The organism is Salipiger bermudensis, assembly GCF_020171625.1.
Classification (GTDB): domain Bacteria; phylum Pseudomonadota; class Alphaproteobacteria; order Rhodobacterales; family Rhodobacteraceae; genus Salipiger; species Salipiger bermudensis_B.
Genome location: NZ_JAIUZY010000003.1, coordinates 1 through 54,955, shown reverse-complemented (window position 1 = coordinate 54,955; position 54,955 = coordinate 1). Strand labels below are relative to the sequence as shown.

Here is a 54,955-nt window from a genome sequence, read left to right as displayed (position 1 = left end):
CGCATCTCTCGCTGCCCGAGACCGCGGCCTTCCAGCGCAATGCCGGGCGCTTCCCGCTGGGCTGGGATTGCTATTTCACCTGCGAAGGCCGCCTCGCGGCGCTGCCGCGCACCACGAGAACGGAGGCGCTCTGATGTATGTGGCTGTAAAGGGCGGCGAGCGCGCCATCGACGCCGCGCATGACTGGCTCGCCGAGGAGCGCCGCGGCGACCCCGAGGTGCCCGAGCTGTCGCTGGCGCAGATCCGGGAGCAGATGAGCCTCGCGGTGAACCGCGTGATGGCCGAGGGCTCGCTCTACGATCCCGAGCTGGCGGCGCTGGCGATCAAGCAGGCGCGCGGCGACCTGATCGAGGCGATCTTCCTGATCCGGGCCTACCGCACGACGCTACCGCGCATCGGCCATTCGCGCGCCGTAGACACCGGTGCGATGCGCTGCGACCGCCGCGTCAGCGCGACCTTCAAGGACGCGCCGGGCGGGCAGGTGCTTGGCCCGACCTTCGACTACACCCACCGGCTGCTCGATTTCAAACTTGCCGCCGAGGGCGCGGCACCGGTGGCGCGTCAGGCCGAGCCGACCGAGGCGCCGACGCCGCGCATCACCGAGTTTCTCAATCGCGACGGGTTGATACAGGACGAAGCTCACAGCGACGAGACGCCGGCCGACATGACCCGCCAGCCGATGGAGTACCCCGCCGACCGGGCCTTGCGCCTGCAGGCGCTGACCCGTGGCGACGAGGGCTTCGTGCTGGGCATGGCCTATTCCACCCAGCGCGGCTACGGGCGCAACCACCCCTTCGTGGGCGAGCTGCGCATCGGGGCGGTCGAGGTCGAGATGGAGATCTCCGAGCTGGGCTTCGACATCTGCATCGGCGAGGTCACCCTCACCGAATGCGAGACGGTGAACCAGTTCATGGGCTCTAAGACCGAGCCGGCGCAGTTCACCCGCGGCTACGGGCTGGTCTTCGGCCAGACCGAGCGCAAGGCGATCTCCATGGCGCTGGTCGACCGCGCGCTGCGCTGGGAGGAGCTGGGCGAGGAGAATGTCGGCGCCCCGGCGCAGGACGAGGAGTTTGTCCTCGCCCATTCCGACAACATCCAGGCCACCGGCTTTCTCGAGCACATCAAGCTGCCGCACTATGTCGACTTCCAGTCGGAGCTCGAGCTGGTGCGCAAGATGCGCCGGGAGGCCGAGGGCAGCATGAAGGAGGCGGCGGAATGACCGCGATGCAGCACGACCCGGCCTACAACTTCGCCTATCTCGACGAGCAGACCAAGCGAATGATCCGTCGCGCGCTGCTGAAGGCGCTGGCCATCCCCGGCTACCAGGTGCCCTTCGCCTCGCGCGAGATGCCGATGCCCTATGGCTGGGGCACCGGCGGCGTGCAGGTCACCGCCGCCTGCCTGACCCCGGGGGACCGGCTCAAGGTCATCGACCAGGGCGCCGACGACACCACCAACGCGGTCTCGATCCGCAAGTTCTTCGAGCGCACCGCCGGCGTCGAGACCACCGAGCACACCGCGGAGGCCAGCGTCATCCAGACCCGGCACCGCATCCCCGAGGCGCCGCTCGGCGAGGGGCAGATCCTTGTCTATCAGGTGCCGATCCCCGAGCCGCTGCGCTTCCTCGAGCCGCGCGAGACCGAGAGCCGCAAGATGCACGCGCTCGAGGAATACGGGCTGATGTATGTGAAGCTCTACGAGGACATCGCCCATAACGGCGCGATCTCGACCGCCTATGCCTACCCGGTCAAGGTCGAGGGGCGCTACGTGATGGACCCGTCGCCGATCCCCAAGTTCGACAATCCCAAGCTCGAGAGCGGCGCGATCCAGCTGTTCGGCGCCGGGCGCGAACAGCGGATCTACGCGATCCCGCCCTACACGCAGGTGGTGAGCCTCGATTTCGAGGATCACCCGTTCGAGCCCAGCAAGGCGGATCACGATTGCGATCTCTGCGGCTGCGGCACCAGCTACCTCGACGAGGTGATCACCGACGACGCGGGCGGGCGGATGTTTGTCTGCTCGGACACCGATTTCTGCGCCGCGCGACAGGCCGAGGGCCATCGCGGGCGCCTCTCAGCGGAGGACGCGGCATGACGCCCTTGTTGCAGGTCAGGGATCTGACCAAACGCTACGGCGCCCGGCTCGGCTGCGGCGATGTGAGCTTCGATCTCTACCCGGGCGAGGTGATGGGCATCGTCGGCGAGAGCGGCTCGGGCAAGTCGACGCTGCTGAACTGCCTTGCCGGGCATCTCGCCCCCGACGAGGGGCAGGTGATCTTCGACACCCGCGGCGACGGGCCGGTCGACACGCTGACCATGTCCGAGCCCGCGCGGCGGATGCTGGGGCGCACCGACTGGGCCTTCGTGCACCAGAACGCCCGCGACGGGCTGCGCATGGGCGTCAGCGCCGGGGCCAATGTGGGCGAGCGGCTGATGGCGGTGGGCGCCCGGCATTACGGCGACATCCGCGCGCAGGCGGTGGACTGGCTGGGCCGGGTCGAGATCGCCGAGGACCGGGTCGACGACCGGCCGAGGGCGTTTTCGGGCGGGATGCAGCAGCGGCTGCAGATCGCGCGCAACCTCGTCACCGGGCCGCGGCTGGTGTTCATGGACGAGCCGACCGGCGGGCTGGACGTCAGCGTGCAGGCGCGGCTTCTGGACCTGCTGCGCGGGCTGGTGCGCGAGATGGGGCTCTCGGCGATCATCGTCACCCACGATCTTGCCGTGGTGCGGCTTCTGGCCGACCGGCTGATGGTGATGAAGTCGGGCGCGGTGGTCGAGACCGGTCTCACCGATCAGGTGCTGGACGATCCGCAGCATGGCTACACCCAGCTGCTCGTCTCCAGCGTGCTGCAGGTTTGAGACGCCGGACCGGGGGCTGTCTGCCCCCGGACCCCCGAAGGTATTTGGAAACCAGAGAAGGACAGGGCGGATGGAAGCGATGATCCGGGTCTCGGACGTGTCGAAGAGTTTCGTGCTGCACAATCAGGGCGGCGCGGTGATCCCGGTGATGGCGGGGGCGGCGCTTTCGGTGCGGCGCGGCGAGTGCGTGGCGCTGGTGGGCGACTCCGGCGCCGGTAAGTCGACCTTGATGCGGATGCTCTACGGCAACTACCTCGCCGATGGCGGGCGCATCTTGGTCGGCGATGTCGAGGTGAGTGGGGCGGAGCCGCGCGAGATCCTCGCGATGCGCCGCGAGGTGCTGGGCTATGTGAGCCAGTTCCTCCGCGTGGTGCCGCGGGTGCCGACGCTGGAGGTGGTGGCCGAGCCGGTCCGGGCGGCGGGCGGCAGCCGCGAGGCGGGCGAGGCGCGGGCGCGGGACCTGCTGGCGCGGCTCAACGTGCCGGAGCGTCTGTGGGCGCTGTCGCCGACGACGTTCTCCGGCGGCGAGCAGCAGCGGGTGAACATCGCGCGCGGCTTCGCGCATGACTTCCCGGCGATGCTGCTCGACGAGCCCACCGCCTCTCTCGACGCCACCAACCGCGCGGTGGTGCTGGGGCTGATCGAGGAGGCCAAGGCGCGCGGCGCGGCGATCGTGGGGATCTTTCACGACGCCGAGGCACGGGCGCAGGTCTGCGACCGCGAGATCGACGTCAGCCGCTTCACCCCGGAGCGCGCGGCGTGAGCGGGCGGTTCTTTGCCGTGGTCGGCCCGTCGGGCGTGGGCAAGGACACGCTGATGGAGGCTATGGCCGCGCGCGTGCCGGGGCTGCGGCTGGTGCGCCGGGTGATCACCCGGCCTGCAAGCGCCGGTGGCGAGGAGTTCGAGGGCGTGAGCGAGGCGGCGTTCGAGGCGCGGGTGGCGGAGGGCGCCTTTGCCCTGCACTGGCAGGCGCATGGCTTGCGCTATGGCGTGCCGGTGGCGGTGGACGCGATGCTGGCGGCGGGCCACCCGGTGCTCTGCAACCTGTCGCGGGCGGTGCTGCCCGAGGCGGCGCAGCGCTTCGCGGGGATGCGGGTGCTGCACGTCACCGCGCGGCCCGAGGTGCTGGCCGAGCGGCTCGCAAGCCGTGGTCGCGAAAGCGCAGCGGAGATCGCCCGGCGGCTGGGGCGGGCGGGCGTTGCGCTGCCCGCGGGGCTGGATGTGCGCGAGATCGACAACTCGGGCGATCTCGACGCGGCGCTGGCGCAGATGCTCGCGGCGCTTCAGCCGGTGAGGGCGTAGCGGTGCAGCAGGTGGAAGCGGCCCGCCTCGTCCTCGCCGAAGAGGCAGAGCGCGTCGACGCGGAACGGGCGCGGCGCCAGCGGCTCGAGCACGGGGGCGAGGGCCGCCATGGTGGCCTCGGCCTGGGCGCGGGGCAGGCGGCCGGTCAGGGTGAGATGGAAGCGGAACTCCTCCATCACGTAAGGATACCCCCAGCGCAGCAGGTTCTTCTCCTGCGCGGGCGAGAGATTGGCCTTGCGGCGACGGGCGAGCTCGTCTTCGCCGGGCGCGGCGCGGTGCGGATCGAGCGCCCGCACGGTCTGGGCCGCGATGCGCGCGAGGCCCGCGGTATCGCCCTCGGGCGTCAGGGCGACGAAGCTGCCGAGACGGGTGAGCGCGAGGCCCGGCATCTCGGCGGGCGCCAGCGTGGCGGCAAGGGCCGCGAGGTCGGCCTCGAGCGCGGCGCGGCTGCCGGTGATGCGGAAGGGAGGTTTGAGCGTGCCGTGGAAGCCGTATTTGCGCGGCGTGGCGGTGATCTCGGCCACCGGCAGCGGCACGCCGGGCACATCGGGGTGCTCGCGCTCCGTGCCCGCGGCGGCATCCCAGCCCAGCCACCGGGCGGTGAATTCGGCAAACGGCCCCGGCTCGGGGGCGTAGTAGACGGCGTAACGGCTGAAATGTGTCATGGGCGCGGGCATAGATCCGTCATGTCACGGAATGATGACGACAGAAAGGGCAGAGCATGGGCGAGATGAGCCTGGGCCATATTCAGGCCAACGGCGAGACGGTGCTGGCGAACGCGCGCATCGTTCTCGAGCACGAGGTGGTGCGCGGCAGCGTGCTGATGCGCGACGGGCGCATCGCGGCGGTGGAGCAGGGCGGAGTGGCGCCGGCGGGGGCGATCGACTGCGACGGCGATCTGCTGATCCCGGGCCTGATCGAGCTGCACACCGACAATCTCGAGCGCCACATCCAGCCGCGCCCCAAGGTCGACTGGCCGCACGCGGCGGCCATCCAGGCGCATGACGGCGAGCTGGCCTCGGTGGGCATCACCACGGTGTTCGACGCCATGCGTGTGGGCTCGGTGATCTCGGGCGGGCGCACGGATTACCGCAAGTACGCCCGCGCGCTGGCCAGCGAGCTGATGCAGGCGCGGACCAAGGGGATGCTGCGGATCAGCCATTTCCTGCACCTGCGGGCCGAGGTCTGCTCGGAGACGCTGCTCGACGAGCTCGAGGAGTTCGGTGAGGCCGACCGGGTGGGCATCCTGTCGATCATGGACCACACGCCCGGCCAGCGGCAGTTCCGCGACCTGTCGAAGCTGAAGGACTACGTCTGCGGCAAGCATGGCATGTCGGAGGACCAGTTCGCCGATCACGTGGCCGGGCTGCGCGCGATCCACGACCGGCTTGGCGCCGCGCACGAGGCCGGCGCGGTGGCGGCGGCGCGGCGTCTGGGCGCTGTGCTGGCGAGCCATGACGACACCACCGCCGCGCATGTTTCGGTGAGCGCCGGACACGGCGTGCGGCTGGCAGAGTTCCCGACCACGGTGGAGGCGGCGGAGGCTTGCCACGCCCATGGCATCGCGGTGATGATGGGCGCGCCGAACCTGATCCGGGGCGGCTCGCATTCCGGCAACGTGGCGGCGGCGGAGCTGGCCGAGCGCGGTTTCCTCGACATCCTGTCCTCGGACTACGTGCCCTCGGCGCTGATGACCTCGGCCTTTCAGCTGGCAGGCATCTGGGAGGACCTGCCGCGCGCCATCGCCACGGTGACGGCGGCCCCGGCGCGGGCCACGGGGCTCGACGACCGTGGGGTGATCGCCGAGGGGCTGTTCGCCGATCTGGTGCGGGTGGCGCATATCGAGGGTGTGCCGGTGATCCGCGGCGTCTGGAGCCATGGCCGCCAAGTGGGGTGAGCCGGCTTCCCGGAAACGCTCCGGGGGAGCGTTTCGCCGGCGAACGGGCGGAGCCCCGGGGTTGGGCCGGCTTCCCGGACGCGCTCCCGGGGCGCGTTTCGGCCTGTGAACGGGCGGCGCTCCAGGGGAGAAATGAACTTTCCGGGTGCACTCCGTGGTCAGCTTCGGTGCTGGAGCGTCCCGGCCCCGCGGGTTGGCGATGGCGCGGCTTGCTCTGACTGGGCTTTCGTCGCGTCGCCCGGCCCTGACCCTGGGCGCAGGCTGGCGAGAGGGGGCACAATCGGCGCAGAGACGGTCTCGCGGATGGGTCGAGCGGCTCACGGTTACGTGAACATTTTCCCTGAAACTCCCCCGAAACAGGCTTCGTGGTTGTAGGCATACCCGCTCCGATCGGGGGTGGGAGGAGACCAACCAGGAGGAAATACAAATGACCATCTTCAAGAGCACCATCGTCGCATCCGCCCTTGCCCTTGCCGCCGCCCCGGCGCTGGCGCAGGACAACCCGATGGTCGGCGGCGCGCCGATGTATGCCGACAAGAACATCGTCGAGAACGCCGTGAACTCGGCCGATCACGAGACCCTCGTGGCCGCGGTCAAGCAGGCCGGCCTCGTCGACACGCTGATGGGTGAGGGGCCGTTCACCGTCTTCGCGCCGACCGATGACGCCTTCGACAAGATTTCCGACGACAGCCTGTCGCAGCTGATGATGGACGAGAACAAGGCGCAGCTCGCACAGATCCTGACCTGCCACGTCGTCGCGACCAGCGCGATGTCTGACGCGATTGCCGGCATGATCGCCGATGACGGCGGGATGCACCCGGTGCCGACGGTCGGCGGCTGCACGCTGCAGGCGAAGATGGAGGGCGGCACGATCACCCTGACCGACGAGCAGGGCCGCACCGCGAACGTGACCATCGCGGATGTGCGCCAGTCGAACGGCGTGATCCACGTCATCGACCGGGTTCTCCTGCCGGCGATGTAAGAGCCCCCCGCTGCCCGGTCCTTTCCCCCCGACTTGGCCGGGCGGCTCTCTCTCCGCGGTGTCAGCAGATACTGCGGAGAGGTGAAATCGTGATCTGCCGGGCCTCAGCGTTCGGCAGTGCCGTCCGGCCCGGAGCGGGCAGGGCGGCCTCGCGCGGGAGCCTGTGCGATCCCCAACATCCCGGATCTCGCGCGAATTTGTGCCGATGTGGCTGGACCGACCGCCGCCGCGCACGCACCTTAGAACCGCAAACAGCTCAGGAGGACCCACCATGACCCGCAGAGGATTTCTCGCGACCAGCGCAGCCATGCTTGGCCTTGGTGGCGCAGCGTCCGCCGCCGAGGAGCGCTTCGAGATCAGCCGCAGCGAGGCCGAATGGCGCGCCATGCTGAGCGATCTGGAATACGAGGTGATGCGCGAGGAGGCGACAGAACGCGCCTACACCTCGCCGCTCAACGACGAAAAACGCGACGGCACATTCCTGTGCAAGGGCTGCGATCTGCCGCTCTACGCCTCGGAGACCAAGTTCGACAGCGGCACCGGCTGGCCATCCTTCTACGAGGCGCTGCCGGACGCGATCGGCACCAAGTCCGACCGGTCGTTCTTCATGACCCGCACCGAGTGCCACTGCCGCCGCTGCGGCTCGCATTTGGGGCATATCTTCGACGACGGCCCGCCGCCCACCGGCAAGCGGCACTGCATCAACGGCGTCTCGCTGAGCTTCCGCCCGGCCTGAGGGCAAGCTTTCAGCTCTGGTAGGTCGCTGAAACGCGCCGGTCTCGGCGGACGAGGGGCATGATCCCCCCACTTTCAGGCGATAGCGAGCTGGTTTCGGCTAAGCTAGGGCGCGATCCGCTTCGCAAGGTCTGGCGGTCGTGGGGACGATCGGAAACCTGCCGTCACGAGGAGAGGTGCGACCGGGTGTGGGCCTGCGCGCCCAGGGGAAAGACGCGCAGGCCTGGCCGGTCCGTGAGTGCCCGGGTCAGGGAATCCCCGGGGACCTTCGACGGAAAATACCATCGACAGGTTTTTGCTAGCACAACTTTTAAGGGTGTGTCTATCGCGACTTTTATCTTGGAGGGAGAAGTCCTGCGCTATCGCCCGCCCCGCGTGAAGCGGCAGTCCGGATGCGATATCAGCGACTTCCGTCGCGCCCGGCGGGCGGCATGAACCCTGCCGCCCGGGTCCGATCCGTCTACTTGAAGTTGCGGCTGTCCTTGATCTGGTCCCAGGCCCAGACAACCTCCTGAAGCTGCTCTTCCTGGCTGCGGTCGCCGCCGTTCATGTCCGGGTGCAGCACCTTGATCAGCTTCTTGTACGCCTTGCGCACATCGGCCTTGGTCTCGGCGCGCTCGACCTCGAGGATCTCGAGGGCGCGCTTCTCGGTCGGGGGCAGGCGGCGTCCGCCGCCCGTTGCCGCGGCACGGCCCGGGTTGCGCGTGGCATTGTCGCCAAGCACCTGGTGCGGGTCCTCGATGCCGAGCCGGGCCCAGGCCCGGGCCTCGGGGTCGCGGTAATCCTTGGTCTTGCGTTCCCAGACCTTGTCGGAGCTCTGCTGGGCGTTCATCTCGGCTTCGGTCTTGCCGTCGAAGAAGCTCCACTGCGAATTGTAGTCGCGCACGTGATCCTTGCAGAACCAGTAATATTCATCGAGCACATCCGGCGCCTTGGGCGCACGGAATTTGCCGGGCTGATCGCATCCCGGATGCTCGCAGACGCGAGTGGAGGTCTCTTGTTCTCCGGACATGCCGCGGCGTCCGCGCGGATTCTTCTTCTTCGAAGTCTTTACCGACATATCGAAACCGAAGGGGTCAGGTCTGCTCATTGTCTCACCTTTTCGACTCGGACGAGGGAGTTTAGACAATCCCTCACCAGTTTGAAGAGGGCAGGAGACGAAATTTGTCACGGTCGGCGGAAATCGAAACACGGCTGCGCGAGGCGTTCACGCCCAGCGAGCTTGAAGTGCGCAACGACAGCGGTCGTCACGCGGGACATGCGGGCGATGATGGCAGCGGCGAGAGCCACTTCCACGTGCGCCTGCGGGCACCGGAGCTTGCCGGCAAGAGCCGGATCGCCCGGCACCGCGCCGTGCACGCGGCTCTGGGCGCAGAGCTTACCGCGGCGATCCACGCCCTGTCGCTCGATCTCGACGGCTGACGCCTAGCGCCGGCCCTGCCGCCTTTCTGCAGCGGGGCCGGGCCACGGCGCGGCGTCGGGTCAGGTCTTGTCGTCGTCTTCGCGGACGGCAGGCTTCGGCGTGTCGGTATCCCCTTCGACATCACCGTCTGCCGTTTCTTCGGCGCGGTCGGGCGCGGCGAGGTCCGCCGCCGAGGACAGCCTGCGCCCTTCGAGAGCGGCCTCGTCCTCGGGAGCCGCTGAGGTGGCTGGGGAGAGGGTGGGCTCCGCCTCGGTCGCCTCGATGGTCGAGACCGCGGCGGGGCGGCGAAACACCAGCAGGTTGCGCCAGACGGTCTGGCTCGAGGTGAGGCCGGAGCGTTCCTCGCTGGGCAGAAGCTCTGCGCGCTGGAACTCCCAGCCATCCGCCGCCATCTCGTTCATCAGCCGTTCTATGGCGCGGGCGAACCGGTCTTCGGCCGCCTTCACGCCGGGCGCCTTCTCGCCCTTCGCGGGGGCGGGAACGACCTTGTATTGATATTGAGTCATGGGAAGCCTGTGATTTTGCGTCGCGCCATCCTAGCAACCCGTGCCGCAAGCGCCACCCGGAACGGAATAAGCCGGGAGACCCTTGCGGACCTCCCGGCTGATAATGGTTCCGAACGTCGTAGCAGTTATGACTATTGCAATCGTTGGTAATCACTTCCGACCTGTCCTGGAAGCGAGGCCGACCGTGTCACGGATCCGGTAAACACTAAGTTAACAAAGCCTGAGAGCTTTCCGGGGAAGAGGCATGTTTCTGCCCGGATTGCGCCAGAATCTTCGCGTTTTGTGCGCTTCGCACTCCAAATCGGGTGAGGAGGGCGCTCAACGGACGCCTCTCCACACCCCCAACGCGGGCCTGTATTTGGAACCGGTCCTCCGGATGAAGAAGGGGGCGCGCCGCGTGGCCCGCCCCCTCTGGTGCTTGGAAGATGTCAGGACGTCAGTGACTGCTATAAGCGTGCTTCTCGTGCACCGCGGCGATGATGATCGTGCCCGCGGTTATCGCGACCGCAAGCAACAGGAAGAGTATCAGGATGGCCGGTTTGTCGGCGAAGGTGAAAACCGCCTCCGCGCCCTCCCAGCTTTCGATCGGTGAGGTGTTCATGGTCGGTGTCCTTTCTTATTCGGCCGGGGCAACGGCGGCGGCGGGGGTGACGACGTTGACCGGGCCCGGAGTGTAGCTTTCCGGGTAGGCCGAGACCGGCACCTTGACGATGTCGAGGCCCTTTTCCTGAATGTGATCCGGCACGCGCAGCAGGCCGAAGACCTTGAGGACGTAGGACGCCGCGAAGCCCGGCACGAAGCCCAGCAGGGCCATGGTCACGGCGCCGACGATCTGCCCCCAGAGCGAGACCGGCGGCATCCCGTCGATATTGGGGTAGCCAGCGGCGAAGATGCCGCAGGAGACCACGCCGATCAGGCCGCCGATACCGTGCACCGGGAAGGCGCCCACAGCATCGTCGATGCCCAGTCTCTCGAGCTGCACCGCCACCATCGGCACCACGAAGCCGCCGAAGGTGCCAAGCACGAAGGCCACCGGCGGGTAGTAGACATCGAGGCCGGAGGCTGCGGCGAAGATGCCGATCAGGGCGCCCGACATCATCCAGAACGGATCGCGGGTCTTGACCCAGGCGCCGATGATGCCGCCCGCCATGCCCATCAGGGTGTTGAAGGCAAAGGCCGAGAGCGTCGTGGGCTGGCCGTAGATGTTGATCCACTGCTCCCCCGGCATGTAGATGATGCAGCCGCCGAGAAAGCCGAAGAAGCCCACGATGATCAGCATCAGGCCGGTGATGGTGAAGGGGATGTTGTGCGCGAGGATCGCGTTGGCGGACCCGTCGGGATTGAACTTGCCGACGCGGGGGCCGAGGTTGAGCAGAACGCCGAGCGCGAAGAATCCCGCGACCATGTGCACCACGCCCGCGGCGCCCACGTCATGATAGCCGAACTTGACGGTCAGCCAGCCGGTCGGATGCCAGCCCCATGCGCCGCCGAGGATCCACACCACCGAGCCCAGCAGGATGGCGAGGATCAGGAAGCCCGCGGTTTGGATGCGCTCGATCACGGCGCCCGAGAAGATCGAGGCGGTTGTCGCGGCGAACAGCGTGAAGGCCGCCCAGAAGATGCCGGTGGCATTGTCGGCGAGGTTCGGGCCCATCGACAGGTCCCACGGCAGGCCGGCCGCGCCGTCCGCGGCCGGTATCAGGCCGTTGTAGAAGGCAAGATAGATGTACCAGCCGAAGAAATAGAAGGTTGGCACCATGAAGGCGAAGGCGAGGATGTTCTTGATCCCCGACGCCAGCACGTTCTTCACCCGGCTCGCGCCCATCTCGTAGGCCAGAAAGCCGGCGTGAATGGCGATCATCAGCGCCGTGCACCACCAGTAGAAGATCTCAGAGTTGATCGTGCCCGACATCGCGGAGGCGCTCTCCAGAGCCGCCAACCGCTCTGTCAGCGCGGCAAGTTCCTGTTCCATTGTCCTTGGTTCCCCATCGCGGTTGTTGTTGGCAGGGCTTTGTCGCCCCTCCGCTCAGAGTGTATGAAGTCTCCTCCCGACGAAGCGCGCCGGGCTGCGGCGCCCTCGGGAGTCCCGTCGTTGTCTATTCGAGCGCAGTTTTCTCAAGGGCGTGCCCGCCGCTTGGGCAGGGCGAGAAGAGGGCGCGCCGCCGCGGGCGATCGTGTACGGTGGCGCAGAAGGCCAGCCCGCGGGCCGTCTGTCGCGCTGCGCAGAAAGCCAGCCGTGCGCGCGACAGGCCCCGTCCGCGCGGCGAAGACACCGTCCTGTAAGCCACCGACGATCGGCAGGTGTCCGGCAGGGCAGGCCCCAATGCGACGACTGTTTCATGCCAGGAACCGGCCCGCGCAGGGGTGGCCTCCCGCCTGCCGCGTCGCTTTCGCCGGGCGGCGCGCCGCGGACGGGCTTGCATCGCCGGTGCGTCTTCGCCATTCGTCTGAAAGACACCGGGACCGCGGTGCCGGGTCGTGGCCCGGCGGCGACCCTCCCGGCCTTGCGCATGACGCGCCCGCCCATGGACTGGAGTTTTGAGCATGAGCAAATTCGCCCTCACCGTGACCTGCCCCTCGACCCGAGGCATCGTCGCGGCGATCGCCGCCTTCCTTTCCGAGCAGGGCTGCAACATCACCGACAGCTCGCAGTTCGACGATTTCGAGACCGGCAATTTCTTCATGCGCGTCAGCGTCATGTCCGAGCAGGGGGCGACGCTGGAGGAACTGCGCGAGCGCTTCGCCGAGACCGCGAAGAGCCTCAAGATGGAGTACGAGTTCCACGACGAGGCCGCCAAGATGAAGGTCATCATCATGGTCTCGCGCTTCGGGCACTGCCTCAACGACCTGCTCTACCGCTGGCGCATCGGGGCGCTGCCGATCGACATCGTGGCGGTGATCTCGAACCACATGGATTACCAGAAGGTGGTGGTGAACCACGACATCCCCTTCCACTGCATCCGGGTGACGAAAGAGAACAAGCCGCAGGCCGAGGCGCGGATCATGGAGGTCGTCGAGGAGACCGGCGCCGAGCTCGTGGTGCTGGCGCGCTACATGCAGATCCTCTCAGACGATCTGTGCCGGGTGATGTCGGGGCGGATCATCAACATCCACCACTCGTTCCTGCCCTCCTTCAAGGGTGCGAACCCCTACAAGCAGGCCTTCGAGCGCGGCGTGAAGCTGATCGGGGCGACCTCGCATTACGTCACCGCCGATCTCGATGAAGGTCCGATCATCGAGCAGGACACGGCGCGCGTGACCCACGCGCAATCGCCCGAGGACTACGTCTCGCTGGGCCGCGACGTCGAGGCGCAGGTGCTGGCCCGCGCGATCCACGCCCATATCCACCGCCGGGTTTTCCTCAACGGCAACAAGACGGTGGTGTTCCCGGCCTCTCCGGGCAGCTACGCCTCAGAACGCATGGGCTGAGCCCCGCCGTGTGAGGGGCCGCTGCCCCGTCCGCGTGCCGCGGACTCCCCCGGGATATTTTTGGCCAGAAGAAGCCAGGAGCGCCGCGCCCCCGTCTTCTCTTCGTTAAAAATACTCCCGCCGGAGGCAGGCCGTCCACCGCGGTCGGGGGCGGCGCATGGGACATTTGCGTCCGCGCAGGATTCGGGCTGGCTGGCCGGCCCGAGCGGCGGGGATTGACGGCTGTCGGCAAAGGGCGTTTGCTTTGCCGGTTTCCGAAGAAGCGCAGGACCGCAGATGACGCGCGAAGAATTCACCATCGAAGGGGCGCTTGGCACCCCGCTCTTCCTGCCCTGGGTGGAGCGCCACGCGGCGCGGCTGGGGGTGGGAATGCGGCTGCGCGACAGCGCGCCGGAGCGGCTGGCGGTTGAGTTCGAGGGGGCGCCGGCCTTGCTTGACGCGATGGAGATGGGCTGTCTGCTCGGCCCCATCGACGCCTGGGTTGAGACGGTCGTACGCAAACGGATTCCCGGGGCGTAGCTGCGCCTCGCGGCGGCGCCCAATTTCCGTGCATCGCGCCGAAACCTTGTGCGAATTTGCCGCCCTGACTCTGGTCTCCGGGGGCCGGGATGGCCATTAAGGGGGCGGCGTGATCGAATCCGACGCGCCAGTGACCCTAGACGATTCCGGAGACACCGTGCCCACCGACTGGACCCCCGCCGCGCTATCGGACGACATCCCCGCAGCCTCCGCCGCGCCGGGGCAGCTCGGGGCGCATGACCTCGCGATCTGGCGCAGCGCCTCGGGGCGCATCGCCGCCTGGGCCGACCGCTGCCCGCATCGCGGGATGCGTCTGTCGCACGGCTTCGTGCGCGGCGAGCGTCTGTCCTGCATCTATCACGGCTGGGGCTATGGCGAGGGCGGGCGCTGCGTGCGCATCCCAGCCCATCCCGAGCTGGCCCCGCCCGAGGCGATCCGGGTGCCGGTGTTCTCGGCGGCCGAGGCCAGCGGCGTGATCTGGGTCGCCGAGGACGCACCGGACAGCCCGCCGCCCGAGTTTCCCGGCCTCGCGGCGTTTCGCTCGCTGCAGGTGGCGGCGGCGCCGGAGGCGGTTGCCGCGGCGCTCGGCGGCACCGGCACGGTGATCGAGGCCACGCTTGCCGGCCTAAGCGTGGTGGCGCTGATCCAGCCGCTGCGCGACGGTGCGGCGGGACTGCACCTGCTGGCGCCAGAGGACAGCGATCCGGCGGCGCTCGATGCGCTCTCGGCAGCGGTCGAGGCGCTGCGGCGCCGGGTGGAAGCGGCAGAGGAGGCGGCGGCATGAGCGAATTGGGCGCGATGCGCGATCAGTGGTACCCGGTGGCGATGACCAAGCAGCTCACGGCGCAGGGCCGTGACACGCTGCTGATGGGCGCGCCGATCCGGGTCTTTGCCGACGACGGCGGCACGCCGAAGGTCACTGACGGGGCAGGGCGCGCGCTGCCGGTCATCGACCGCTTCGGCCATGTCTGGACCTCGCTGGGCCAGCCGGAAAAGGATCTCTTCACCATCCCCGAGGTCGACCAGCCGGGTCGGCGGCTCGTCGATGTGGGCGTCTGCCGGGTGCGCTGTTCGCCGCTGCGGGCGGTGGAGAACTTCCTCGACATCGCGCATTTCCCCTTCGTGCACACCGACATCCTCGGCTCCGAGCCGCACACCGAGGTCGAACGCTACGAGGTCGAGATCCGCGACGATGTCGACGAGGTCTGGGCCACCAAGGTGAAGTTCTTCCAGCCGCAGGCGGCGAAATCCGCCGAGGGCGGCATCACCACCGATTACATGTACCGGGTCTGCGCGCCGACCTGTTCGGTGCTCTACAAGACCTGCCCGCCGAAACCCGAGGAGTGGGACGTGATCGCACTCTTCGTGCAGCCGCTGACCGAGACGCTCTGCGATGTCTGGCCCTACATGGCGCTCTACGACGACGATGCCGAGATGACCGACCTGATCCACTTCCAGCAGATGATCTTCGTGCAGGACCGGTCGGTGCTGGAAAACCAGCTGCCGGCGCTGCTGCCGCTCGATCCCGGCCGGGAGATCCCGACCCGGGCCGACATGACCTCGATCGCCTATCGCCGCTGGCTCAAGCGGCACGGCTTTACCTACGGTGCACAACTGGTGGCGGCATGATCCTCTACGACTACATCCTTTCGCCCTCGTGCTACCGCGTGCGGCTGCTGGCGGCGCTGATCGGGCGCCGCCTCGATCTGCGCGCCGTGGATGTCCACCCCGGGCAGGAGCATCTCTCCGAGCCGATGCTGGCGCTGAACCCGGCGGGCACCATCCCCGTGCTCAGCGATGACGGGCTGGTGCTGACAGAGAGCACCGCCATCCTGAGCTATCTTGCCGCCCGGCACGCTCCGGACTGGCTGGGCGAGGACACGCCCGCCATGCGCGCCCGCGTGGCGCAATGGCTCGCCTTCTCGCAGCGGCTGACCGACAGCGCGGGGGCCGCGCGGGCGCATGACATGCTGCTGGCGCCGGGCGATATCGACGCGCTGCGTGGGCAGGCCACCAAGGCCCTGCGCGAACTCGAGGCGGCGCTCTCGGCGGCACGGCGGCGCGGCGAGAGCTTCCTCGCCGGCAACCGGCCCACCATCGCCGACATCGCCTGCTTTCCACACGTGGCGCTGGCCCCCGATGGCGGGCTGCCGCTCGATCCCTATCCCTCGATCCGGCTCTGGATGCGGGCGATCCGGGCGCTGGACGGCTTCGTCGAGATGCCCGGCATCCACCGCCTGCACGAGCTGAAGCCCGAGCCGGGACCGATGCCCGAGGTGATCCGCAAGGAGCAAGCCTGACATGCCCGGGTACCTGCTGAAGGGCTGCGCCGCCGTGGTGACCGGGAACGAGGTGCTGCGCGACGTCGACCTGCTGACCGACGGCCCGGCGATCAAGGCCATCGGGCCGGGGCTGAGCGCGCCGGGGGCCGAGGTGATCGACGCGGCCGGCTGGTTCGTCTTTCCCGGCCTTGTCAACACGCATCACCATTTCTTCCAGTGCTTCGTGCGCAACCGAGTGGCGCTCGACTGGACCAAGCTCTCGGTGATCGAGTGGCTCGACCGGATCTATCCGATCTTCGCCCAGCTCACCGAAGAGAGCTTCTATCACAGCTCGCTGACGGCGATGGCCGAGCTTGCCAAGCATGGCTGCACCACCGCCTTCGACCACCAGTACTGCTTTCCGCGCAAGGCGGGGAAAGGCATCGTCGACCGGCAGTTCGAGGCTGCGGAAAAGATCGGCCTGCGCTTTCATGCCGGGCGGGGCACCAACACGCTGCCGAAATCAGAAGGCTCGACCATCCCGGACGAGATGCTCGAGACCACCGACGAATTCCTCGCCGATTGCGAGCGGCTGATCGACAGCTATCACGATGGCGGGCCGTTCTCGATGCGGCAGGTCTCGCTTGCGCCGTGCCAGCCGGTGAACTGCTACCGCGAGACCTTTGTGGAGAGCATCAAGCTGGCCCGCGACAAGGGCGCGATCCTGCACAGCCACGTGGGCGAGGGCGAGAGCGAGGTGATCCGCGCGCGCCACGGGCTGCGCACCGTCGATTATCTCGAGGAGATGGGCTTTTGCGGGCCGGACACGTTCTATGCCCATTGCTGGGAGCTGAGCGAGGACGAGCTGCGCAAGATGGCGGCCAGCGGCACCGGCGTGTCGCACTGCCCCGAGCCGGTCTACCTCGTCGGCGCCGAGGTCACGCCGATCCCGGCGATGGAGGCGCTTGGCGTGCGGGTGGGGCTGGGCTGCGACGGCGCGGCGAGCAACGACAACTCGAACCTCATGCACTGCCTGCACTCGGCCTACATGTTGCAATGTCTGGTGGCCTCGGGCCGCAGCCACCCGGTGCCCGCCCCGGCCGCGTTCCTGCGCTACGGGACCTCTGGCGGGGCGTCGCTGCTGGGGCGCACGGATATCGGCCAGCTTGTGCCGGGCATGGCCGCCGACCTCTTTGCCATCGACAGCCGCCGCATGGACTATGTCGGCACCCGCCACGACCCCGAGAGCCTGATCCCGCGGGTGGGCATCGGCATGGCCACCGACATGACCATGGTGAATGGCAGGATCGTCTGGGCCGACGGTGAATTTCCCGGGCTCGACGAGCGCCGGATGGTCGTCGAGGCCGAAGCGTCGCTTGCCAAGATAGATATATAAAACAGGGAGTCATCGAGACATGACAAAGCATCTCAACCGCCGCCGGTTCCTGCAGACCTCGGCTGCCACCGGCCTTGCCGCCGGCATCGCCCCCTCCATCGCGCTCGCTCAGGACCCGCTGGGCATCGCGCTCGTCGTGCCCTCGCCGGTGGGCGAAGTGGGCTGGTCGCACGCGCTGGCCGAGGGGCTCGCGCCGATCAAGGCTGAGTATGGCGATGGCGTGAACATCACCATCCTCGAAGGCATCGCCGAAGGGCCGGATGCCGACCGCATCATGAACAAGGTGGTCGCGGACGGCGCCAAGGTTCTGGTTGCAGGCAGCTTCGGCTATCAGAACGGCGCCATGCAGATCGCCCGCCGCAACCCCGACGTCACCGTCCTGCACGCTTCGGGCTTCATGGTTGCGCCGAACTTCACCCCCTTCGCGGCGAAGTACTTCCAGGGCACCTACCTGATGGGCATGGCCGCCGCGGCGCTGTCGAAGACCGGCAAGCTGGGTTCGGTCTCGGCCTTCGCGATCCCGGAACTGATCACCTCGATCAACGCCTTCACGCTGGGCGCGCAGGCGGTGAACCCGGATATCGAAGTCTCGGTGGTCTGGGTGAACTCGTGGTTCGACCCGGCGCAGGAGCAGGACGCCGCCAAGGCGCTGCTGGCGCAGGGCTGTGACGTGATCTTCTCGAACGCGCAGGACACCCCCTCGGTGGTCTCGGTCTGCGAGGAGGCCGGCGCCTATGTGTTCAACCTCAACTCCTCGATGAAGGAAAACGCGCCGAACTACTATCTCGGCTGCGTGGAGACCGACTGGACCCCGTTCTTCATGGAGTCGGTCAAGGCGCACATGGACGGCACCTTCGAGGGCCGCAACGCCTTCCTCGGCGTCGAGGACAACGTGGTGAAGGTGACCGACTGGAACCCCGACATCCCGGCCGAGGCCAAGGCGCAGATCGACGAGGTCGAAGCGGCCATCGCCGAGGGCACCTTCCACCCGTTCACCGGCCGCATCGTCAGGCAGGACGAGACCGTGGGCGTCGAGGACGGCGAGACGCTGTCCGACGAGGCCATCGTGGCGATGGACTGGCACGTCGCCGGCGTGACCACGCCGCTGCCGAACTGATCCGACGATGCCGGCGCCGCTGCTGTCTCTTCGCGGGCTCTCGAAGAGCTACGGGACCGTCCGGGCCAACCGCGACATCGATCTCGATGTCGCGGCGGGCTCGATCCACGCCGTTCTCGGCGAGAACGGCGCCGGCAAATCGACGCTGATGAAACTGATCTACGGCGTCGAAAGCCCGGATGCGGGCGAGATGCGCTGGCAGGGAAACGTGGTTTCTCCAAGCTCGCCCAATGCGGCAAGATCGCAGGGCATCGGCATGGTGTTCCAGCACTTTTCCCTGTTCGAGACGCTCACGGTGGTCGAGAATATCTCGCTCATCGTGCCGGGAAAGAAGCGCGAGCTGGTGGCTCGCATCCGCCAGCTCGGACAGGATTACGGGCTCGAGGTCGACCCGCTTGCACATGTGCACGCGCTTTCCGTCGGTGAGCGCCAGAGGGTCGAGATCATCCGCTGCCTGATGACCGATCCGAAGCTGCTGATCCTCGATGAGCCGACCTCGGTGCTGCCGCCGCAATCGGTCAGGACACTGTTCGAGACCCTGCTCAAGCTGCGCGACCGGGGCGTCTCGATCCTGTTCATCTCGCACAAGCTCGAGGAGATCCGCTCGATCTGCGACCATGCCACGATCCTGCGCGACGGCGCGGTGACCGGCCATGTCGACCCGCGCGAGCACGACGCGCACGACCTCGCCCAGATGATGATCGGCCGCGACATGCCCGCGCCGCGCCCCTTCGTGCCGCGGGAGCCGGGGCCGGTGCTGCTCGAGCTTGCAGGTCTCGACCACCAGCCGGACGATCCGTTCCAGATGGCGCTGAAGGCGGTGAGCCTGAAGCTGCACGCGGGCGAGATCCTCGGCATCGCCGGGGTCTCGGGCAACGGGCAGGCCGAGCTGGCGCGGCTGATCTCGGGCGAGACCCGCCGCCACGCCGAGGCGCGCGACGAGGTGAGGATGTTCGGCAAGCCGGTGGGCGACCTCGGCGCCGCCGCGCGCCGTCGGCTCGGCTTTGCCTTCGTGCCCGAAGAGCGGCTGGGCCGGGGCGCCGTGCCCGAAATGTCGCTTTCGGACAACAGCCTGCTGACCGCGCACGGGCGCGGCCTCGTGACGCGCGGCCTGATCGATCGCCGCGCCGAGGACGCGTTCACCCGCCGCTGCATCGCGCAATACGACGTGCGCACGCCCGGCCCGCAGGCCGAGGCCGGGGCGCTTTCGGGCGGCAACCTGCAGAAATTCATCGTTGGCCGCGAGATGGAGCTGGCCCCGAAGCTGTTCTTCGTCTCGCAGCCCACATGGGGCGTCGATATCGGCGCCGCCACCGAGATCCGCCGCCGCCTTGTCGACATGCGCAACGCCGGTGCCGCGGTGCTGGTGATCTCGGAAGAGATCGAGGAGCTGTTCGACATCTGCGACCGCATCCAGGTGATCCGCGAGGGCCGGCTCTCGCCGTCCCTCACGGTCTCGGACACGCGGGTCGAGGAGGTCGGGCGCTACATGATCGGCGCAGAAGAGGGGACCGCCTGATGGGCATCCGGATGATCCGCCGCACCACCGCCTCGCGCCGCATGGCGGTGCTGGCGCCGATGGGCGCCTTGCTGCTCGCCATCGTGCTGAACTTCCTGCTCTACATCGTCATGGGCAATGACCCTGGCGCGGTGTTCTACGCCCTGCTGCTCGAGCCCTTCGTGTCGTGGTCGTCCTTCTCGGAGGTGCTGCTGAAGATGACGCCGCTGCTGCTCATCGCGCAGGGGCTGGCGGTGGGCTTTCGCGCCAAGGTGATCAATATCGGCGCCGAGGGGCAGTTCATCCTCGGCGCAATCTTCGCCAGTGCGATCCCGGTCTGGTTTCCGCAGGCCACCGGCGGCTGGATCTGGCCGCTGATGCTGCTGCTGGGCGGGATGGGCGGCGCGCTCTGGGCGGCGCTGCCGGCATTCTGGCGGGTGCGGCTCAACGCGTCCGAGATCCTCGTCACGCTGATGATGAGCCTGATCGCGGCGCAGCTTCTGGCTTACCTTCTGGTGGGGCCGTGGAAGGATCCGATGGGCTTCAACTTCCCGCAGACGGTGATGTTCCAGTGGGACGCCATGGTGCCGACGCTGATCCCGGGCACGCGGGTCAACGTGGCGCTGATCCTGGCGCTGCTGTGGAGCGCGCTGGCCTATGTCTACATGCAGAAGAGCTTTCAGGGCTACCAGCTGGTGGTCGGCGGGCTGGCCCCGCACGCCACCGCCTATGCGGGCTTCTCCGAGGGCCGCGCGGTGTGGCTGTCGCTGCTGATCGGCGGCTTCGCGGCGGGGCTTGCGGGCGCTGCCGAGGTGGCGGGGCCGATGGGCCAGCTTCAGCGCAGCATCTCCTCGGGCTACGGCTACGCGGCGATCATCGTGGCCTATCTGGGTGGCCTGCACCCGGTGGGAATCCTGTTCTCGTCGCTGTTCATGGCGGCGCTCTATATCGGCGGCGACAACGCCATGGTCTCGGCCGGACTGCCGGTGGCCGCGGTGCGGGTGTTCCAGGGCTCGCTGCTGTGCTGCTACCTCGCGGCGATCGTGCTGGTGCGCTACCGGCTGGTGCGCGACGGCCACGAGGTCCCGGCATGAGCGCGCTGTCCTTCATCATCGCCGGTATGCTGGCCGCCGCGATGCCGTTCCTGCTGGCCGCCCTCGGCGAGCTGGTGGCCGAGCGCTCGGGCGTGCTGAACCTCGGCATCGAGGGCATGATGGCGCTCGGCGCGGTGGTGGCCTTCATCGTGGTGCGCCACAGCGGCGGCCATGCCATGGGCTTCGTCGCGGCGGGGCTGGCGAGCGCGGCGCTCTCCTTGGTCTTCGCCTGGCTGGCGCTGGGAGTGCGGGCCAACCAGGTGGCGGCGGGGCTCGCCATCGGCATCCTGGGGCAGGGCCTCTCGGCGCTGTTCGGCAAGCGCTACGAGAGCCTGACCGTGCCCGGCCTGCCCAAGCTGTCGGTGCCGGGGCTGTCGGAGCTGCCGCTGGTGGGCGGGCTGTTCTCGCAGGACGCGGTGGTCTGGCTGGGCCTCCTGGCAACGCTGGCGATCTGGGCCACGCTGCGGTTCTCCAAGCTCGGGCTGGTGATCCGCGCGGTGGGCGAGAACCCCCACGCGGCGCGCGCGCTTGGCTACAACGTGATCGGCATCCGCTACGGCGCGGTGGCGTTCGGCGGGCTGATGGCGGGCTTTGCGGGCGCCTACGCGGCGACGGTCTACACCCCGCTCTGGGCCGAGGGCATGATCGCCGGGCGCGGCTGGATCGCACTGGCGCTGGTGGTCTTCGCCACGTGGATGACCGGGCGGGTGGTGTTCGGCGCGGTGCTGTTCGGCGCGGTGTCCCTGGCGCAGCTCGCCGCGCAGGCCGGCGGCGTGGCGCTGAACTCGCAGCTTCTGGCGAGCCTGCCCTACATCGTGACGATCCTCGTGCTGGGCGCGATCTCGGCCAACAAGCGGCTGCTCAAGGTCAATGGCGTGGCATCACTGGGCGAACCGTTCGGGCGCTGAGCTGTCGGGGAGGTCCGGGGGCCGCGGCTGTCATCAAAGCGTCGCGCCCGCGCGCTAGGCCCTGCCGGACCTTGAGAGGAGACAGGCGATGCTGCTTCCCGCCTTCAGCGCACCGGGCCGGTTCTGGCGCGGCAACCTGCACACCCATTCGGACCGGTCCGATGGCGGTCTGACGCCGCAGGAGGTCTGCCGCCGCTACCGGGCGGAGGGCTACGATTTCCTCGCGCTCACCGACCATTTCGTCGGCGCCTATGGCTACCCGATCACCGACACGGAGCCGTTCCGCGAGGCGGGCTTCACCACGCTCCTCGGCGCCGAGATCCATTCGGGCGCGATGTCGAACGGCGAGCTGTGGCACATCCTCGCCGTCGGCTTGCCGGAGGACTTCCAGCCGCCGCACGCACCCGGATTTGCGCCCGTCGCCGGGCAGGAAACCGGCCCCCAGATCGCCGCCCGCGCCCGCGCCGCCGGGGCCTTCGTCGCCATCGCCCACCCGCAATGGTCGGGGCTGACGCTCGAGGACGCGCGCAGCCTCGAAGCGGCCCACGCGGTCGAGATCTACAACCACGGCTGCGCCATGGGCTGCGACCGCGCCGACGGAGCCGCCATTGCCGACCTGCTGCTGTCGGAAGGCCGCCGCGTGAGCCTCGTCGCCACCGATGACGCGCATTTCACCGAGCCCGATCATTTCGGCGGCTGGGTGATGGTCAAGGCCGAGGAGAACACGCCCGACGCGCTGCTCGACGCGCTGAAGCGCGGGGCGTTCTACTCCAGCCAGGGCCCCGAACTGCGCGCCGTCCGCCTGGACGCGAACGCCGTCACGGTCGAAAGCACCGCGGTGCAGACGGTGATCGTGCAGGGCCACGGCTCTGCCGCCACCGCGGTGCACGGCCAGTCGCTGACCTCGGCCACGGTGCCGCTCGAGCGCTTTCGCAACAGCCCGTGGCTGCGGGTCACGGTGATCGACCGGGCCGGCAAACGCGCCTGGTCGAACCCGGTCTGGCGCTGAGGCACCGCCCGCCCGGCCTCTTCGCCCGTGGCAGCGTCGGACGCCTCCGGCGGGAGTATTTTTGACGAAGAGAAGCAGGGGCGCGGCGCTCTTGTCTTCTTTGGTTCAAAAATACCTCGGGGGTGAATTGGCGCAAAGCGCCAAGAGGGGGCAGAGCCCCCTTCCTTGTATCGGAAGGCGCAGCGCCGGGGCAACAGGAAGCGCGGTCCCCGACCCTGTTTCTAAGAGACAGATCCGGGGAGCCGAGATGGGAGAGGGAAGAGGGCAGGGCCTATCGCCCCCCCCGCGACCCGGCGCAGCGCTTGCGGGCCTCTACGCCGCGCTTTCCGCGGCGGGCGCGCCCACGCAGCGGACGATCTCGGCGATGCGGGCGAGCTGCTCTCCCAGCGGGGTCGACTTGCGCCAGACCATGCCGATGGTGCGCACCGGGGCCGGCGCCGGAAGCCGCGCCAACGAGACCTGCGCCGAGCGCGTCTCGATCGGCAGCGCCATCTCGGGGATCAGCGTGATGCCGATCCCGGCCCCCACCATCTGCACCAGCGTCGAGAGCGAGCTGCCCTCCATCAGGTCGCGGGTCACCGAGGGGGAGAGCTTGCAATAGGACAGCGCCTGGTCACGAAAGCAGTGCCCCTCCTCGAGCAGCAGCAGGCGCATCTCGTGCAGCATCATCGGGTCCGGCACCGGCTTGTGGGCCTCGCCGGGGCCGCGCACCAGCACGAATTCCTCGTCGAACAGCGCCACCTCCTCGAGCCCGGGTTCTGAGATCGGCAGCGCCACGATCGCCGTGTCGAGCCGGGCCTCGAGCAGATCCTCGATCAGGGTCTTCGTCACCGCCTCGCGCGGGCGCAGGTCGAGCCCGGGGTATTCCTGCGCCAGCGAGGTGATGACCCGCGGCAGCAGGTAAGGGGCGACGGTGGGAATGACGCCGATCCGCAGCCGCCCGACCAGCGGCCCCTGCGCGGCGCGCGCAAGATCGGCGAGATCGTCGACCGAGCGCAGGATCTCGCCGCTGCGGGCGGCGAACTCCTCGCCCAGCGAGGTCAGCCGGATCTGCCGCGCCCCGCGTTCGACCAGAGGCGCGCCGATCAGCGCCTCGAGCTCGCGGATCTGCATCGACAGCGCCGGCTGGCTGATCGCGCACAGCTCGGCGGCGCGCCCGAAATGCCCCAGCCGGGCCAGCGCATCGAAATAGCGCAGATGTTTCATCGAAATGTTTGCCATAAGCCGGTCTTATCGGGTGTTTAAGAAAATGCAATTGGGTTTTATGGGGTGCCTTTGCTAGAACGATTCCAGTCGGTGACACCGGGGCCCGCCAAAGAGGGGTGCGACATGGCATCCCGGGGCGGTCTTCGGGACCTGTACCGACACCCAAGGCGTTCTCTGGAGGATATCATGGACGGACACACAGTCGAAGGCGACCTCAACGAAAGCAGCCGCGGCGGCGGCAAGTGCCCGGTGATGCATGGCAGCCTGACGGCGCTTGGCACCACCGTGATGGATTGGTGGCCCAACGCGCTCAACCTCGACATCCTGCACCAGCACGATCTCAAGACCAACCCGATGGGGCCGGAGTTCGACTACCGCGAAGAGCTGAAGACGCTCGACGTGGAGGCGCTGAAGGACGACCTGCGGAAGCTGATGACCGACAGTCAGGAATGGTGGCCGGCCGACTGGGGCTCGTATGTGGGCATGTTCGCCCGCGTCGCATGGCACGCGGCAGGCTCCTACCGCCTGTCCGATGGCCGTGGGGGTGGCGGCACCGGCAACCAACGCTTCGCGCCGCTCAACAGCTGGCCGGACAACGTCAACACCGACAAGGGCCGCCGCCTGCTGTGGCCGATCAAGAAGAAATACGGCAACAAGATCTCTTGGGCCGACCTGATGATCCTGTCGGGCACCATCGCCTACGAGGTCGCCGGCCTGAAGACCTTCGGCTTCGCCTTCGGCCGCGAGGACATCTGGCACCCCGAGCGCGACACCTACTGGGGTTCCGAGAAGGAGTGGCTGGCGCCCTCCGACACCCGCTACGATGACGTCTCGAAGCCGGACACCATGGAGAACCCGCTGGCCGCGGTGCAGATGGGCCTGATCTACGTGAACCCGGAGGGCGTGAACGGCGTCTCCGATCCGCAGAAGACCGCCGACCAGGTGCGCGAGACCTTTGCCCGCATGGCAATGAACGACGAGGAGACCGCGGCGCTGACCGCCGGCGGCCACACCATCGGCAAGTGCCACGGCAATGGCCGCGCCGAGGACCTCTCGCCCGAGCCCGAGGCCGCCGGCCCCGAGTATCAGGGCATCGGCTGGATGAAGACCAATGGCCGTGGCATCGGCCGCGACACCATGGTGTCGGGCATCGAAGGCGCCTGGACCACCGACCCGACCAAGTTCGACATGGGCTGGTTCGACATGCTTTTCGGCCACGAGTGGGAGCTCAAGAAATCGCCCGCCGGCGCCAACCAGTGGATGCCGGTCGACATCAAGGAAGAGGACATGCCGGCGGATGTCGAGGATCCTTCGATCAAGACCATGCCGATCATGACCGATGCCGACATGGCGATGAAGGTCGACCCGGTCTACAACGAGATCTGCCAGAAGTTCATGGCCGATCCCAAGTATTTCGAAGACACCTTCGCCCGCGCCTGGTTCAAGCTGACCCACCGCGACATGGGCCCCAAGGCCTGCTACCACGGCCCCGACGTGCCGCAGGAAGACCTGATCTGGCAGGACCCGATCCCCGCCGGTGAGACCTCCTACGACGTGGCGGCGGTGAAGGCGAAGATTGCCGACGCCGGCATCCCGCTCGCCGACATGGTGGCCACCGCCTGGGACAGCGCGCGCACCTATCGCGGCTCCGACAAGCGTGGCGGTGCCAACGGCGCCCGGATCCGGCTTGCGCCGCAGAAGGACTGGGTCGGCAACGAGCCCGAGCGTCTCGCGGCGGTGCTCGCCAAGCTCGAGCCGATCGCGGCGGAGACCGGGGCCTCGATCGCCGACGTGATCGTGCTGGCCGGCAATCTCGGTGTCGAGCAGGCGGCGAAGGCCGCGGGCGTCGATCTCGAGCTGCCCTTCGCGCCGGGCCGCGGTGATGCGACCGACGAGATGACCGATGCCGAGAGCTTCGATCCGCTCGAGCCGCTGGCCGACGGGTTCCGCAACTTCCAGAAGACCGAGTACGTGGTCAGCCCGGAGGAGATGCTTCTCGACCGTGCCCAGCTGATGGGTCTGACGGCGAACGAGATGACAGTGCTGATCGGCGGCATGCGCGCCATGGGCACCAATTTCGGCGGGGCCAAGCTGGGCGTGTTCACCGAGCGCGAAGGGGCCCTGACCACCGACTTCTTCGACGTGCTCACCGACATGGCCTACCAGTGGCTTCCGGTGGCCGGCGGCACCTACGAGATCCGCGACCGCAAGTCGGGCGAGGTGAAGTATACCGCCAGCCGCGTCGACCTTGTGTTCGGCTCGAACGCGATCCTGCGAGGCTATGCCGAGGTCTATGCCCAGGACGACAACCACGGCAAGTTCGTGAAGGATTTCGCCGCGGCCTGGACCAAGGTGATGAACGCCGATCGCTTCGACCTGGCGGCCTGAGCTTGGGCTGACCTGGCAGGGCGGTGCGCCGCCCTGCGTTGATACCGGTGCCCGTCATGAACGGGCGCTTCTGCCCCGCCGCACCGTTGGTGTCGGCGGGGTTTTCGTTGGCACTGGCGCGATATCGGACGCGGTGCGTCCGGTTGGGAGCGCTTTCACCCGTGGGGAACGGGCGCGACCCTAGGATGCGCTAGAGGGGCGCCCCAAAGAGAAGGGAGGGGCGCTGCCCCCTCTTGGCGCTTTGCGCCAATTCACCCCCGAGGTATTTTTGAACCAAAGAAGACTAGGGCGCCGCGCCCCTGCTTCTCTTCGTCAAAAATACTCCCGCCGGAGGCAGGCTGGACGGGATCGCACGCGCAGGGTCCAAAGGTCGGCGCCGGTGTTCCGCATAAAAAAGAACCGCCCCGCGCGGGGCGGGGCGGTCAGTGGACCTTTAGGACCGGGCCGCGTCTCAGGCGGCTTTGCGCATCTCGGGCTTGTCCTGCGCCTCGATAAAGGTCTTGTGCAGAGCCTTAATCACCGGCTGCAGGATGTCGCGTTCCATGATGAACTGAACGTCGACATTGCGCGGGCCCTGGCTGGCGCCGATGGCCTCGAGGCCTTCCTCGGCGATCGCCACGAGGCCGCGCTGCAGGCACGAAAGCCCGCTGAGATCGCGACCGATGACCGAGGCCATCGCCAGCGTGCGCGACGAGATCCGGGCAGAGGGGTAGAGCCTCGCGAGATCCTTCTCCACGCGACGCATCGACTTGAGCGAGGCGTCGACGTAATGCGTGATCGTGTTGGCGTTCGACACCTTCGACACAATGCGCACGTCATGCCGCGTCAGCACGTCGAGGATCGCCGCGTCGTAGCCTTTAACGCCGACCATGTCCTGCTCGAACAGTTCCAGCGCGATGATGTCGAGACCGGTGACGATCTCCACCGCGGAGGTCTCGGCCGGCTGGTCGTCGATCAGCGTGCCCGGATCCTGCGGCTCGAACGCGTTGGTCACGCGCAGCGGCACGTCGGCCTGTCGCAGGGTCTTGGCGGCTTTCGGGTGGATTGCCTCCATGCCCATGTTCGACAGCTGGTCGGCCACGTCGTAGTTGGTCCGGCCAAGCTTGCGCACGGCATCCTGTCCCACGAGGTTGGGATCCGCCGACGAGAGGTGGAATTCCTTGTGGATGATCGCCTCGCGCGCGCTCGTCAGAGCGGCGAGACGCGAGAAGGTGACCTCGGAATAACCGCGGTCGAACTCGCGCATGAGGCCTTCCTTGCACTGGGCATATCCGGTGACGATCGGCATCTCGGTCATCGGATCGACGCCTTCGAGAGCGCCGAGAATGCGTTCGTCGAGATCCACATCGCCATCGCCGCGCCAGCCGCTGAGGTCCACCAGCCGGGCATCGACGCCGGCCCGCTGCAGCATCAGCACGGTGACATGCGCCGAGTGCGCTTCTCCGAGGCCGGAGAGCAGCTCGCGGGTCTGCAGCATGTGCTCCGACAGGCGGAAGTGCCCGTAGGAGCAGACGCGTGCCAGATCGATCAGGCAGTTGCGCGCCCCGTCGATGCGGGTGCGCACGAAGTCCGTCGCCTGCTGGATGTCGGCCGGATGCTCGAGGATCGAGGTGTGCGCCTCGATCATCGCGTTGGCAACGCGGTTCAGCGCATCATGCCAGCCATGCGTGTTGTCGCTTTCGGCAAACTGGCCGTAGACGCCCGGCTCGCCATTCTTCTTGTGCTCGAGCAGCAGGTTGGTGATGCCGCCGAACGCGGAGACCACGAAGATACGGCCGTAAAGCTCAGCACCCTCGCGACCGCCTATCAGAAGCGTGTCGCGCAGTTCGTGAAGGCGGGACATCGACGTCCCGCCAATCTTTTCAACCGTATGCTGGGCCATGGCTTACGCCACCTCCTCTGCCGGCGCATAGGAGCCGTCTTCACGGTGCACTTCGGTGCCGGTAACCGGCGGGTTGAAGCAGCAGGCCATGTGGAGGTCTTCCTCGGCGCGCAGGATGTGCTTGTCGTGCAGGTTCAGGGCGTACATGACGCCGGGCTTGATCTCGTGCGTCTCGCCGGTGGCGATATCGGTGATCGAGCCCTTGCCCTGCATGCAATAGACGCTCTCGAAGTGGTGCTTGTAGTGGAACGTGTGCTCCGAACCGGCTTCGAGAATGGTGATGTGGAACGAGAAGCCCATGCCATCCTGTGCCAGCAGCATCCGGGTGGAGGTCCACTGGGCGTCGGCCACGTGCTTGTCGGTGTTTTTCAGCTCGTTGAAGTCGCGAACGATCATGTCGGGTTACTCCGCTGCAATCTTGCTTGTTTCGGTGAGGGCGGCACGGGTGGCGTCGCGCAGGATTTCGAACCCTTTCGCGAACTGCTCCTCCGTGGTGGTCAGCGGTGCGAGCACCTTGACCACTTCGTCATGCGCGCCCGAGGTCTCGATGATGAGACCGCGTTTGAAGGCTTCGGCACAGATATCGCCTGCGAGGTCGCCACAACCGACGTCGACACCGCGCATCAGGCCGCGGCCCTTGAGGCGGGCGCCATCGACCATGTCGGCGATCGAGGTGAGGCCGATCTCGACGATGCGAGCCTTCTTCTGGAGCTCCTTGGCGAACGCGTCGTCCTTCCAGAACTTCTCCAGCGCCACGCGGGCGGTGACGAAGGCGTGGGTGTTGCCGCGGAATGTGCCGTTGTGCTCGGCCGGCTTCCAGACGTCGAGTTCCGGCTTCACCAGCAGTGCGGCGAAGGGCAGACCCATGCCCGACAGCGATTTCGCCAGCGGGATGAGGTCCGGCTCGATGCCGAACTCCTCGAAAGAGAAGAACGTGCCGGTGCGGCCGATGCCGGCCTGAATGTCGTCGGCGATCAGCAGCGCGCCGTGCTTCTTGGCAAGCTTGGCGATGCCCTGCATCCATTCCTTGGACGCGGCGTTGAGACCGCCTTCGCCCTGAACCGGCTCCACGAGGAAGGCGGCGGGGGCGTCGAGGCCCGAGGACGGGTTGTCGAGCATCCACTCGATCTGTGCGAGCGTATCCACGCCGTCGCCGAAGGCGCCGTCATAGGGCAGGTGGGTCACACCCTGCAGGGGCATGGCGCCACCATTGCGCTTGCCGGAATTGCCGGTCGCGGCGAGGGCGCCCATCGTCATGCCGTGGAAGCCGTTGGTGAAGGCCACGATGTTATGACGGCCAGTGATCTTGCGCGCCAGCTTCATCGCCGCCTCGACGGCGTTGGTGCCGGTCGGGCCGACCATCATCACCTTGTGGTCCATGTTCCGCGGCTTGAGAATGATGTCCTCGAACGCGGTCAGGAAGGCTTCTTTCTGCTCGGTGTGCATGTCGAGACCGTGGGTCACGCCATCGTTCGAGATGTGCTCGATCAACGCAGCCTTCATGTCCGGGTCATTGTGCCCGTAGTTCAGCGACGAACAGCCAGCGAGAAAGTCAATGTAATCACGGCCCGACTCGTCGGTGAGGATGGAGCCGCTGGCTTTCACGAAGCTTGTCGGGAAGCTACGGCAGTAGGAGCGCGCTTCGCTTTCGCGGCGCGTGTAGATATCGCGTGTCATGAGATGTCCTTTCGGGACTTCTGTCTGTCAGTGAAATTCGACGGGGGGAGGGATCAGGCGGCGTTGGCCAGCTCTTCTTCCATCTCCGGCAGCGCGATCGTCACCATGTGCTCGGTGTCGTGGTGCCCGTCGAAGTGAACGTCTTTCTTGTAGTGAGGCTCATCGCTCAGCTCGCCACCGATCGACCGGGCGAAGCTGCGGAACAAGCCCCAAGACGCATCATTGTCCTTGGTGATGGTCGTCTTCAGCGCGTCGGCATCGCTACACTCCTCACGCTCGATGAGGTGGGTGAGCATCTTGCGACCGAGGCCGAGACCGCGCGCCTTCGGGCTCACGGCGACCTGCCAGACAAAATAGGCGTCTTGGTTTGGAATCATGTGACCCGAGATCCAGCCGACGACGTCACCGTCGAGCTCGGCCACAACGCAGGTGTCACGGAAGTGCTCCGCTTGGACGAGGTTGCAATACATCGAGTTCTCGTCAAGCGGCTTGCACGCGCGCACGAGCTCCCAAATGGCGGCGCCATCGGTGGCCTCGGGCTTGCGGAGCCGGAGCTTGTCCTGCTTGGACGTGAAGCTGTCTTTCGGCATCGGGTCAGGTTCCCTTTGTTTCCTTCGAGGCATAAACTAAGCCGGGGCCGATAAAGTTTCAACCGCCTAAGTAAGTTTTTAGGCGAAGTCCGCAGATACAGAAATAATACATTGATTTTAAGCGATAATATCGGATGACTTGAAACTTGATCGCAAACTATTATCCTTAGGAAAACGAAAATACCGGGCGAGATGCTTAGTCGATTGAAGCTTTGGCCCACTTTATGTAACTAAGGACGTCCACAATACTGCGAGGCGTGGGTCCGATGGATCGAACGGATGACAGCTTGATTGCTTTACGGCGCATACTGAGAGCGACAGAGCTCTACGAACGGGACCTGGCCAGCGCGGCCGGTGTCACGCCGGCGAAGTTGCGCGTGATGCAGATCGTCCAGACGAAGGGCGGCACCACCACCCCCAAGGCATTGGCGACCCAGATGGGCGTCAGCCAGGCCACGATCACCGGACTGGTCGACAAACTGGTCAATGACGGCATGGTCTATCGCGCCCAGTCCAGCATGGACCGCCGCCAGATCAACGTGGTGCTGAGCGCCAAGGGCGAAGCGACGCTCGACCGGGCGCCGGATGCGCTGCAACAGCGGTTCGTGCGCGAGTTCGAGCGGCTAGAGGATTGGGAGCAGGCGCAGCTGCTGTCCTCTCTCGAACGCGTCGCGGCCATGCTCGACGCCCGTGACATTGATGCGTCGCCGGTTCTTGCCGTGGGTGCGCTCGATCACGACAAGCGCGCCAGTTGAGCCTAAGCGCCCTCAGAGCAGGGCGCGGATCGGCTCGAGCAGACCCTTGTTGCGCAGGGTGCGCACCGGGTAATTCTCGTCATTTATAATCTGGTCGATGGTGAAGCCCGGCTCGATCTTGCCAAGCTTCACTGCCGTCGCCTGCGCCTTGTCGAGCTGTCCGTCGAGCGCGTAGAGCGCCAGAAGGTGCCGGTGCGCCGGGCGCGACAGAGGCGCCGCGCGCGCCGCCGCTTCGCCGGCCTCGATGGCTTCGTGCGGGCGGTTGCAGGCAATGGCGATGATGCAGTGCCCCATATCCCACCATTGCTTGAACGGTGAGCTGCGCGCGATGGCGCGGGCGCGGGCCGAGGCGGAGAAAGCCGAGGTGACGTCGCCCATCAGCATGTTGGCCTCCGCCAGAGATTTCCACGCAAAGGCCGAGGCCGGGTTGCGGTTGACCGCGGTGTCGGCCAGCTCGAAGGCGCCCGCTGCATCGCGCTGCGCCGTGCCGCGCACCTTGGAGATCAGCGCGTGCACAAGCGCGTTGTCTTCCGAGGCCTCCATCGCGCGGTAGTTCAGGGCGATGGCTTCCTCGCGCAGGGCCTCTCGGTCGTCCTCGAGCAGCTCGAGGAGCTGGATCATCCGCACCATGCTGCTCCACGCAAGGTAAATGCCGTTGCTGTCAAGCTCATGCGCCTGCTTAAGCAGCGAGTAGGCCTCGCGCAGGGCGTCGCGCTCGAAGCTGAACATGCGGTACATGCTGAGCCGCGACAGCGCCGTGGCGCGGCTCTCGGGGCGGTTGGTGTCGAGCACCTGTGGCAGCTTGCCGATGATGCAGTCGGCTGCCTCGAAGACCAGCTTCGAGACGATCTCGTCGCTGCGCAGGATGGCTTCGAGGTGATCGACCGATTGCATCTTGGAATACAGGATACGCCCGCTCGGCACGTGCAGCCCCTTGACGAACAGCGTGTGGCCGTCGGTCGTCTTGAGGATGTCGCAGGTGAGGGAGATGTCGCTCACCGGAAGCTCGGCGGGATGGCCGGGATCGGACGACTGTCGCCACGCGCGGATCTGCTCGGCGATGTTCTCGCCGATCTGGTTGGCGAGGATGTCGGCCATGATCTCGGCGCCGTCCTCGGGCGCTGCGGCCGAACGGCAGTGGATCAGAACGCCCTTGGCCTCTTTCGGCGCGGCCTGCGACAGCCGGGCCTGCAGGTCGGCGCGCTCCATCCGCAGCCATTCCTCGAACTCGGGGTCGCGGGCGTCGAGCCCCTCGAGCAGCTCTGTGCGCTGATCGAAGCGCAGCCCGTCATCGCGCAGATCGACCGAGAGCGCGAGCGGATCGAGCGAGACGCTGGCACGGTCGGCGCGCAGGATATCGGCGTGGTCCCCAAGCGCGCTGCGCAGCTTGCTCAGCGCCTGCCGCAGGTTTGCGCTGGCCTGCTCGGGTCCGAACTGGCTCCAGAGCTTGTCCTCGAGCCAGCGGCGCGGGCGCGACATCTCGGGCGAGAGGGCAAGCAGCGCCAGAAGCGCCTGGTTCTTCGCGCCCTTCGGCGTGAGGCAAGTGGCGTCCCCGGCTTCTACGCGAAGCGGGCCGAGCACCGAGATCCGAATCGGGGGAGCGGTGTCGCGCATAAGGGGGTCCAAACATCGAAATAATAAACTTTAGGTAAACTACCACCGCGTCACAGACCCGGCAACGGGCGTGAATACTGCGTGAATCGCCCGCCTGTCCGGCACAAGGCTTTGACGAAGCGCCGGAGTTTCTGTCTGATGTCGGACATATCATTGTTAATCGATTTCGGAGTTTATTGTCTCGGGGGAGGCTGGGGATGCCGATTTACGGTCATGAAGGCCACGAAGGACATGAGGGCCACGAGGGACATGAAGGCCACGAGGGGCACGAGGGCCATGAAGGCGGCGGTGGCTCACCGGCCCTGAGCGTCGCGCTGGGGAGCGCACGCGATGGCACGGTCGGGTATTGGAACGGCCTGCCGAGCCGCGCCTCGCGGGTTGAGGGGCGCTCGAGCTGGGCGGCGGTCAAGAGCCTCGGGACCGCGCCGCGCCGGGCGGTGATGGATCAGGCGATCCAGAGCCTCTACGACGTGAGCTTCGAGCAAAGCGAGAGCTCCAACGCGAGCGGCAGCGTCGGGTTTCAGGGCACGCCGCTGGTGACCCTCCAACGCCCGAGCATGGAGGTGCTCGAGGAAAAGCAGCTGGGCTTCCTGCGCGCGGCGGCCGATCTGCGCTACGACCGGCTGGCCGAGATCCGCGTCGAGACGAGCAACATCCAGTCGTTCTTTGCCAGCGTCAGCTACATGTCGTCGGGCGCCACCAAGTGGCAACTGGCGCTGATGCAGGCGGTGTTCCGGCTTTGCACTCATGTCGAGATGCCGGTGAAGCTTGGCTTCGACGTGCCGCGGCCGATCACGCTGGCCTATCAGGTGCAGCCGATCATCCAGACCCCCGGGCATGGCGCATGGCCCAGCGGCCACGCCACCGAGAGCTTTGCCGCCGCGACCCTGCTCAGCCGCCTGTGCTATGATGATTCCGAGCCGCTCGATCCGACCGCGCTGCTGGCCAAGCAGACGCCGTTCTTCCGGCAGGCCGAGCGCATCGCGATCAACCGCACCGTCGCGGGGGTGCATTACCCCACCGACAGCATGGCCGGCGCCGTGCTTGGCGTGAGCATGGCCGAGGCGCTGGTCAATCTGCTCGATGAGCGCGAGGAGACCACGGCGCGCAGCTTCGATGGGCGTGATTACGCGAACGATTTCAATCTTTCCCTGATGTCGGAACAGATCGCCGACCCGGCGGGTTCGATATCCGAGACAAAAATCGCCATCGACCCGTCGTTGGTGCCGGACTGGCTTCGCACCATGTGGTGCAAGGCGCTCAGGGAAGGATGACCCCAGTTTAACCAGTGGGGGGCGCGAGAGCGGCCTCTTTTGTTGCGAGTGGCCGGGACCTGTTGGTCCCGGCCGGTCCGCCCAGGCCCCGCTGGAGTGGCGTCAGGATATGGCGTCAGGTTGTCACCACATGGTTGCCCAGCCGAGTGCACTCGGCTTCGGCAATTTTCACCACATGGCTGCCCAGCCGCGCGCGCGCGGCCTCGGGGACGGGGCACAGGCTCACCCGCCTCGTGTCGAAATCGGCCAGATGCGGTGTCGTGGCATCGGCCACCAGTCCCTTCGACGAAAGCGCAAGCGCGCGACTCAGCCGGCCCGCGGCGGCGCTGGTGCCATTGAGAAACCGGGTGCTGCCGCTGAGGGTACCGCAGCCCTGAACGCCTCCGCGCAGAAAACTGCGATCAGCGATGGCCGAGACGGTGGGGCCGGGCACCGACCAAGCCGCCCCTTCTCCGCAGTAATCCGAGGGCGGCAGGCGGTCGTCCTGCGCGTCATCGCGCACGGCTCCGACGTGGAACACCTGCCGCGTGAGCGCCGTGGCGAGCGCGCTGTGCGATCCGGCATATTTGATCGCGCAGTCCGGCCCGAGCTGGGTGTAGTCAAAGAACTCCTGATCCCAGCCATAGCCCTCGGCGCTTTCGAAATAGCTCTGCCGCGCGCCGGCGCGGTATCCCACGAGGCTGTCGTCGCGCTGCACCTGCAGCTCGAGGTCCAGTGCCGCGCATCCGTCGTAGCGAAACGCGAGCTGCCAGGCGCCCGAGGGCACCAGCGGCTCGAGGTCGAGAGACGCGGTGGGCGCGAGCGCCAGAAGGTAGAAGTTGCGCTGCAAGGTCTCGGGGTCGAGCCGGTGCTCGGGTACGTGGTAGATCCGCGCGACCGCCTGATCGCCCTGCGTCAGGTTGCGGATCTCGCCGGGCTTCAGCGCCGAGACTCCGGAGGCAAGCCCCGCCGGCGTGGTCACGCCGATCTCGAGCGCCTCGAGCGGCTGGCCGGGCGCGGCGCGGATCTCGACATAGCTCTCGGTCAGATCGCCGGGCTGCACACGCCACTCGATGCTCTGGGCGGTGTCGCGGCGCGCCTCGGCGGCGGGGAAGGAGAGGCCGGCCACCAGCCGCTTGCGGTAGTCGTTGCCGAAGGACCAGACCACGCGCACCGGCTGGCCCTTGATCTGTTCCCAGAACCGCGCCTCGCGGGCGACCTGATACTCGGCGAAGCGGGTGCCGTCCTTGGGGCCGGCCAGCATCCCCAGCGAGAGGTTGATGATCACCGGTGCGTGCGGGTCCATCGCCTCGGCCCGGCGCAGCACCCAGCGCACCGCGTCGACGAGGTAGCTCTCGAACTTGGTGCCAGACGTGTCGGCGATGGCCTGCGGTGGCAGTTGCACCCCCAGCAGCGGCCAGCCCCGCGCCGGATCGTCGCTGTCGTCGGGCTCACTCCCCGCGGCGAGGTCGAGCACGTGGGTGCCGTGGCTGGTGCCGAAATCGGTGGAACGCCGGGCGTCGGCCCGCGCCAGCCGCGCGTTCAGCGCGGTGTACTCGCCGGTCTCGTTGAAGCCCTCGCGGCGGAGCAGGGCGTTGATCTGCCGGCGTTCGAGTATCTCTCCGAGACAGGCGCTGCGGTCCCCCGGACCGGCACGTTCGAGCGCCTGCAGCCAGATCGCCTCGAACCGGGTCCTGAGGACGCTGCCGCGCCCCCTGCGCCGTGCCTTGCAGAAGCGCGCGTTGAGAAATCCGATGCCGTCGTCGATCACCGCCACGATCGGCCGCCCCTTGCCCAAGGACTCGGAGTCCGGCTGCAAGTCCTCGGCGGAGTCGAAATCCACGCTCGACGGGTCGAGCGCCACCGGCGTGCCGTCGTCGAGCACTTCGAACAGGTCGGCGAAGGCGTCGTCGGGCGTGCCGAGGGCGCGATAGACTGGGTATTCGTCTGGCAGGCCGGCATCGGGATCGCGCCGGTGGCAGCGCCGGCGCAGCACCGACAGCTCGAAAGGCTCCATCAGCAGCGGATCGGCCGGGGTCTCGACCAGCCTCCTGAGCCGCTTTCGCTGCTTGCGCGCGGACACGGGATCGTCGGCGCCGACGAGCCGCACGAAGATCGGCTGGTAGACATCGGACCCCACCGGCGGCTGGCGCCGCTGCCGCAGCATCCAGGAGAAATCCACGTAGGGATCTTGAAACGCGGCGGGTTCGGCGGCGTGCCAGCACAGTGTCATGACCGGGTCCTCGCAAAACGCTTTGCAACAATGGGGCAAGCAAAGCCGAGCACCGCTGCCCGGTCAAGCGAGCGGTCCGGAGGGTGGGCGGGAATTGCGCAATATTCACGCGCAGGACCGGCACGCGGGTTTGTAAAAATGAGCGAATTCGCGCAGCGCTCACGCGGAAATCGCGCTGCACTCACGCTGCATTCACGCACGCTGAGCAGATTGTCCCTACGTCACGTCATCCAAGGCAGCCCGCCCAGAGGCCGCCAGCGACAGGGGAAATCACCATGAGCTTCGGGCTTGAGACACACCAGAACGGACTGCGGGTCATCGATGGTGGCCGCCGCCCCGACACGCCAGCCGGATTTCATCTCCAGCTTCCCGCGGCCCCCCGCATGGGGCCGGCCGAGCTTGCCGCCGAACTGGCTGAGCTTTACGCTCTGGCGCTGGTCCGGGACCTGCCGTTCGAGCTGCTGCAGGACCCGCATTGCGAGATCTGGATCGACGCGAGCACCCATTTCACCCTTCACGAACTGCTCTGCGAGCTGCGCTCGCTGAGCTGGTTCAACGATCAGGCCCTTCCCTTTCCCGGGCCTTTCGAGACGGTTCTCTGCTCCCGGACCGTCTGCGGGGATGCTGACCAGCGCCGTGGCCTGCGGCTGAACGGCGATGGTCAGCTGACCCTGCGCAGCCTGTTTCGTGGCGTGGTCGCGCATCGCGGCCCGCAGATCCGCCTCTCGACCCTGCATGTCACCGATCGCCCCAGTTGCGCCGAGACCGAGCCGAGCACCCCGCCCGAGGCCGATGCGCCGATGTCGCAGTGGCTCGGCTGGATAGAGCGCTGCTCCGGTGCCTCGCTGGTGCAGCGCGGACAGGCCGGGCAGGGGCAGGAGGCGATCACCACCCCGCGCGCTCTGGTGGCGCGCCTGAACGCCAGCCATCCGGGCCGCATCTACTTCAACGCGGCGCTGCGTCTTCTGGGGCGCCGGGCGCCGCTCGACCCCGGGCTTGAGGCCGCACTGCCGGGCGCGGTGTCGGCCCAGAGCCTGCTGTCGATGATGGCCGAGTGTGCCGAGCGCGCCTACACGGCGGCGATGCGGATGCAGGGCCGGGCCGACCGGCTCAGCCGACCGGCGGTGACCGCCGCGCGGATCACCGCGCTGCTCGCCCGGGAGGATCAGCTCGGCGACTCGACAAGCGAGCTCGCCGCCTGTGCCGCGGAACTCGCCGGGAAGACGCCGCACCTGCTGCACTGGGTCGACCGGATGAACCGCGCGCAGCGCGGCCCCCGTGGTGAAGGACCCGACCTGCACCTGCCGTCGCTGCACGAGGACCGGCCCTCGCACCGTGCCGATCACGTGGCCAAGGCGGTTGTGGCGGGCGCGCTTTCGACGCTGCTGAAAGCGGTGTTCGACAGCCGCCGCCATGCCCGCCTTCGCATGGTGGGCAGTCAGGGCGCCGGCATCGATATCGGCGCCGAGGCCGATCGGCTGGCCGCGGACGTGGCGCTGGCGCGGTCGGTGAGCGGAACCTTCTTCCAGGCGGAGAACTATCGCGATCTGCGGCTCGGCGAGGCCATCGCCTGCCACGTGCTGCGCCGCCGGCTCGAGGCACAGGGCCAGAGCCTGTCGCTTGGCTTCAGCAATTTCGATGGCCAGCTGGTCGACCTCGCGGTGCACCCGCGCGGCGCCGGCGGCCACGCCACCTTGCGCATCGATGGCCGGCTGGCCCCCTGGCCGATGGAGGCGGGCCGGGGCGGCAGCCATCTGGCGGTGGTTTGAGGGTTAGGCCGGGTTTGTCCGAGCCCGGCGCGCGGGCCGCGCAGATCGGGGCCTGACGCGCCGATCCCATGAAGATATCGCCACTCCAAGGGCCCGGCGTATGCCCAGGAGGCCGCGACTTACTGCGACCGCCGCGCCGTCCGTCCCGCACGCGCAACGCCCCGGCGGGGATCAGCGGCAGATGCCCTCCGGCTGGATGCCGCGCCACGGCACCAGCACCTCGGGATCGTCCAGCACCGCCTCGAGCCCCGCGATCGGCATCTCGGCCGAGATCATCTCGCGCAGCCGCGCGGTGCGCGGCGCTTCGGGGTCGAGCACATGGCAGCAGACATATTCCTCGACGATGGCGCCCTGCTGCTCGTAGCCGTGATCGAGGAACCGGGCGCTGTTTTCGGGATCGAAGAGATAGGGATCTTCCGACACCCGGTGCTCGCGCGCCGCCTTGAGCGGCGAATAGCCGGTTCGGGCGCGGTTCTCCCACTGCCAGACATGGGTGGCCTCATGCGCCAGCAGCATCGCATCGGCAAGGTCGATGCGCTCCGGGTAGTCCGGCACGAAATCGTCGCGGTAGAGATCCTCGCGGTAGAACACGTGCCGGAACAGCGTCATGGCGCCGGGCGAGACGGTCACGGTTTCCCCGCGCGAGGGCGGCCAGATGCGCTCCATGCAGGTCAGGCGCGGGCGGATCGGGCGCTGGTAGGTGATCTTTCCGGCCCAGAGCCCGTCGTGAAAGCGGATGCGGTCGCCATCGAATCCCGGCCCCTGCATCGCGGTCAGAAACGAGACCTCGTTCTCGGTCAGGGGTCTGCCGCAGGCGGTGAGGAGCAGGCAAAGGGACAGGGCCAGAATACGCATGGCGCGATAGGGTCAGAGTGTCGGGCCGGGCGCAAGCGCCGTCTTGCGCGGCTTCACTCTGCGGCGGCGTGGCGCTTGCCGACCATGCCGGAGGACGAGATCTCGAGGATCAGCTTGCGCTTCACCGCCTCGGCAAAGCTGTCGCGGGTCTCGGCGGTGACCACGAAGGCGCCCAGCCCGCCGATGATGCGCTGCTCGTAGATCGCCTCGAGCCCGCCCTGCGCGCGGCCGGGGTCGTCGGGTCGCAGAATCGGCAGCGCGTTGATGGTGATGCCCTTCGCCAGCACCTCGTCGCGGGCGGCTTCGATCGGCGGGCCGGACCAGTTGCCGGCGCTGTCGCCCGAGAAGTCGATCACCTTGCGCCAGCCGTCGATGTCGTTGGCCTCGATCTGCCAGGCGGCCTCGAGCAGCGCCGCGCCGATGGCGTTGCGTCCGAAGGCCATGCGGGGCGCGCTCAGGAGTTGGTCGGCGAAGGCCTGCGCATCCTCGGCACCGCCGATGCGCATCCATTTCACCACCTGCCCCTGATGCGCGGCCCATTCGATGTAGCTCACGGCGATCTCGCCATAGGCGGTGTTGGCGATGGCGGACAGCACCTCCGGATCGGTCATCGCCTGCGCGTAGCCCTCGCGCTGGAACATCAGCTCGTCGGGCGAGATCGAGCCCGAACTGTCGGCCAGCAGCACCAGCTCGAGATCGGTGTCCTGAGCCAGCGCGGGGCCGGCGGGCAGCGAGAGGGCGAGGACAAGGGCAGGGGCAAGGCGGCGCATGGGCGGGGCTCCATCGAGGCGATGGGGCAAAGCTAGCCGCGGGCGGTGCCTTTCGCGAAGCGCCGCGTGGGGCGCCTGACGCAGATGTGAGCGATCCGGGCGGTGGGTGCCGCGAGGTTCACCATCCCCCCGCGTCGCGCTGCCAGTCCCGCACTGCGGCCAGCGTCGCGTCGTAGACCGCGCGGCCAAGCGCGTGGCCGACGGTGGTGTGCTTGCCGGCAAAGGCGGCGCTGCCCTTGGGCGCGGCCACGGCAATGCAGTCGGTGCCGGTGCCGGTGGCGGGGCCGGTGGGCAGCCTCGCGTCGGCATCGAGCACGGCGGCGGTGCGCGCCTCGGCCACGAGGCTCAGCGCCTCGATCAGGGCGCTCAGGCCGAGCGGGCAGGACAGGCGCAGCGCGATGTTGATGGTGCCCCATTGCTTCGGCGGCTGCATCCATGTCTGCGGCAGGCGGGTGCCGATGCGCTCGGCGTTCGACAGCCCCGCGGTGACCACTGCGGTTGCGGTGACGCCGTCCTCGGTCGCCTTGGCGCTGCGGTGGGCGTCGAGCCGGCGCGAAGTCAGGAAGCAGACGGCGTCGGAGGCCTCTCGCTTTTCGAGCTGCGCGCCGAGCCATGCGATGGCATCGAGATCTTCCGTCAGGTCGGCATTGCGCACCTCGCGCCAGAGGATGCGGCTGGCCTCGACCAGCCCGGGATTGTGGGGCGCGAAGCTGAGGATCTGCATGGGCTGGCCGAGATCAAAGGTCAGCCAGGGCGGGGAGAGGGTGAGCATGGGCGGGCCGCTTGGTTTCGGGGCCTTGAACCGCGTCGCGCGCCGGGGCGCAAGCCTCGATCCGCGCACCGCGCGGAAGCGAGGCGGAGGCGCCACGCCATCGCGTGCGCGCTTGTGGTACGTGGGTCAGGTCCGTGCCGGGCCTTTTGCCCACGCTCACCACTGCGGCGCGGAATCAAGGCCCCAGGCCACCGCGCATCGCCGGCCCGGGGGGTGGTCCGGCGATGCGCGGTGGCGCTCAGGCTGGTTAAGAATACTAGGTCGTGAGCAAATTGCTGTCCGGGGGACAATCCGATTTAAGAGCCACCCCAGTCAAATATCTTGAGAGCAGATCGAAGTGTGGAGAAATTTTCGTCCACTCGAACACTTCTCCGTAGTCCGGACCATCTTTTCGGTCCGCGTAATCTTGATGCATGCAGCGATGTCGAAGGTCCTTGAGGGCCGCTATCTCTTTCGTGGCCTTGCAACTGGTTTCAAACTTGAATCCTTTCGCAAACTTATCTCCACGGTCCTTTTTGAGTATCTCTTCTGTTCGCATATCAGAAGCCGTCAGGCTGCAGAAATACGAGAGCATAGTGAGCCCTTCCAAGACGCTATAGATGGCGAGAGCACTGTCTATTGCGATGGAGGGTAGAATTGCTCCGCTGAGTGTTTCGGGGCAGCCACCGTTGATGCGCTCTTCATTTAAGCGCAATAGGCCAAACTTCACCTCCAGCCCAGCCAGTCGGAATGCTGCGTTAGAAGTGGTTTTCCTATAGTCTATTTGGTCGAATACGAACTCATCTTCGAAGCGTTTGTTCAGAAACTCGAACCAGGTCCTTTTCGTGTTTCCTTGGAAAAAGTCGTAACCAGGAATTTCTGGATCTGCGACGAGCCTAAATCTGTTGGGTATGCCAGCCACTCAGCGACACCTCCTCACACATCCAGCTCTTCCACGAACCGGGCGTTCTCCTGGATGTACTGGAACCGAAGCTCCGGCTTCTTGCCCATCAGGCGCTCGACCAGATCGCCGGTCTCGCCGGGTTCGTCCTCGTCGATGGTCACCCGGATCAGCTTGCGGGTGGCCGGGTCCATCGTGGTCTCCTTGAGGTCCTTGGCGTCCATCTCGCCCAGACCCTTGAAGCGCTGCACGTCGATCTTGCCCTTTCCGCCAAGGCCCTTCTTCAGCATCTCCTCCTTCTCGGCGTCGTCGGCGACATAGATCCGGCGGGCGCCCTGGGTCAGGCGGTAGAGCGGCGGGCAGGCCATGTAGAGGTGGCCGCCATCGATCAGCGGGCGCATCTGCGTGTAGAAGAAGGTCATCAGCAGCGCCGCGATATGGGCGCCGTCGACATCCGCGTCGGTCATGATAATAACCTTCTCGTAGCGCAGATCGTCGAGGTTGAACTTGGTGCCGAGCCCCACGCCGAGCGCCTCGCAGAGATCGCGGATCTCGGCGTTCGAGGTGAGCTTGTTCGACGCCGCGCCCAGCACGTTGAGGATCTTGCCCTTGAGCGGCAGCAGCGCCTGGCTCTCGCGGAAGCGCGCGCCCTTGGCCGAGCCGCCGGCCGAGTCGCCCTCGACGATGAACAGCTCGGTGCCCTCGCGGTTCTTGTTGGTGCAGTCGGTGAGCTTGCCCGGCAGGCGCAGCTTCTTGGTGGCCGACTTGCGCGCGGTTTCCTTCTCCTGGCGGCGGCGCAGACGCTCTTCGGCGCGCAGGACGAGGAAATCGAGGATGGCGCCGGCGGACTTGGTGTCGGCGGCGAGCCAGTTGTCGAAATGGTCGCGCACCGCGCCCTCGACAAGCCGCTGCGCCTCGGTGGTGGCGAGACGGTCCTTGGTCTGGCCGACGAATTCCGGCTCGCGGATGAAGCACGACACCAGCGCGCAGCCGCCGGTGATCAGGTCGTCGCGGGTGATCTGGCTGGCCTTGCGGTTGTTCACCAGCTCGCCATAGGCGCGGATGCCCTTGAGGATCGCGGCCCAGAACCCGGCCTCGTGGGTGCCGCCCTCTGGGGTGGGGACGGTGTTACAGTAGGACTGGATGAAGCCGTCGCGCGAGGGTGTCCAGCTGATCGCCCATTCGACCTTGCCCGGCGTGTTGAACTTCTCCTTGAAGTCGACGGTGCCGGCGAAGGGTTTCTCGGAATAGGTCGAGGCGCTGCCCAGCGTCTCGGTCAGGTAATCCGACAGGCCGCCAGGGAAGTGGAACGTGGCCTCGAGCGGGGTCTCGTTGTCGTCGATGGCGGATTTCCAGCGGATCTCGACGCCCGAGAACAGGTAGGCCTTGGAGCGCACCATCTTGAACAGCCGCGCCGGCTTGAACCGGTGCGAGCCGAAGATCTGCTCGTCGGCGTGGAAGGTCACGGTGGTGCCGCGGCGGTTGGGCGCCGCGCCGACCTTCTCGACCCCGCCCTGCGGGATGCCGCGCGAGAAGCGCTGCTCGTAGAGCTCCTTGTTGCGGGCCACCTGCACGACCATCGAATCCGACAGCGCGTTGACCACCGAGGCGCCGACGCCGTGAAGGCCGCCCGAGGTCTCGTAGGCCTTGCCCGAGAACTTGCCGCCGGCGTGCAGCGTGCACAGGATCACCTCGAGCGCCGACTTGCCGGGGAACTTGGGGTGCGGATCGATCGGGATGCCGCGGCCGTTGTCGCGGATGGTGACGGCGTAATCGCCATGCAGCTCGACCTCGATGCGGTTGGCGTGGCCGGCGACGGCCTCATCCATCGAGTTGTCGAGGACTTCTGCCACGAGGTGGTGCAGCGCCCGCTCGTCGGTGCCGCCGATATACATGCCGGGCCGCTTTCGGACCGGTTCGAGCCCCTCGAGAACCTCGATGGAGGAGGCGTCGTAGTCGGGGGTATCGGTTGCGGCGAGAAGATCGTCGGCCATGGTGCGCTGCTCGTTCTGATCGTTGATTGGCGGCGAGTATGGCAGAGCGGGACAGCCGCGAAAAGGCCCCGCGCGGCGACGGACCCCACGATCATGGGGGAAAGCCTGTGGATTATGCCGGATCTTGTGGCGGAAGCTGCGCCCAGTGCTCGCCCATCGCCACGATGCAGGACGTGCCCGAGGCGTAGGCGATGACCATGGTCCAGCCACCGTCGGCGTCGGTCCAGACCTCGACCAGCTCTTCAGGATTGCGCAGGCCGGTGGAGGAAAGCGTGGCACCAAAGCGCGTTGCGAGGCGCTCGGTCATCTGGGCGCCGGGTTCGCACAGCACCTCGGCGATCGGCGAGGCCGCAAGCGCAGGCGCCGGGAGCAGTAGGGGAATCAGGCAAAGGCTCCGCATAGCCGGAAGTGTAACACGCGTATGACGGTGCGGAGCGCGAAAATCCCGCACCCCAAAAAGCAAGCGCCGCGAAATCGCGGCGCGGGCTGGTCAGGGTCTGCGGGAGGGGCGGGGGCCCGGCCTCAGAACGCCTCGGGCCGGGCCTCGCGGGCCATGTGGTCGAGCACGGCGTTGACGAAGCGCGGCTCGCGCCCCTCGGGGAAGAAGGCCGAGGCCACCTCGACATATTCGGAGATCACCACCTTGGGCGGGGTGTCGCTGTCGACGAGCTCGGCACCGGCGGCGCGGAACAGGGCCCGCAGGGTCGGGTCGATCCGGGCGATCGGCCACTTGGCCACCAGCGCGCGGTCGGTCATCTGGTCGATCTTGGCCTGCCAGTTGACCGCCGACGAGGTGATCTTGCCGAACAGCGTCACATCGCCCTCGACCATCTCGACGCCCTCGTCGATCTCGGCGCCGAAGCGGTAGTCGACGAACTCGCGCTGCACCTTCTCGACGGTCACGTCCCCCGCTTCCATCTGGTACAAGGCCTGCACCGCGTAGAGCCGCGAGGCGGATTTCATCCGCCGCTTCTGATTGCCCGAGAGGGCCGGGGGGGTGTCCGGGGTGGTCATGCGCTGTCGTTTCCTCGTGAGGCACCCGCGATCTGGTACTCGTCGCGGGAGGGGACGAATCCCACCCCCTTGCGGGCGCCGCCCCACCTACGGGCCAGCGCGATCAGATGCAAGGCCGCCGCGGCCGCGCCGCCGCCCTTGTTCTGGCCCTCGGCCTCGGCCCGCACCCGGGCCTGTTCGTAATTCTCGACCGTGAGGATTCCGTTGCCGATGCACAGGCCCTGAAGCCCCAGCAGCGTCAGCCCGCGCGAGCTGTCGTTGCAGACCGTATCATAATGCGTGGTCTCGCCGCGGATCACGCAGCCGAGCCCGACATAGCCGTCGAAGTTCGACATGCGCTCGGCGATGCCGATGGCCGAGGGCACCTCGAGCGCGCCGGGCACTTCGATCATCTCGTGAAACCCGCCGACCGCCTCGATCTCGGCGATCGCGCCGGCGACCAGCTGCTCGGCGATCTGCTTGTAGTAGGGCGCCACCACGATGAGGATGTTGACCGGGGTGTCGAATTCCGGGCGGGGCAGGGTGTAATGCTCTTCGTTCGAGGCCATCAGCCGTCTCCGATCTTGCGGGTGCCGACGATCTCGAGCCCGTAGGCGTCGAGCCCAACGACCTTGGGGGTCGGCGAATTGGTCAGCAGCACCAGCTTCGACAGGCCAAGCGAGGACAGGATCTGCGCGCCGAGACCGTACTGGCGCAGGGTTTTGGGCGAGCTGCCCTCCTCGGGGTCGAGCTTCATCGCGGTGTCGCGCAGCAGCACGACCACGCCGCGGCCTTCCGCGGCCACCGTGGTCATCGCATCGCGGAACTCGTCGGCGCGGCCGGCATGGCCGGTTCCGGCGATGTCGAGCATCGGATCGAGCGCGTGCATCCGCACCAGCACCGGCGCGTCGTCGGACAGATCGCCTTTCGACAGCACGATATGCTCGTCGCCATGGGTGGTGTCGGAATAGATCCGCATGTCCCACTCGCCGCCGAACTCGGAGTTGACGGTCTGCGAACGCTCCACGCGCACGAGGTTGTCGTGGCGGCGGCGGTAGGCGATCAGATCCGAGATCGTGCCGATCCTGAGCCCGTGCTTCTGGGCGAACGCCACCAGCTCGGGCAGGCGCGACATCGAGCCGTCCTCGTTCATGATCTCGCAGATCACCCCGGCGGAGTTGAGCCCGGCGAGGCGCGACACGTCGACCGCGGCCTCGGTATGGCCGGCGCGCACCAGCACGCCGCCCGCCTTGGCGCGCAGCGGGAAGACGTGGCCCGGCGTGGCGATGTCGGCTGCGCCCTTGGAGGCGTCGATCGCCACCGCGATGGTGCGGGCGCGATCGGCGGCGGAGATGCCGGTGGTGACGCCCTCGCGGGCCTCGATCGACACCGTGAAGGCGGTCTCGTGCCGGGAGGAATTGTTGGTCGACATCATCTCGAGCCCGAGCTGCTCGCAGCGTTCGGCGGACATCGACAGGCAGATCAGGCCGCGACCGTGGGTGGCCATGAAGTTGATCGCGTCGGGCGTCGCCCATTGCGCCGGGATCACCAGATCGCCCTCGTTCTCGCGATCCTCGTGGTCGACGAGGATGAACATGCGCCCGTTGCGCGCATCCTCGATGATCTCCTCGATCGAAGAGATTGCATCCTTCCAGTCCGTTTCGACCGGGCCGGGGCTTTCGAAATCCGCCATCTCGTCACCTTCTGTCTGGTCTTTGCCAGATAAGAGATGCGGGGCAAAATGGCTAGGGCAGTTTTGCGCGGACGCTGTGCGCAGACGGGCAGGGAGGGCAGGGGCGCTGCCCCTCTGCCGCCCGCGGGGCGGCATTCACCCCGAGGTATTTCGGAACCAGAGAAGACGCGGGGGCGGCGCTGGCGGTGAGGGTCCGTCGAAGATGGCTCTTGGCAGGTCGAAGAGGCGGTTGGCGGCCTTGGGTCCGGCACTTTTCTTGCGGTGCTTTTTCCGGGCCTTGCGCAGTGCCTTGGCCTATCTTCCGGAGCACGTTGGGCTGGATGCGCCGGGCCGGTAGCGCGGGTGGTCGGGGTCAGTCGAAGATGTCCTCGAGCAGGTCGAAGAGGCCCTTGGCGGCTTTCCGTCCGACGCTCTTCTTGCGGCGCTTTTTCTGGGTCTTGCGAAGCGCCTTGGCGCGGGCCTTCGCTTCCTTCTCGGAGCTCACAGAGCCGGAGGTCCCGGGGCGGTGGCGCGGGGCGTCGCGGTCGACGGCGGCGGTGCGCAGCTGCTTGAGCTCGTGCAGCGGCGCGCCGCAGGCGCTGCAGGCCAGCTCGTGCCGGCCGCGGTCGAGGACCAGCGCGGCGCGGGTGCCGCAATAGCAGCAGGTGGCGATCTTGGTGTTTGGCATCGGCTCGATATGGGCGCGGCAGGCGCGCCCGGCAAGGTCAGGGCCGGGCGGCGTAGAGGGCGACGGCGGCGGCGTTGGAGACGTTGAGCGAGCCGAAGCCGCCGGCAAAGTCGATGCGCACCAGCTGGTCGACCGTGGTCTTGGTCTTTTCGCGCAGCCCCGGACCCTCGGCGCCGAGCACCAGCGCCACGGGGCGGTCGCGCAGCCCGTCGAGCGCCTGTTCGATGGTGTGCTCTGCCTCGCCGTCGAGCCCCAGCACCAGATAGCCCATCGTCTGCAGCGCGCGGATGGTGTCGGCGAGGTTGCGCTCGCGCAGGTAGGGCTGCCGCTCGAGCGCGCCCGAGGCGGTCTTGGCCAGCGCGCCGGTTTCGGGGGCGGAGTGGTGCTGCACGCCGATAACCGCCTGCGCGCCGAACACCTCGGCCGAGCGCAGGATGGCGCCCACGTTGTGCGGGTCGCTGACCCGGTCGAGCAGCACCAGACGCGCCGGGCGGTCGTCGTCGCGCAACGCCACGTCGTCGAGCCGGCCCCAGTCGAGCGGTTTCACCTCGAGCGCCGCGCCCTGGTGCACCGACTGCGGATCGAGCGGCGCGCCGAACTTGCGCGGGTCGTGGATCTCGGGGGTGATCCCGGCCTCGGCCACCGCGTCGGCGAGCTTGGCCTCGGCGTTGGGGGTGAGGATCAGGCGCAGCTTCTCGCGGCGCGGATTGACCAGCGCATCGCGCACCGCGTGCAGGCCGAAGAGCCATACCGTCTCGGCGGACCGGGCCTTTTTCGCCTGTTCCTTCTCGACCACCCATTTCGGTTTCTTGACCATCTCGCGCCTCTCTTCCTGCAGTGCTGTTCCCTTGCCTTTCCCTTGTCTTCGCCGCAAGGGATTTTCCTGTTGACGCCGGTTTGCGCCTTTTGTAGTCAGCGCCACACGCCGGCAGCGCCGGCAAGAAAGTGGGCGACAGGCCGCAAGGTGTGGCAGGGGACTGTAACTCCCTCGCGGAGACGCACGCTAGGTTCGATTCCTAGGTCGCCCACCACTTTCCCTTAAAGTTCAGTAGAATCAACGGGTCGGCGTCCCGCTGGATCGCTTTGCTTCGGCATGATGTGTCAACGGCTTACGGGTCGGGTGTCCCGCTGCCTGGGCATTCCTCGGCTTCTGGTCGCCACGGCGCCTTGCCCCGGCGGACGTCGGACCATGCGAAGGGCGTCGAGGGTGTCGGCGAGCGCGATGCGGAGACGGTTTTCGCCATCGCCATCGCCATCCGCTTCTGGCGACAGTGCCACGCGCCGCGGAGGCGATGCCCCTCCGGCCAACGCTCTCGACCCCTCCCGCGCCGTGCCGGTTTGCCGGGCGGGAGGATGCGGCGCGCGGGGCAATTTCGCTGCTGGGCCGGGCCTGAAGACTGCCACCGTTCAGCCCCCCCGGGGGCTCCGATGGCGTGGTCCTGCCTTGTTGGGGCGGGGGCAGGGGCCTATGGTCGTGCGAATCCATGTCAGCCGACGATCCCCTTCCCGAAAGTTGAAGACCTCAGAATGAGCCTGCGCGACCATCCGACCCTGCACCCCGCGAATCTCAAGCGTACAATCGCGGCGAGGGTTCCGCAGAAGGCGATGCGGGACCTGTGGACCCGTCTGCGCTTCGGTCCGGGCGCCCCGCGCAGCGACGAGTTGATATTCGTCGCGCCAGCCGATGTGCGGTATGTCTACGTGATTGACGGGACTGCAGGTGCGCCGCGTTTCAAACGCCGGGACAGCGGCCTTGTCCGCGGCGGCGACTGGGATCTGTCGCGCGCGCCGCTTCCCGAAACCCGGGCGATGCGCGTGGTGCGGGAGCATTTCGTGGAAGGCAAAACTTGGGCCGAAACCGGGATCGTGGACTACCATCTCGAGATCATCGCGAAGAAGGGCATCTCGGAGGGGTTGCGCTCGACGCAGGATATCATGGCCCGCTACGAGACCTTCGACCGGGTCTTCGAAGAGGCCCAGCGGACCGGCAGGCTGCGCACCCGGCGCGAGCTTCCCGGGTATTTCCGGCGCGAACATGACGGCATCTACTTCCATATCGCCCGCGACGGAGAACCGCTCCGGGGCGGCGGGGGGCGGCATCGGTTCGCGATGGCCACGATCCTCGGGCTGGCCGACGTGCCGGCGCAGCTGGGGGTCATCCACCCCGACGCGGTGCGCGCCGGGCATCTGGAGCGTCTGCGCAAGCGTAGGTGAGTCGGCGCGGTCGCCTTCTGCGATCTCACTGACTGAAGGCTCGTTTAACGCCACAGGCTGTGATGCGGGATGGTCTCCTCTGCGCGCCCGGAGAGGGCGAGCCTCACCGCCAAGCACAATCGCCCCACGCGGCAGCGGCGCGCCCGCCAGCCCACCCGACAAAAGCAAACGGCCCGCCTCGCAGGGAGACGGGCCGTCGTGCTGTTCCGGGTCCGGGCGCGGTCAGCGCAGCGGGATGCTGACCTTGAAGTGTACCGTCTCGATGCCCGGGTTCTCGTCGTAGATCCCGGCATTGGAGCGGTGGTCGTAGCCCACGGCGTAGCGCCAGCCGCTGCGGTTCTCGTAGCCCAGCTCGATGCCCGAGCGGAACTCGATCGGGCCGCCGAGGTCGAACTTGTCGCCCGCGGCGTAGAGGCCGGGCATGGCGTGCAGCTCGGTGTAGAACGGGCTCTTTCCGAAGGTGGTGCCCCAGGTCCAGCCATAGCCGACCCACGAGCCGCTTTCTTCGCCCAGCGACAGGCCCACGGCCTGGCCGAACGGGCCGATGGTGCGGGCGAAATCGTATCGCATCTGCACCTCGAAGCCTTCGTCGGCGCGCCGCTCGATCACGTTGCCCGCCGAGAACGACAGCCGCGACTCCTGCTCGCCGGGCCCGAGGCAACCGGTCGGCGTGCCGCAATAGTTCGTTCCCATATCCGTCAGACCTGCTATCAAAAGCAGCACTGCGAAGGTGCCATCTGCCATCTTGACCTCCAACTGTCGTTGCGGCCCTGCATGGCGCAGATCGGTCGCCAAGTCCAGCGCCTGCGGGTGGCGGCGCCGGACCGTTGGATCCGGGTGACAGGCGGCTAGCGGGCGTCGTCCACGAAGTCGAGATAGACGCCGTTGGTCCAGCCGAACCCGTCCTGCAGCTGGTATTCGCCGCCGCCGCTGCGGATGTGCGGGTCGATCACGTTGTATTTCTCAACGAATTTTCCGGTCTCGCGGAACACCGTGTCGCAGGTGGCAAGCCAGCGGGTGCGCAGCGTCTCGGCCAGCGCATCGAAGCCGTAGCGGCGCAGGCCCTGCACCGCGATCCATTGCAGCGGCGCCCAGCCATTGGGGCTGTCCCATTGCTGGCCGCTTTCGATGTCGGTGGTCAGGAGCCCGCCCTCGCGCAGCAGGTGGCGTTCGGCCCAGTCCGCCGCGCGGGCGGCCTGTTCGGGCGTCGCGGCACCGGCCCAGAGCGGGAAGAGCCCCGCCGCGCTGGTAATCGGCAGACGTGTGCCATCCTCGATCGACAGATCGAAGAAATAGCCGCGTTCGGGGTCGAAGAACCGCTCCGAGATCGCCGCACGCCGGCTCTCGGCCGCGGCGGCGTATTGCGCCGAGCGCTCCGGAGCGGAGGAGGCGGTGGCCTTGGCCAGCAGCTCTTCCATGCGCAGAAGCAGGCAATTGAGATCGACCGGCCAGATCCGCGTCGTGCGGATGGTGCCGAGATCCGTCGGATCGCTCAGCCAGCGCGAGGAGAAATCCCAGCCGCTTTCGCAGGCGGCGCGCAGGTCGCGGAAGAACTCCGGGTGGTCCTGCGCATGGTCCTGCCAGTGAAGATCGGTGGCATACATCTCGATGCGCGGGCCGTCGCCCGAATCCCAGTGGCGCGCCAGACCCTCGTGGTTGCGCGGGGTGGCCATGAAGAAGTGGTACTCGGCTTCCATCGCCGGCAGGTAGCGCGCGAAACTGCCCTCAAGATCCCCGATGGCGCGGCCGTAATCGGCCACCATCGAAGAGAAGAATGGCGGCTGCGACCGGGTCAGGAAATACGACCGGAAGCCGTTCGGGACGAAGCCGATCAGCTTGATGGCGTGGTCGAAATTGTCGAGCATGTCGCGCACCTGCGCGGTCCGTCCGCTGCGCAGCAGCCCGAGCTGGGTGAAGTAGCTGTCCCAGTAATAGGCCTCGTGAAAGCGCCCGCCCGCGACTACGTAGGAATTGGGCAGGGGGAACCGGCTCGAGCGCTCGTCGCCGTTGTCGGCGGGGTGGCTGAGATGCGGCCAGATCGCCTCGAGATGCTGCAGCGCGTCGTGGTCCGGATCGGTCTGGTAGGTGTCACCGGGCGATCGCGCCGGGGCGAACCAGTGATCGTAGAACGCCTGCAGATCGACAGGACCTTCCGCGCGCGCTGCGTCATATGCGGCGCAGATCTCTTCCGCGGGCGCCCGCAGGATCGAATCCGAGATTGCCTTCACGTCGACCCACAGGCCCGAGCAATGCAGGTCGACGAACAGATCCTTCAGGCTCTGGTCGAGATATTCCATGCTGGGCCTTCCCCGGTCGCTTGGTTTTGCGCCTTAGTGGCCTGCAGGCCGGGAAAGGACAATGGGCCGCAGCCGGGTTCGCGATCAGAGCGCGCCTTCGTCGCCCATAAACATCACCGAGGGATTCGACCCGTCATTCGAGACCAGGCAGCGCCACGGCGCAGCGTTGGCGCCGACGCGCAGGTAGACCGCGGTTGCGGCTTCGGAGAACTCGGAGCCCACCGCGGTCACGCCGCCCTCGGTCATCGATTCGAGTTCGGCCCGGCAGGCGCTGATCGCCGCGTTGCTGACCGAGCCGTCAAAGGTCGTGATGAAGGGCTGGCCCGCCGGCGAGGCCGCCATCGGGGCGCTGTCCATGCTGCCGCTGTCCTCGACGCATCCCGCGAGAAGCGCGAGGGCTGTCAGCGCCCCAGTCAGGCCGAATGTCCTGGTCATGTTTCTGGTTCTCCGTTTGTGGTTCGGTGTGGGTCGTCCGGCAGTGCGTTCAGTTTGCCAGCAGAGCAGCATCGAAGCCGCCATTGCGCCACTTGGTCAGTGCGGCGGTGAAGTTCGGGCCCGGCAGTCCGTCGATGGGGCTGGCGTAAAAGCCTGCCTGCGACAGCCGCGCCTGCACCGCCGAGAGGGTCTCGCGCGTCCAGCCGGCGCTGTTGCGGGTGAGCTGGGTCAGCACCGTGCCGTCATCCTCGGCCACGCCGCGCAGCAGAGCATCGGCGGCGGCGTTCGGGTCACGTGCCACGCCGCGCCCCTCGTCGAGCAGAATGGCGGCGGCGAAATAGCCCTGTGCCTCGCCGTCGCGGGCGGCGCGGCGGAAGTAGTCGAGCGCCTCGGCCGGATCGCCAAGCGCGCCGTCCTGCGCCAGCACCCCGAGGTTGAAGGCGGCCTTGGGCGCGCCCTCTGCCGCGGCGCGTTTCAAAAGCGCGATGGCGCGGTCGCTGTCCTGTGTCAGCAGCTTGCCTTCGAACAGCGTGATCGCGAGGTTGATCATCGCGTCCTGGCTGCCGCCCTCGGCGGCGCGTTCGTAAAGCCGCATGGCGCCGGGGATGTCCTGCGCCATTCCGGTGCCGTTCTCCTTGAGCTGCGCAAGGCTCACCATGGCACGCAGGTCGCCGCGCTCGGCGGCGCTGAGATAAAGGTCGATCGCACGCGTCATATCGCCCGACGCGGCGGTCGCACGGGCCAGCAGCGCCACGTAATGGCTCAGCTCGGGCGACTGGATCGCCGCCGCCGAGCAGGCCCGGATCGCCGCCGCCGCGTTCTGTTGCAGCCGGGCGAAGGGGACGCCGGGATTGCCCGCCGTGGCGTCGCGCGGGTGGGTGGCGAGGCGCTCGCAGAGGGCGCCGTCCGAGGCGCTCTCGAGCGGCGGCAGCAACGCGATCAGCCGCTGCGCCTCGGCGTGATGGGCGCCCTCGGGGTAGCGCTCGAGATAGACCTCGAGAAGCGGACGCAGGCGGCTGCGCCGGGCCAGCGCCCAGAACTTCTCTTCCTGTTCGCCGGACGCATCGGCCAGCCCCAGCGCGCGGGTGCTGAGCCCGGTATCGAGAAAGGCCAGCGCCTCCTCGGCATGGGCGCCCTGCGGGTAGGTCTCGAGATAGAGCCGCAAGAGGTCGGGGTCCCTCTCCCCCGTGGCAACCTGATAGAACAGCGCCTCCTCGGACACCGTCACCGGACTGTCGTCGAACATGAACTGGCGCGTCAGCGACGAGTTCTCCCACGGGATCTGCCGCCCGCCGGTCGCCGCCAGCACATCGCGCCGCACCGAGATCATCAGCTCCGAGATGTCCTGCCCGGGGGTGTAGAGATGGTGCAGCATCGCCTCGGTGAAGAAGCTGTTCCGCCCGGTGCCGTCATAGGCCACGTTGTCGGGCTGGGTGGCATAGGCGAAGAGGAAATTCGCGTCCGTGCCCACCCGCGCCAGCCCGTTTTCGACCCCCGGTGCATCCCCGAGCGCCTGCCCGAACGGGTTGTCGCGGCAGGCGTCGAGGAAGATCAGCTTCACCCCCGGGGAGGCCTCCATCGCGCGCAGCACCTCCTCGATTGCCACCGTCTCCTCGGGAATGTCCGAGACGGTGCCGAGGGCGGCATCCGTGGGCAGCAGGTAGTTGCGCCCGTCGACCTGAAAGGCGTGGCCGGCGTAGTAGAACAGGACCACATCGGCGCGCGCCGCGGCGGCCGCGAAGCTGCGCGTCGTCTCGCGCATCTCCGCGCGGCTGAGGTTGCGCCCGGTCTGCACCTCGAAGCCCAGCCCCTCGAGCGCCACCGAGATGTCGAGCGCATCGTTCGTGGGGTTCGCGAGCCGGCCCACCGCCTTGTAGTCGGAATTGCCGATCACCAGCGCCACGCGGGTGTCGGCAAGGGCCGGCGCAGCGGCGAGGAACAGCGCCGCGCAGAGCATCGCAAGCTGTCGTCCGTGGCGGGCCATCGCTCAGAGCCCCACCGCCCGCGACAGCTCGATGCCGACGCTTTCCACGGCGGTCGAGATGCGGGTGATCGTTGCGGTCTGCACGCTGGCAAGCTCGGGATCGTCGGCCCGGACAAAGGCGATGGCCTTGCGGATCTCGGTCGCGGCGGTGTCGATCTCGGCACGCGATTCGTTGATCGCGTCGCGCCGGATGGCTTCGCGTTCGGCCTCGGTCGTGGCCCCGGCCAGCCGGCTTTCGGCGCGGGCGCGGGCGCCGTCGATGCCGCGCCGCGCGTCCTGCACGATGCGCGCCACGTCCTGCATCCCCGGCGGCAGGTCGCTGGCGATCTCGTCAAGCTCGTTGGCGAAATCGTTGAGCGCGTCCGACAGGCAGGCGAGATAGCGGCTCACGTCGGCGCTGCTCTGGGCGCAGGCGTCCGCGGCGACCTCGAGCGTGGTGGCGATCGGCTCGACCGCCGCCAGCGTGCGCCGGGCCTCCCCCACGGTGCTCGGCAGTCCCGGCACCGCGAGCGTGGTTCCGTTGGGCTCGGTCGAGAGCGCGAGCTCTATCGTGTCTCTTGGGTTGGGCGTATCGAAGGTGACAGGCAGGGGCGGCAGGGGCACGAACGCCCCGGTCGGGTCTACCGGCTCCGGCCCGGCGCCGGGTTCGACACGCATGGTGCCATCGACGAGGGTGATGTCATAGTTCGACAGACCCGTGCCAACCGGGTCGGAGATCGCGATCCGGTAGGGCCCATCCGCGGCGCTGGCCTCCGCGCCCGCGCCGGCGCTCGTCAGGCTGGCCCTGTCGACTTGGTCGTCGAACAGCAGCCCGGAGGTGGTGAACTCGGTCCCGGCGAAGGAGAAGGCTTCGCCGTAGGTCTTGGCCTGATCGTCGGCAGTGATGGTAAGCGCCGCCGGGTCCACCGTCATCGCGCCGTCGACATAGGCGATGGTGTAGTTGGTCAGGCCGGAGCCGGACGCGTCGCTCGCGGTGATGGCGTAGGGGGATCCCTCAACGGAGGCGGTGCTCGCGGCGCCGAGGCTCGCGAGGTCGACGCTGTCGACGCTGTCGTCGAACAGCAGCCCGGAGGTGGTGAACTCGGTGCCGTCAAAGG

54 protein-coding genes and 1 tRNA gene (1 of these 55 cut by a window edge) are annotated in these 54,955 nt (G+C 67.6%); 27 read left to right on the top strand and 28 right to left on the bottom strand.

Annotation, left to right across the window (positions count from 1 at the left end; genetic code table 11):
• From phnH to phnN, 6 genes are all read left to right on the top strand, one after another.
• A protein-coding gene (phnH, locus tag LCM15_RS03820; protein ID WP_224853224.1) for a phosphonate C-P lyase system protein PhnH crosses the window boundary here: on the top strand, window positions 1-134 show its final stretch. 436 nt of this gene lie to the left of the window's left edge; only the last 134 of its 570 coding nucleotides appear in the window; the start codon falls outside the window, past its left edge; it ends in the stop codon at window positions 132-134.
• Complete coding sequence (locus LCM15_RS03815; protein WP_224853222.1) at window positions 134-1,219, top strand: carbon-phosphorus lyase complex subunit PhnI; 1,086 nt, start codon at window positions 134-136, stop codon at window positions 1,217-1,219. The genes phnH and LCM15_RS03815 overlap by 1 nt, the downstream gene beginning before the upstream one ends.
• Window positions 1,216-2,094, top strand: a complete 879-nt coding sequence (locus tag LCM15_RS03810; protein WP_224853219.1) for an alpha-D-ribose 1-methylphosphonate 5-phosphate C-P-lyase PhnJ — start codon at window positions 1,216-1,218, stop codon at window positions 2,092-2,094. The genes LCM15_RS03815 and LCM15_RS03810 overlap by 4 nt, the downstream gene beginning before the upstream one ends.
• The gene (gene phnK / locus LCM15_RS03805; RefSeq protein WP_224853217.1) at window positions 2,091-2,861 is read left to right on the top strand and encodes a phosphonate C-P lyase system protein PhnK; all 771 of its coding nucleotides are present in this window, start codon (window positions 2,091-2,093) and stop codon (window positions 2,859-2,861) included. Before LCM15_RS03810 ends, phnK begins: the two co-directional genes overlap by 4 nt.
• Before the next feature lie 79 nt (window positions 2,862-2,940).
• Entirely contained in the window at window positions 2,941-3,624 is a 684-nt protein-coding gene (phnL, locus tag LCM15_RS03800) for a phosphonate C-P lyase system protein PhnL (protein ID WP_224854549.1), read from the top strand.
• On the top strand, window positions 3,621-4,163 hold the full coding sequence (gene phnN, locus LCM15_RS03795) for a phosphonate metabolism protein/1,5-bisphosphokinase (PRPP-forming) PhnN (RefSeq protein WP_224853215.1): 543 nt from the start codon (window positions 3,621-3,623) through the stop codon (window positions 4,161-4,163). The genes phnL and phnN overlap by 4 nt, the downstream gene beginning before the upstream one ends.
• On the opposite strand, the gene LCM15_RS03790 is transcribed toward phnN, so the two are convergent.
• On the bottom strand, window positions 4,145-4,828 hold the full coding sequence (locus tag LCM15_RS03790) for a DUF1045 domain-containing protein (RefSeq protein WP_412103273.1): 684 nt from the start codon (window positions 4,826-4,828) through the stop codon (window positions 4,145-4,147). The two genes, phnN and LCM15_RS03790, sit on opposite strands and share 19 nt — an antisense overlap.
• A 56-nt stretch (window positions 4,829-4,884) precedes the next feature.
• Between LCM15_RS03790 and LCM15_RS03785 the strand changes: the two genes are divergently transcribed.
• The 3 genes from LCM15_RS03785 to msrB all read left to right on the top strand — a co-directional run bounded on the left by LCM15_RS03785 (window position 4,885) and on the right by msrB (window position 7,778).
• Window positions 4,885-6,060, top strand: a complete 1,176-nt coding sequence (locus tag LCM15_RS03785) for an alpha-D-ribose 1-methylphosphonate 5-triphosphate diphosphatase (RefSeq protein ID WP_224853210.1) — start codon at window positions 4,885-4,887, stop codon at window positions 6,058-6,060.
• Between the two features lie 427 nt (window positions 6,061-6,487).
• Window positions 6,488-7,042 (top strand): fasciclin domain-containing protein, encoded by a 555-nt coding sequence (locus tag LCM15_RS03780; protein WP_224853208.1) that lies wholly within the window; start codon window positions 6,488-6,490, stop codon window positions 7,040-7,042.
• Window positions 7,043-7,313: 271 nt separating this feature from the next.
• Window positions 7,314-7,778, top strand: a complete 465-nt coding sequence (gene msrB, locus LCM15_RS03775) for a peptide-methionine (R)-S-oxide reductase MsrB (RefSeq protein ID WP_224853206.1) — start codon at window positions 7,314-7,316, stop codon at window positions 7,776-7,778.
• Window positions 7,779-8,237: 459 nt separating this feature from the next.
• Here the strand turns inward: msrB and LCM15_RS03770 are convergent, their stop codons facing one another.
• Complete coding sequence (locus tag LCM15_RS03770; protein ID WP_224853204.1) at window positions 8,238-8,867, bottom strand: DnaJ domain-containing protein; 630 nt, start codon at window positions 8,865-8,867, stop codon at window positions 8,238-8,240.
• Window positions 8,868-8,941: 74 nt separating this feature from the next.
• Here LCM15_RS03770 and LCM15_RS03765 point away from each other — a divergent pair, with 74 nt between their 5' ends.
• Window positions 8,942-9,199 (top strand): BolA family protein, encoded by a 258-nt coding sequence (locus LCM15_RS03765; RefSeq protein ID WP_224853202.1) that lies wholly within the window; start codon window positions 8,942-8,944, stop codon window positions 9,197-9,199.
• Window positions 9,200-9,259: 60 nt separating this feature from the next.
• Here the strand turns inward: LCM15_RS03765 and LCM15_RS03760 are convergent, their stop codons facing one another.
• From LCM15_RS03760 to LCM15_RS03750, 3 genes are all read right to left on the bottom strand, one after another.
• Window positions 9,260-9,706 carry a DUF4177 domain-containing protein gene (locus LCM15_RS03760; protein WP_224853200.1) on the bottom strand — a complete coding sequence of 149 codons (447 nt, stop codon included), beginning with the start codon at window positions 9,704-9,706 and terminating at the stop codon, window positions 9,260-9,262.
• A 436-nt stretch (window positions 9,707-10,142) separates the two neighbouring features.
• The gene (locus tag LCM15_RS03755) at window positions 10,143-10,307 is read right to left on the bottom strand and encodes a hypothetical protein (protein WP_224853198.1); all 165 of its coding nucleotides are present in this window, start codon (window positions 10,305-10,307) and stop codon (window positions 10,143-10,145) included.
• A 15-nt stretch (window positions 10,308-10,322) separates the two neighbouring features.
• Window positions 10,323-11,678 carry an ammonium transporter gene (locus tag LCM15_RS03750; protein ID WP_224853195.1) on the bottom strand — a complete coding sequence of 452 codons (1,356 nt, stop codon included), beginning with the start codon at window positions 11,676-11,678 and terminating at the stop codon, window positions 10,323-10,325.
• Window positions 11,679-12,250: 572 nt separating this feature from the next.
• On the opposite strand from LCM15_RS03750, the gene purU reads away from it, so the two are divergent.
• The 11 genes from purU (at window position 12,251) to LCM15_RS03695 (ending at window position 22,937) form a co-directional block, all read left to right on the top strand.
• Window positions 12,251-13,135: a formyltetrahydrofolate deformylase gene (purU, locus tag LCM15_RS03745; protein ID WP_224853193.1), complete on the top strand. Its 885-nt coding sequence runs from the start codon at window positions 12,251-12,253 to the stop codon at window positions 13,133-13,135.
• A gap of 276 nt (window positions 13,136-13,411) precedes the next feature.
• Window positions 13,412-13,654, top strand: coding sequence for an acylphosphatase (locus LCM15_RS03740; protein ID WP_224853191.1), 243 nt, complete (start codon window positions 13,412-13,414; stop codon window positions 13,652-13,654).
• A 109-nt stretch (window positions 13,655-13,763) separates the two neighbouring features.
• Entirely contained in the window at window positions 13,764-14,438 is a 675-nt protein-coding gene (locus tag LCM15_RS03735; protein WP_224853189.1) for a Rieske 2Fe-2S domain-containing protein, read from the top strand.
• Window positions 14,435-15,283: an aromatic ring-hydroxylating oxygenase subunit alpha gene (locus tag LCM15_RS03730; protein ID WP_224853188.1), complete on the top strand. Its 849-nt coding sequence runs from the start codon at window positions 14,435-14,437 to the stop codon at window positions 15,281-15,283. Before LCM15_RS03735 ends, LCM15_RS03730 begins: the two co-directional genes overlap by 4 nt.
• Complete coding sequence (locus LCM15_RS03725) at window positions 15,280-15,954, top strand: glutathione S-transferase family protein (protein WP_224853186.1); 675 nt, start codon at window positions 15,280-15,282, stop codon at window positions 15,952-15,954. The genes LCM15_RS03730 and LCM15_RS03725 overlap by 4 nt, the downstream gene beginning before the upstream one ends.
• 1 nt (window position 15,955) lies before the next feature.
• Window positions 15,956-17,311, top strand: coding sequence for an amidohydrolase (locus tag LCM15_RS03720; protein ID WP_224853184.1), 1,356 nt, complete (start codon window positions 15,956-15,958; stop codon window positions 17,309-17,311).
• 19 nt (window positions 17,312-17,330) lie between these two features.
• Window positions 17,331-18,428, top strand: coding sequence for a BMP family ABC transporter substrate-binding protein (locus tag LCM15_RS03715; protein WP_224853182.1), 1,098 nt, complete (start codon window positions 17,331-17,333; stop codon window positions 18,426-18,428).
• Window positions 18,429-18,435: 7 nt separating this feature from the next.
• A complete protein-coding gene (locus tag LCM15_RS03710; RefSeq protein ID WP_224853179.1) occupies window positions 18,436-19,947 on the top strand; it encodes an ABC transporter ATP-binding protein in 1,512 nt (503 codons plus the stop codon).
• Window positions 19,947-21,020, top strand: a complete 1,074-nt coding sequence (locus LCM15_RS03705; RefSeq protein WP_224853177.1) for an ABC transporter permease — start codon at window positions 19,947-19,949, stop codon at window positions 21,018-21,020. The genes LCM15_RS03710 and LCM15_RS03705 overlap by 1 nt, the downstream gene beginning before the upstream one ends.
• The gene (locus LCM15_RS03700; RefSeq protein WP_224853175.1) at window positions 21,017-21,928 is read left to right on the top strand and encodes an ABC transporter permease; all 912 of its coding nucleotides are present in this window, start codon (window positions 21,017-21,019) and stop codon (window positions 21,926-21,928) included. The genes LCM15_RS03705 and LCM15_RS03700 overlap by 4 nt, the downstream gene beginning before the upstream one ends.
• Before the next feature lie 88 nt (window positions 21,929-22,016).
• Window positions 22,017-22,937, top strand: coding sequence for a CehA/McbA family metallohydrolase (locus LCM15_RS03695; protein ID WP_224853173.1), 921 nt, complete (start codon window positions 22,017-22,019; stop codon window positions 22,935-22,937).
• Window positions 22,938-23,249: 312 nt separating this feature from the next.
• Here the strand turns inward: LCM15_RS03695 and LCM15_RS03690 are convergent, their stop codons facing one another.
• Window positions 23,250-24,158 (bottom strand): hydrogen peroxide-inducible genes activator, encoded by a 909-nt coding sequence (locus LCM15_RS03690; RefSeq protein WP_224853171.1) that lies wholly within the window; start codon window positions 24,156-24,158, stop codon window positions 23,250-23,252.
• A 171-nt stretch (window positions 24,159-24,329) separates the two neighbouring features.
• On the opposite strand from LCM15_RS03690, the gene katG reads away from it, so the two are divergent.
• Complete coding sequence (katG, locus tag LCM15_RS03685) at window positions 24,330-26,531, top strand: catalase/peroxidase HPI (RefSeq protein WP_224853169.1); 2,202 nt, start codon at window positions 24,330-24,332, stop codon at window positions 26,529-26,531.
• A gap of 451 nt (window positions 26,532-26,982) precedes the next feature.
• On the opposite strand, the gene LCM15_RS03680 is transcribed toward katG, so the two are convergent.
• The 4 genes from LCM15_RS03680 to ectA are packed head-to-tail and all read right to left on the bottom strand — an operon-like array spanning window position 26,983 to window position 30,680.
• The gene (locus tag LCM15_RS03680; protein WP_224853167.1) at window positions 26,983-28,413 is read right to left on the bottom strand and encodes an aspartate kinase; all 1,431 of its coding nucleotides are present in this window, start codon (window positions 28,411-28,413) and stop codon (window positions 26,983-26,985) included.
• 3 nt (window positions 28,414-28,416) lie between these two features.
• Window positions 28,417-28,809 carry an ectoine synthase gene (locus tag LCM15_RS03675; RefSeq protein WP_007791856.1) on the bottom strand — a complete coding sequence of 131 codons (393 nt, stop codon included), beginning with the start codon at window positions 28,807-28,809 and terminating at the stop codon, window positions 28,417-28,419.
• 6 nt (window positions 28,810-28,815) lie between these two features.
• Window positions 28,816-30,090, bottom strand: coding sequence for a diaminobutyrate--2-oxoglutarate transaminase (gene ectB, locus LCM15_RS03670; protein WP_224853166.1), 1,275 nt, complete (start codon window positions 30,088-30,090; stop codon window positions 28,816-28,818).
• A gap of 53 nt (window positions 30,091-30,143) precedes the next feature.
• Complete coding sequence (ectA, locus tag LCM15_RS03665; RefSeq protein ID WP_224853164.1) at window positions 30,144-30,680, bottom strand: diaminobutyrate acetyltransferase; 537 nt, start codon at window positions 30,678-30,680, stop codon at window positions 30,144-30,146.
• Window positions 30,681-30,946: 266 nt separating this feature from the next.
• Here ectA and LCM15_RS03660 point away from each other — a divergent pair, with 266 nt between their 5' ends.
• A complete protein-coding gene (locus LCM15_RS03660) occupies window positions 30,947-31,435 on the top strand; it encodes a MarR family winged helix-turn-helix transcriptional regulator (protein WP_224853163.1) in 489 nt (162 codons plus the stop codon).
• Window positions 31,436-31,447: 12 nt separating this feature from the next.
• Here the strand turns inward: LCM15_RS03660 and LCM15_RS03655 are convergent, their stop codons facing one another.
• Entirely contained in the window at window positions 31,448-33,049 is a 1,602-nt protein-coding gene (locus LCM15_RS03655) for an AfsR/SARP family transcriptional regulator (protein ID WP_224853161.1), read from the bottom strand.
• Between the two features lie 197 nt (window positions 33,050-33,246).
• Here LCM15_RS03655 and LCM15_RS03650 point away from each other — a divergent pair, with 197 nt between their 5' ends.
• Complete coding sequence (locus LCM15_RS03650; protein ID WP_224853159.1) at window positions 33,247-34,323, top strand: phosphatase PAP2 family protein; 1,077 nt, start codon at window positions 33,247-33,249, stop codon at window positions 34,321-34,323.
• A gap of 115 nt (window positions 34,324-34,438) precedes the next feature.
• Here LCM15_RS03650 and LCM15_RS03645 read toward each other — a convergent pair whose 3' ends face one another.
• Window positions 34,439-36,535 (bottom strand): S8 family serine peptidase, encoded by a 2,097-nt coding sequence (locus LCM15_RS03645; protein WP_224853157.1) that lies wholly within the window; start codon window positions 36,533-36,535, stop codon window positions 34,439-34,441.
• Between the two features lie 275 nt (window positions 36,536-36,810).
• Here LCM15_RS03645 and LCM15_RS03640 point away from each other — a divergent pair, with 275 nt between their 5' ends.
• A complete protein-coding gene (locus tag LCM15_RS03640; protein ID WP_224853155.1) occupies window positions 36,811-38,304 on the top strand; it encodes a bromoperoxidase in 1,494 nt (497 codons plus the stop codon).
• 171 nt (window positions 38,305-38,475) lie between these two features.
• On the opposite strand, the gene LCM15_RS03635 is transcribed toward LCM15_RS03640, so the two are convergent.
• From LCM15_RS03635 to rlmB, 11 genes are all read right to left on the bottom strand, one after another.
• On the bottom strand, window positions 38,476-39,159 hold the full coding sequence (locus tag LCM15_RS03635) for a hypothetical protein (protein ID WP_224853153.1): 684 nt from the start codon (window positions 39,157-39,159) through the stop codon (window positions 38,476-38,478).
• A 53-nt stretch (window positions 39,160-39,212) separates the two neighbouring features.
• Window positions 39,213-39,929 (bottom strand): DUF1194 domain-containing protein, encoded by a 717-nt coding sequence (locus LCM15_RS03630; RefSeq protein ID WP_224853151.1) that lies wholly within the window; start codon window positions 39,927-39,929, stop codon window positions 39,213-39,215.
• A gap of 118 nt (window positions 39,930-40,047) precedes the next feature.
• Window positions 40,048-40,701, bottom strand: coding sequence for an adenosylcobinamide amidohydrolase (locus tag LCM15_RS03625; protein ID WP_224853149.1), 654 nt, complete (start codon window positions 40,699-40,701; stop codon window positions 40,048-40,050).
• 256 nt (window positions 40,702-40,957) lie between these two features.
• On the bottom strand, window positions 40,958-41,602 hold the full coding sequence (locus tag LCM15_RS03620) for a hypothetical protein (RefSeq protein ID WP_224853147.1): 645 nt from the start codon (window positions 41,600-41,602) through the stop codon (window positions 40,958-40,960).
• Between the two features lie 14 nt (window positions 41,603-41,616).
• Entirely contained in the window at window positions 41,617-43,575 is a 1,959-nt protein-coding gene (gene parE / locus LCM15_RS03615; protein ID WP_224853145.1) for a DNA topoisomerase IV subunit B, read from the bottom strand.
• A 112-nt stretch (window positions 43,576-43,687) separates the two neighbouring features.
• On the bottom strand, window positions 43,688-43,882 hold the full coding sequence (locus LCM15_RS03610; protein ID WP_224853144.1) for a hypothetical protein: 195 nt from the start codon (window positions 43,880-43,882) through the stop codon (window positions 43,688-43,690).
• A 215-nt stretch (window positions 43,883-44,097) separates the two neighbouring features.
• A complete protein-coding gene (nusB, locus tag LCM15_RS03605) occupies window positions 44,098-44,589 on the bottom strand; it encodes a transcription antitermination factor NusB (RefSeq protein WP_224853142.1) in 492 nt (163 codons plus the stop codon).
• Entirely contained in the window at window positions 44,586-45,137 is a 552-nt protein-coding gene (locus tag LCM15_RS03600) for a 6,7-dimethyl-8-ribityllumazine synthase (protein WP_224853140.1), read from the bottom strand. Before LCM15_RS03600 ends, nusB begins: the two co-directional genes overlap by 4 nt.
• Window positions 45,137-46,261, bottom strand: a complete 1,125-nt coding sequence (ribB, locus tag LCM15_RS03595) for a 3,4-dihydroxy-2-butanone-4-phosphate synthase (RefSeq protein WP_224853137.1) — start codon at window positions 46,259-46,261, stop codon at window positions 45,137-45,139. Before ribB ends, LCM15_RS03600 begins: the two co-directional genes overlap by 1 nt.
• A 352-nt stretch (window positions 46,262-46,613) precedes the next feature.
• Window positions 46,614-46,928 carry a hypothetical protein gene (locus tag LCM15_RS03590; protein WP_224853135.1) on the bottom strand — a complete coding sequence of 105 codons (315 nt, stop codon included), beginning with the start codon at window positions 46,926-46,928 and terminating at the stop codon, window positions 46,614-46,616.
• A 37-nt stretch (window positions 46,929-46,965) separates the two neighbouring features.
• A complete protein-coding gene (gene rlmB, locus LCM15_RS03585) occupies window positions 46,966-47,745 on the bottom strand; it encodes a 23S rRNA (guanosine(2251)-2'-O)-methyltransferase RlmB (protein ID WP_224853133.1) in 780 nt (259 codons plus the stop codon).
• Window positions 47,746-47,875: 130 nt separating this feature from the next.
• On the opposite strand from rlmB, the gene LCM15_RS03580 reads away from it, so the two are divergent.
• Both LCM15_RS03580 and LCM15_RS03575 read left to right on the top strand, forming a co-directional pair.
• Window positions 47,876-47,959: transfer RNA gene (locus LCM15_RS03580), tRNA-Tyr, on the top strand.
• A 496-nt stretch (window positions 47,960-48,455) separates the two neighbouring features.
• Window positions 48,456-49,142: a hypothetical protein gene (locus tag LCM15_RS03575; protein ID WP_224853132.1), complete on the top strand. Its 687-nt coding sequence runs from the start codon at window positions 48,456-48,458 to the stop codon at window positions 49,140-49,142.
• 222 nt (window positions 49,143-49,364) lie between these two features.
• On the opposite strand, the gene LCM15_RS03570 is transcribed toward LCM15_RS03575, so the two are convergent.
• The 5 genes from LCM15_RS03570 to LCM15_RS03550 all read right to left on the bottom strand — a co-directional run.
• Window positions 49,365-49,886, bottom strand: coding sequence for an acyloxyacyl hydrolase (locus tag LCM15_RS03570; protein WP_224853130.1), 522 nt, complete (start codon window positions 49,884-49,886; stop codon window positions 49,365-49,367).
• A gap of 104 nt (window positions 49,887-49,990) precedes the next feature.
• Window positions 49,991-51,439 carry a trehalase family glycosidase gene (locus tag LCM15_RS03565; RefSeq protein WP_224853128.1) on the bottom strand — a complete coding sequence of 483 codons (1,449 nt, stop codon included), beginning with the start codon at window positions 51,437-51,439 and terminating at the stop codon, window positions 49,991-49,993.
• An 84-nt stretch (window positions 51,440-51,523) separates the two neighbouring features.
• Complete coding sequence (locus LCM15_RS03560) at window positions 51,524-51,874, bottom strand: hypothetical protein (protein WP_224853126.1); 351 nt, start codon at window positions 51,872-51,874, stop codon at window positions 51,524-51,526.
• Between the two features lie 49 nt (window positions 51,875-51,923).
• Entirely contained in the window at window positions 51,924-53,858 is a 1,935-nt protein-coding gene (locus LCM15_RS03555) for a caspase family protein (protein WP_224853124.1), read from the bottom strand.
• A gap of 3 nt (window positions 53,859-53,861) precedes the next feature.
• Window positions 53,862-54,955: MBG domain-containing protein (locus LCM15_RS03550; RefSeq protein ID WP_318246054.1), on the bottom strand; the 1,094-nt coding region annotated here is incomplete at its 5' end.

What these genes read in the sequence shown, in the direction of transcription:
- LCM15_RS03710 (WP_224853179.1), top strand. Translation starts at nt 18,436, where the DNA reads ATGCCGGCGCCGCTGCTGTCTCTTCGCGGGCTCTCGAAGAGCTACGGG.
- LCM15_RS03715 (WP_224853182.1), top strand. Translation starts at nt 17,331, where the DNA reads ATGACAAAGCATCTCAACCGCCGCCGGTTCCTGCAGACCTCGGCTGCC.
- LCM15_RS03720 (WP_224853184.1), top strand. Translation starts at nt 15,956, where the DNA reads ATGCCCGGGTACCTGCTGAAGGGCTGCGCCGCCGTGGTGACCGGGAAC.
- ectB (WP_224853166.1), bottom strand. Translation starts at nt 30,090, where the DNA reads ATGACACGCGATATCTACACGCGCCGCGAAAGCGAAGCGCGCTCCTAC.
- LCM15_RS03680 (WP_224853167.1), bottom strand. Translation starts at nt 28,413, where the DNA reads ATGGCCCAGCATACGGTTGAAAAGATTGGCGGGACGTCGATGTCCCGC.
- parE (WP_224853145.1), bottom strand. Translation starts at nt 43,575, where the DNA reads ATGGCCGACGATCTTCTCGCCGCAACCGATACCCCCGACTACGACGCC.
- LCM15_RS03560 (WP_224853126.1), bottom strand. Translation starts at nt 51,874, where the DNA reads ATGACCAGGACATTCGGCCTGACTGGGGCGCTGACAGCCCTCGCGCTT.
- LCM15_RS03750 (WP_224853195.1), bottom strand. Translation starts at nt 11,678, where the DNA reads ATGGAACAGGAACTTGCCGCGCTGACAGAGCGGTTGGCGGCTCTGGAG.
- LCM15_RS03730 (WP_224853188.1), top strand. Translation starts at nt 14,435, where the DNA reads ATGAGCGAATTGGGCGCGATGCGCGATCAGTGGTACCCGGTGGCGATG.
- LCM15_RS03635 (WP_224853153.1), bottom strand. Translation starts at nt 39,159, where the DNA reads ATGCGTATTCTGGCCCTGTCCCTTTGCCTGCTCCTCACCGCCTGCGGC.
- LCM15_RS03700 (WP_224853175.1), top strand. Translation starts at nt 21,017, where the DNA reads ATGAGCGCGCTGTCCTTCATCATCGCCGGTATGCTGGCCGCCGCGATG.
- LCM15_RS03640 (WP_224853155.1), top strand. Translation starts at nt 36,811, where the DNA reads ATGAGCTTCGGGCTTGAGACACACCAGAACGGACTGCGGGTCATCGAT.
- LCM15_RS03575 (WP_224853132.1), top strand. Translation starts at nt 48,456, where the DNA reads ATGAGCCTGCGCGACCATCCGACCCTGCACCCCGCGAATCTCAAGCGT.
- LCM15_RS03570 (WP_224853130.1), bottom strand. Translation starts at nt 49,886, where the DNA reads ATGGCAGATGGCACCTTCGCAGTGCTGCTTTTGATAGCAGGTCTGACG.
- LCM15_RS03630 (WP_224853151.1), bottom strand. Translation starts at nt 39,929, where the DNA reads ATGCGCCGCCTTGCCCCTGCCCTTGTCCTCGCCCTCTCGCTGCCCGCC.
- LCM15_RS03695 (WP_224853173.1), top strand. Translation starts at nt 22,017, where the DNA reads ATGCTGCTTCCCGCCTTCAGCGCACCGGGCCGGTTCTGGCGCGGCAAC.
- nusB (WP_224853142.1), bottom strand. Translation starts at nt 44,589, where the DNA reads ATGACCACCCCGGACACCCCCCCGGCCCTCTCGGGCAATCAGAAGCGG.
- LCM15_RS03690 (WP_224853171.1), bottom strand. Translation starts at nt 24,158, where the DNA reads ATGGCAAACATTTCGATGAAACATCTGCGCTATTTCGATGCGCTGGCC.
- LCM15_RS03785 (WP_224853210.1), top strand. Translation starts at nt 4,885, where the DNA reads ATGGGCGAGATGAGCCTGGGCCATATTCAGGCCAACGGCGAGACGGTG.
- LCM15_RS03780 (WP_224853208.1), top strand. Translation starts at nt 6,488, where the DNA reads ATGACCATCTTCAAGAGCACCATCGTCGCATCCGCCCTTGCCCTTGCC.
- ectA (WP_224853164.1), bottom strand. Translation starts at nt 30,680, where the DNA reads ATGCCGAAAGACAGCTTCACGTCCAAGCAGGACAAGCTCCGGCTCCGC.
- purU (WP_224853193.1), top strand. Translation starts at nt 12,251, where the DNA reads ATGAGCAAATTCGCCCTCACCGTGACCTGCCCCTCGACCCGAGGCATC.
- LCM15_RS03610 (WP_224853144.1), bottom strand. Translation starts at nt 43,882, where the DNA reads ATGACCGAGCGCCTCGCAACGCGCTTTGGTGCCACGCTTTCCTCCACC.
- LCM15_RS03760 (WP_224853200.1), bottom strand. Translation starts at nt 9,706, where the DNA reads ATGACTCAATATCAATACAAGGTCGTTCCCGCCCCCGCGAAGGGCGAG.
- LCM15_RS03645 (WP_224853157.1), bottom strand. Translation starts at nt 36,535, where the DNA reads ATGACACTGTGCTGGCACGCCGCCGAACCCGCCGCGTTTCAAGATCCC.
- LCM15_RS03675 (WP_007791856.1), bottom strand. Translation starts at nt 28,809, where the DNA reads ATGATCGTTCGCGACTTCAACGAGCTGAAAAACACCGACAAGCACGTG.
- ribB (WP_224853137.1), bottom strand. Translation starts at nt 46,261, where the DNA reads ATGGCGGATTTCGAAAGCCCCGGCCCGGTCGAAACGGACTGGAAGGAT.
- LCM15_RS03810 (WP_224853219.1), top strand. Translation starts at nt 1,216, where the DNA reads ATGACCGCGATGCAGCACGACCCGGCCTACAACTTCGCCTATCTCGAC.
- LCM15_RS03625 (WP_224853149.1), bottom strand. Translation starts at nt 40,701, where the DNA reads ATGCTCACCCTCTCCCCGCCCTGGCTGACCTTTGATCTCGGCCAGCCC.
- LCM15_RS03705 (WP_224853177.1), top strand. Translation starts at nt 19,947, where the DNA reads ATGGGCATCCGGATGATCCGCCGCACCACCGCCTCGCGCCGCATGGCG.
- LCM15_RS03815 (WP_224853222.1), top strand. Translation starts at nt 134, where the DNA reads ATGTATGTGGCTGTAAAGGGCGGCGAGCGCGCCATCGACGCCGCGCAT.
- LCM15_RS03740 (WP_224853191.1), top strand. Translation starts at nt 13,412, where the DNA reads ATGACGCGCGAAGAATTCACCATCGAAGGGGCGCTTGGCACCCCGCTC.
- LCM15_RS03790 (WP_412103273.1), bottom strand. Translation starts at nt 4,828, where the DNA reads ATGACACATTTCAGCCGTTACGCCGTCTACTACGCCCCCGAGCCGGGG.
- phnK (WP_224853217.1), top strand. Translation starts at nt 2,091, where the DNA reads ATGACGCCCTTGTTGCAGGTCAGGGATCTGACCAAACGCTACGGCGCC.
- LCM15_RS03565 (WP_224853128.1), bottom strand. Translation starts at nt 51,439, where the DNA reads ATGGAATATCTCGACCAGAGCCTGAAGGATCTGTTCGTCGACCTGCAT.
- LCM15_RS03600 (WP_224853140.1), bottom strand. Translation starts at nt 45,137, where the DNA reads ATGGCCTCGAACGAAGAGCATTACACCCTGCCCCGCCCGGAATTCGAC.
- LCM15_RS03770 (WP_224853204.1), bottom strand. Translation starts at nt 8,867, where the DNA reads ATGAGCAGACCTGACCCCTTCGGTTTCGATATGTCGGTAAAGACTTCG.
- LCM15_RS03755 (WP_224853198.1), bottom strand. Translation starts at nt 10,307, where the DNA reads ATGAACACCTCACCGATCGAAAGCTGGGAGGGCGCGGAGGCGGTTTTC.
- LCM15_RS03725 (WP_224853186.1), top strand. Translation starts at nt 15,280, where the DNA reads ATGATCCTCTACGACTACATCCTTTCGCCCTCGTGCTACCGCGTGCGG.
- phnL (WP_224854549.1), top strand. Translation starts at nt 2,941, where the DNA reads ATGATCCGGGTCTCGGACGTGTCGAAGAGTTTCGTGCTGCACAATCAG.
- LCM15_RS03590 (WP_224853135.1), bottom strand. Translation starts at nt 46,928, where the DNA reads ATGCCAAACACCAAGATCGCCACCTGCTGCTATTGCGGCACCCGCGCC.
- LCM15_RS03660 (WP_224853163.1), top strand. Translation starts at nt 30,947, where the DNA reads ATGGATCGAACGGATGACAGCTTGATTGCTTTACGGCGCATACTGAGA.
- LCM15_RS03650 (WP_224853159.1), top strand. Translation starts at nt 33,247, where the DNA reads ATGCCGATTTACGGTCATGAAGGCCACGAAGGACATGAGGGCCACGAG.
- rlmB (WP_224853133.1), bottom strand. Translation starts at nt 47,745, where the DNA reads ATGGTCAAGAAACCGAAATGGGTGGTCGAGAAGGAACAGGCGAAAAAG.
- katG (WP_224853169.1), top strand. Translation starts at nt 24,330, where the DNA reads ATGGACGGACACACAGTCGAAGGCGACCTCAACGAAAGCAGCCGCGGC.
- msrB (WP_224853206.1), top strand. Translation starts at nt 7,314, where the DNA reads ATGACCCGCAGAGGATTTCTCGCGACCAGCGCAGCCATGCTTGGCCTT.
- LCM15_RS03655 (WP_224853161.1), bottom strand. Translation starts at nt 33,049, where the DNA reads ATGCGCGACACCGCTCCCCCGATTCGGATCTCGGTGCTCGGCCCGCTT.
- LCM15_RS03555 (WP_224853124.1), bottom strand. Translation starts at nt 53,858, where the DNA reads ATGGCCCGCCACGGACGACAGCTTGCGATGCTCTGCGCGGCGCTGTTC.